This window comes from Alteromonas sp. KUL49 (assembly GCF_006538345.1).
Classification (GTDB): domain Bacteria; phylum Pseudomonadota; class Gammaproteobacteria; order Enterobacterales; family Alteromonadaceae; genus Alteromonas.
Genome location: NZ_BJKL01000003.1, coordinates 57672 through 115342 on the forward strand (window position 1 = coordinate 57672; position 57671 = coordinate 115342).

Consider the following 57671-nt stretch of genomic DNA (forward strand, 5'->3'; position numbering starts at 1 on the left):
ACTAGCGGGACGATTACGCTCAACCAAATAATGTCTGACCCAGATTGGCTTGGTCGTGCCCCCAGTGGAATGGGCTGGTCGGTTGATGGACGTGCTTTGGTGTATGACAGAAAGCGCGAGGGCAGTGTAGTCCGAGATAGTTATGCCGCTTTGCTGAGCGCACCAAGTCAATCATCCATTATCCCGCTTAGTGATATACATGAGTATCGCTTTGATGAGAGAGTTGTTCGCGATGATGGTGTTATTGCCTACAGCTTTGAGGACAGTATTTACATCCGCTTTGTGAATGGTGACACGGTCTTGTTAAATAAAGGCGGTCAAACGCTAAACACACTCACATTTATGACCGACGGACGTCTGATGGCGTATGCCAGCGATCACGTGGTTGCTATTGATTTAGCTTCAGGTCAGCGTGAAGAAATACTCAGATGGGCTTTTGCAGACAGGCCCCAAGCGGTAAAACCGCCTAAAGATCTTATTGCTGAAGAGCAAATTTCTTTGATTGAATACATTCAAACACAGCGGAATAATCGCCTTGCCAGGGCAGAAGCAGAATCACAACTTGCTATACAAAACGATAGTGTTGCTAGAGATACGTTTTATTTCGATAAAGGGCATCGAATAGCAGGTATGAGGGTTTCTCCTGCAGGAAACTTCGCAGTTGTTGCAACGACTAAGAGTGTCCCAAGTCGAGATGACAGCGATATAATGCCTCATTACGTTCAGGAAGATGGGCGAATCGCAAGTAAAAAAGTACGTCGCAGAGTTGCTGACGCTGAACCTGTGAATCATGACCTTTGGCTACTTAATCTCTCAAATGGGTATAAGCAGCCGTTGAGTTTTGTTTCCCTTCCGGGTTACAACGATGACGTGCTTGCCGACGTTAAGAGAGAAAATGCCCTTGCCAGAGGGGAAGAATATCAGGATAACCGTTTGCCACGGGATATCACGCTTTTGTCGAGCTGGTATTGGACCGAGCCGTCAATCAGATGGCATAGATCCGGTGAACATGTGGCAGTGATGCTTGAAGCGTGGGACAACAAGGACCGCTGGCTCGCGACCGTAGACCTTGATACGGCAAAGTTAAATACGCAGCACCGATTACATGACGACGCTTGGGTAAATTATCGTTTTAATGCGTTTGGCTGGCTGAGTGAAAGCCCAACCTTGTACTACCAGTCCGAACATACTGGCTATGCACATTTGTACGTTCAAGTCCCCGGTGAAACACCTAAAGCGCTGACTTATGGTGAGTACATTGTTGACTCCCCTGTGGTGACAACCGACGACCAATTTATTTACTACACAGCAAACCAAAAACACCCCGGAATTTACGAAGTATACCGCGTTAATGTGGAGTCCGGAGAGATACAAGCGGTAACAGACCTCAATGGAAAGACAGAGTTTTCGCTTAGTCCTGACAACGAAACTTTGCTGTTGTCACATAGTAAAGTGACCCAACCACCAGAGCTGTTTGTGTTAGATGCTGATGGCAATGGTGACGCAATGAGAATTACTCATACGGTGAGTGAGCAGTTTTTGTCATTGCCTTGGGCTGCACCTCAAGTCATAGAAATTCCATCATCACATACTGACAAACCGATATATGCCAGAGTTTATTTACCCGAAGGATACGACCAAGGCGCTTCAAAACGAGCCGTAGTATTTAACCATGGTGCCGGGTACTTACAAAATGCGCATATGGGCTGGTCTGGCTACTTCCGAGAATTCATGTTCCACAGCATGCTCGTACAGCAGGGGTACGTAGTGTTGGATATGGATTACAGAGCATCAGCGGGATACGGTAGAGATTGGCGTACTGCTATTTATCGGCAAATGGGAACGCCAGAAATACAAGATTTACGAGACGGCGTAAACTGGCTAGTGGAAAACGTTAACGTAGACCGAGATCGTATCGGTACATACGGTGGATCGTATGGTGGTTTCCTGACCTTTATGTCGATGTTTAACGCACCTGACTTGTTCGCCGCCGGTGCTGCGTTGCGCCCTGTTACTGACTGGGCACACTACAACACACCTTATACGTCCAACATTCTCAATACACCAAGCGTTGACCCGATTGCTTATCGCAAAAGCTCACCTATTTATTTCGCAGAAGGTCTTGAGAAGCCATTATTGATTAACGCACCAATGGTTGATGACAACGTATTCTTTGTTGATACCGTTAGACTGGTGCAGCGATTGATAGAGCTTGAAAAAGAAGATTTCGAAACCGCTATTTATCCAGTAGAGCCTCACGGATTTGTGCAGCCGAGTTCGTGGTTAGACGAATATCGACGCATCTACAAGCTGTTTGAAGAGAATTTGTAAGCTATAAAACTGGGACCGCTGGACTTTTTAATGCCACCTGAGGCAAGGATGCCTACGCCGAGCCCCATGGAGGGTGGTGTGGTGGTATAAAAAGTTCCCCCCTTGTGCCTAACAGCATTTATCTGCGTTATTTGGGGGTTTTTTTAACTTCTTTGGAACGAGAAAAGACATACATAAGTTCGAAAATAATGAATCCAGCGAACGCACCGTAAAGATGGGCATCTACCGCTACTGAGGCGTCTATTAGCATCGCCACGCTGTGACTACTACCGAACCATTGCTCGTGGAAAAGCTTAATACCCACACCGAAGAGAAGTAACCAGCCAGATTTTACTTGGTTGTAAATATCCATCATAGCACCCCATACAAATAGCCCGTGTAGTGCACCAGAGAGTCCGGCATATAAAATCATATCTGGCGAGTATAAATACAAGCCTGCACTCGTACCGAGAGCGCACCAAATGAATACTTTTAAGAACCTTCCAATACGATAGTGCTCACCATGAAGCGCCCACAACAATATTAGACCTGCAACGTTGAGTAGAACGTGGAAACCATTGGTATGTACAATGTTTCCTGTGAGTACTCGCCATGTTTCTAGCCCTTGTATTGCAAATCGATCGTAGCTCAGCCATTCACCCGACAGAGGCTCCATTAAATAAGCGACAACTGACAGCGCAATGAGTATTAATGGACCGCCGCTGTGTTTAAGCGCGTAAGGAAGAGTCATTATCATGTCGTATTTTATTGATTTTTAAAGCTGCTGGGCATAATACCTAAAACACGGCGCGGTGCGAAGAATTCCTGTGAATTTGCGTTATTAGGGCTTGTTACTACAAACGGCACGCGGTACATTTTAATCTTGCCTCAAATACCCTTTATTCAACTCAGGATGAATATTCGTTTTCACCAATTGTATTCGTAATAGGAAGTGGAATTTTGAAAACTCGATGGCATCTCGCCAAATCAATCATTTATGTCGCTTTATCTAGTATCTTTTTCGCAAGCAGCAGCGTTGCTCAATCCCAACCTAGAGAAGCGGGTGAACCCGAGGCAGCAACGGGATATGTTGAAAAGCAAGCCTTTGTCGCTAATGACTATATGGTCGTTGCAGCAAACCCATATGCGTCATGGGCGGGTAAAAATATTTTACAGCAAGGGGGCAGCGCTATCGATGCTGCGGTTGCCGTTCAGTCTATGCTCAGCTTGGTTGAGCCACAGTCCTCTGGTATCGGTGGCGGCGCGTTCATTTTGTATTGGGATAATGAAAACAAAGTTCTGCACACGTTTGACGGTCGTGAAACCGCTCCGAAAGCCGTTAATTCTCATTGGTTTATGAAAGGCAATACGCCAATGAAATGGATTGATGCTGTCGTTGGCGGAAAGTCCGTTGGTGTGCCCGGAGCAATGCGCGCGTTAGAGATGGCACACCAAGAATTTGGTGTTTTGCCGTGGAATAAACTATTTGATGATACCATTACCACCGCGACAGAGGGGTTTAAAGTCTCTCCTCGCTTGGCGCGTCTCGTAGCACTTGATTATCACCCAGGACTCCGTGAATTCCCCAGTAGTGCGACCTATTTCTTCCCTGCAGGTATACCTTTACAGGAGGGGAGCATTAGAAAGAACCGCCATTTAGCGAAAACCCTTCAGGGTATCGCAGAAAATGGTGTGGATTACCTTCATACCGGTGAGCTAGCGGAAAAAATTGTGAAGGCAGTGAACTCTGCTTCTATTAATCCAGGTAGCATCACACTGGAAGACTTGGCATCTTACACTCCGGTGAAACGCGACCCTGTTTGCGGTTTGTATCGCGATTATCAAATCTGCGGTATGGCACCACCAAGCTCTGGCGGTGTTAACGTATTCCAACTACTTAAAATGTTGGAAGGTTTCGAATTAAATGAATTTTCGCCGAGTTCTGTAGAATTTGCCAACTTGTACACTCAAGCGAGCGCAAATGCTTATGCCGACAGAGAAAAGTATATCGCGGACTCTGATTTTACTAATCTCCCATATGCGGCATTAATTAACGATGCATATTTGTCGAGACGCGCAGAGGAAATTTCAGCTGACAAGCCATGGCGTCGTGCACGAGCTGGCTCTCCATATGACACGGCTATGCTTACCGCTGGCGTTAATATGGAGCAACCCAACACGTCGCATATCTCCATTGTTGATAGTAAAGGCAATGCGATTTCCATGACCACCAGTATCGAATTTATGTTCGGCTCGGGATTAATGGTAGGGGGCTTTTTGCTCAATAATCAGCTAACGGATTTCTCGTTTAATCCTGTGCAAAGTCGTTTTCCTGTGGCAAACCGTGTAGAGCCCGGTAAGCGCCCCCGAAGCGCCATGAGTCCAACCATGGTATTCGATGAAAATAACGAGCTTTCTGTGGTAGTTGGTTCGCCCGGTGGTAGCCGTATTGTAAGTTATGTAGCGCAAACCTTGATTGGCGTGTTAGACATGGGGTTAGACATTCAACAGGCCATCAACTTACCTAAGATCACCAACCGCAACGATTACACTGCGCTCGAGGCAGGTACACCTATAGCCGAGTTGGAAGCGCCATTACAAGCGTTAGGGCACAACGTTAGGGTTGTAGACCTGAATAGCGGATTACATGGTATCCAAGTGCAAGACGGTAAACTGATTGGTGGCGCTGACCCTAGACGAGAGGGTATTGCGGTAGGCCGCTAGAGTTATCATGTTTGTCACCACAGTTTAAGAATGAAATGGATTTTTAAACTGTGGTGAATTGGCGCAAGTGAGGCTCTCTTACATAAACCTATCAGGGTACACCCGCGCTACTTTCCAGTCGCCCTTTTCTTTGACTAAATCAAGACTGCGGATATCTTCAATTTTATCATCGTGTAGCATACCACTGAGAAAAACGGTGATGGTTGCCTGTTCCGCAAATTCACTGCGACCCACGCGATTAGCACTTTGAGGCTTGATAATAACAGTATCATAGCGAAGATTGAGAAGGTGACGTTGTACGTTGCGATTAGTGTGATAGCTTCTTATCACACGAGATAAGCTCTCGGTACTCAACTCTGCGGCGATATTGATATCATCCCCTTCGTAGATGTTGGTCAAAAACGCAACAGCTGTGTATTCAGGCGTACCTTCATTAAGCATACCATAACGCCCTAAACCCTGTTTATCTTCTTTAAAACAACCAGTTAGCGTGAGCGTAAACACTAATAGTGCGATTGTGAATACACGAGAAATCATAAAAATACATAGTTAAGTTAATCTTTATATAAGACTACCGTATTTTTATACTTTTGGTTACTGTGTATTAGTACACATATGCAGAATTTTGATGAGAGATTAAGAGTGAAAAATAGTCGGTAAACAGCACTCACTGTTCACCGACACGTGGCACGTTGCTATTTTGCCGTTTCTGCACCTGATTCAACAGAAGCCGCTTGTTTCATTGTAATTAGATACAAAACAAAGAAGCAGACTATGAGCACTAGTGGGAACAAAGCGATATTGGCTAGAGCTGATTGACCGGCAGCGAGTTCCGCAGCATCACCAGACAAACCAGAGGACAAGGCCGACTCGCGTCCTTTATCAATCCAGCTTCCAATAACCGGGCTCCACCAACCAACTCCCAGCATGCCGAATCCGCCAATAATAGACATACCCAGTGCTCCTGTTTTCGCCTGATACTCGCCAATGTATCCAATCATCGTTGGCCAGAAATACATAACACCAATAGCAAAAAGTATTGCTGAAACGTAAACCATGCTGCCTGTGGCCGTACTCATCAAGTAAAGTGCAATCGCTGAAACAATTGCGGAAGCGAGTAACACTCCCACAGGATTGAGTGCATGTACTACCGGACCTGCAAAGTATCTACCCACTGCCATAAGGCCAGTGATCATTGCTAAAATAAGCATGGGATCTGCTCCGGCGTTACCCAGAATACGATCAACCCAACCAGACGTACCTAGCTCTGTGGTTGCAGTTAGGGTCATGCAGAACAGCATAAAAATATAGATAGGGTTGAGCAGTGCTTTAAAATTCACTGACGTAGATGTTTCTGTATTCTGTGTTTCTGGGAAGGTTTTACCGAAAATCATATAACCGTAGATTGCGGTTGGGATCAACATAGCGGCAATTTGCATTTGCCAACTCATGTTCATGTCGGTCATAAATTTTGATAGCAGTGCGCCAATCACAATACCGCCTGGGAACCACACGTGAAATTTGTTAAGCATGGTGGTTTTGTTTTTGTGGTATATGTCGGCGATCAATGGATTACATGCCGCCTCTACACTACCGTTGGCAAACCCCACCAAAAAACTCGAAACCAACAGAGTGATGTAACCATCAGCGGTAATGGTAAGAATAAGCCCTAAAAAGTGTCCAATGAATGCGATATAAAGCATTTTTTTGGCACCTAATAGATTATAAAGAAAACCACCAAATATGGTTGCTACAGGAAAGCCAAAAAGCGCGAGAGCATTTACCCAACCCAGTTGGGTGTCAGTCAACTCAAACTCCGCACTGAGTTGGGACAAAATACCAGCTCTTATGGCAAAGGTCATGGCGGTTACAATAAGCGCTATACATGAAGCGCTGAATAACCGAGATGCTGTAATTGTTGATGTAGTCATAGTTTTTACTCTTGTTATTCTAATCCCAAAACTCGTTTGTTGAAGTCTTCGTCAGCACCCGTGCCAGCGAAATCATCAAAGGCTCGCTCTGTCACATTAATAATGTGCTTTGCAATAAACGGCGCCCCTTCGGTTGCTCCTGACACAGGATGTTTGATGCAGCATTCCCATTCCAGCACAGCCCAGCCGTCGAAGTCGTACTTTGCCATACGTGTAAATATTCCATTGAAGTCTACTTGACCATCACCCAGTGATCGGAATCGCCCTGGACGATCGATCCAGTTTTGATAACCGCCATAAACCCCTGAACGTCCATTAGGAATAAACTCAGCATCCTTAACATGAAACGCTTTAATACGGTCGTGATAAATATCAATGAATGAGAGGTAGTCGAGCTGTTGCAGCACAAAGTGACTTGGGTCGTATAGAATGTTTGCACGCGGGTGGTTGTTCACTGCTTGTAGGAATCGTTCAAACGTGATGCCGTCGTGAAGGTCTTCGCCAGGATGTAACTCATAACAAACATCACAGTCAGCGTCATCAAAGGCATCAAGAATCGGAAGCCAGCGCTTTGCTAGTTCAACAAACCCTTGTTCGACAAGGCCTGCAGGACGTTGTGGCCACGGGTATACAGTGTGCCATAGTAGCGCTCCCGAAAAGGTCGCGTGTGACTTAAGTCCTAAGTTTTTACTTGCTTTCGCAGCGAGGAACATCTGCTCTGTCGCCCATTCAGTTCGCGCTTTAGTGTCATCTTTGAATTGGTCGGGAGCAAATGCATCAAATAGAGTATCGTAAGCTGGGTGAGATGCTACCAACTGGCCCTGAAGGTGAGTTGATAGTTCGGTGATCTCTAGGCCATGCTCGGCAACGATTGCTTGTATTTCTTTGCAATACTCTACGTCATTTGCTGCTTTTTCCAGGTCAAATAAACGGTCATCCCACGAGGGAATTTGTACACCCTTGTAGCCCAAGCTCGCAACCCATTCACAAATCGACGGCAAGGTGTTAAAAGGTGCTTCGTCAGAAGCAAATTGAGCGAGAAATATTGCAGGGCCTTTTAATGTTTTCATTCTGTATTCCTAACTTAGTTTTGTTGTACAACTAATCGTTTAGCAGGGGAGTGATGTCGTACCATTTTGTATCTTGATTAGAGCTATTTACGAAAGACTCGACTAACGCCATACCGCGAACGCCTTCATAAATATCAGGGAAGTCATAGTCTTTACCTTTGTGGTAGGTGCCACCCTCGTAGTCGCGAATAGCGCTTATGAAGTTCATATAGATGTTGGCAAACGCTTCTAGGTAACCTTCTGGATGTCCCATAGGTGTGCGTGTATTTGCTGAAGTGCGTTCACTATGTGCGCCTCCGGTCCGTAAAACACGAGTAGAGCTATCGAGGTATTTCACGGTAAGCGTATTTGGCTCTTGTTGATGCCATTCAAGGCCGCCCTTTTCTCCGTATACTCTGATGGTGAGGTTGTTCTCTTCACCGGCTGCAATTTGACTGGCTTGAAGTGTTCCTTTTATTCCATCTTGCATCTTTAGCAACACAATGCCGTCGTCGTCTAATCGTCTACCTTCAACGAAGGTGGTTAGCTCAGCGCAAACATGGGTGATTTCTTTGCTCGTGATATACTCAACGAGGTTTGCAGCATGGCTTCCAATGTCACCCATACAGCCGGAAATACCTGAACGACTGGGATCGGTGCGCCAATCTGCCTGTTTATTGTCGCTACTTTGTGCCTCAGATAACCAGCCTTGAATATATTCAACAATTACCTTTCTAACGGTGCCAATCTCGCCATTTGATACCAGTGTTTGCGCTTCCTTTACCATAGGGTAGCCGGTGTAAGTGTGCGTAAGGCCATAAAGTAACCCTGTACTTTCTACGATCGTTTTGAGTTGTTTTACTTCATCAAGATTTAGTGTCGCAGGTTTATCTGACAGAACATGAAAACCATTTTCGAGCGCGGCTTTGGCAGCCGGGAAATGCATATGATTTGGGGTAACGATAGCGACGAATTGCATACGTTGATCTTCGGGCAATAGTGCTTCTTGCTCGAACATAGTTTGAAAATCACGATAGCATCGGTTTTCGTCCAGCATTAACTGCTTACCCGATGCAATAGATTTTTCTGCGGTACTCGAAAATGCACCGCAGACTAGCTCGATTTCATTGTCTAATTGTGCGGCTATCCGGTGTACTGCACCAATAAATGCTCCTTGTCCGCCACCAATCATGCCCATGCGAATCTTCTTCACTCTCTACTCCATAATCAAAACAAGATTTTGTTCTTACTATAGAGTTTTCTGTGATTTTTCAGTATAAGTTAATCAGTTGTAAATATAACAAATTCGGCGTGATAGGTTGAAACAAACTCATGAATGCACTTCTTCTTTTGAAATCGATGAGGTATTCAATTTTATATTGTAAGTCTCCGCTTATTACTATAAAACCTTAGTTTGTAAGAACTGGTACGACGTTTTTGCGTAACAAGTCTTTGATAGTAGTAGGCCCTCAATAAATAAAAGACATTGAGCTTGGCAATTTAGATGAGATTATGAATTTTACAAAAAATATACAAACGGTCAGTGATCTGGGGGCAACGCAACTCGTCACCATGTTTGACCTGCTTCCTGGCATACTGTTCTGGATAAAGGACAATCAACACAGGTTTGTTCACGTTAACCAAGCGTTTGTGGAACACTCCATCTTTAGCGATCGCAAAGAAATCATAAGTAAGACAGACTATGATTTATTCCCAGTACATCTGGCGAAGCAGTTCCACAAAGACGATGAAAAGATTCTTTCAGGTGAGGAAATCACTGAGCGCTTAGAAATAAACATGGCAAGTGGCGGTGATAGTGCGTGGTACACCACAACGAAACGACCGATATATAACAACGAAGGTAACATCGTTGGGTCGTATGGAATTACCCATCACCTTGATAAGCAAGCACTGGTTTTGGCAAGTGTAGAAGCGCTAAAAGTGCCTGTGGATTATGTGCGAGAGAATTTTGCTGATAACCTCACTATCGAATCCCTGGCAGAAGCGAGCTTTTTATCGGTAAGTGCGTTGGAACGCCGCTTCAAAAAATACCTCAAGAAAACACCTAAACAATTCATCAACGAAGTACGTCTTGAACATGCCCAACGACTGTTAGTTGAAACCAATAAACCCATATCCCAAGTGGGTGATGAATGCGGGTTTCCAAATCCGAGTTACTTTACCCAGCAATTTCGCGCTTTTTTTGAAGAGCTACCTTCTGAATTTAGGAAAAACTATAGGGGCAAATAGCGTTTACTTGCTCGGCTACTTATTCAGTCATACTATAAACTTATAAAAGTAGTGTTTAGTGTGAATGAAAGGACTCATTTTTGTCTGTATTCAATAAGTTTTACAAGGCTTCTTTCGCATCACTTTGCTGTGCCGCGTGCTTTGTGGTTGGCTTTATCATGATCTTTTGGATTCAGCCAGGAATTAATCTAAATCCCCATCAACGACTAGCGTTTATTTTGTCCCACGGACGATTTTTTCAGCTTTGGTATTTCATCATTTTTATCGTTTTTGCGAGTTGTTTGATGATGCTTTGTAGAGCAATTAACCATTGGCTAAGTGAACGGATTACGTTTTCAACACAATTGGTCGCTGTATTCGGGTTTATTTGGTCTGCCTATTGTTTTTCTATTGGGTTGATTGCACTTTTCACCATTGAATATCTACTCCTGTTGCCTGCGGAGCAACAAACAGAGGTGTGGTTTGTTATTTTTGCCATTCAAATGGGTTTGGGTGATGGTATTGAGTGGGTGGGGGGAATATGGTTGACAGTGTTGAGCTGGGTGATGATACAAAGGAAGGTATCACCAAAAGCTTTACACATTTTTGGGCTACTGGTAGGAATAACTGGGTGCTTAACGTTACACCCGTCATTGCAAGATGCTGGTGCGATCTTTGGACTCAGTCAGATTGTTTGGTTTGTGTGGATGGGATTCACATTAAGAGCTAAGAGTAAGCTTGGGAGTTATTAATACCTGATAGGTACTGTTTTTAAGGTTTACCTCCATTTGCCACCCCATAACTTCTGTTATTCTCCTAACAAGATATTGGCCATGACCTAACCCTTGATAATTAGCATCGGCTTTTTTACTCGGTATCGGGTTTTCAAACACAATTTCACTGCCTTGCTGATATATTCTCATACCGCTATCGCCACCGTGATAGTAGCCGTTGTTAATGAGGTTTTGGCAAAGTAGCCCAATTAGGTGCGGGTTTCCTGAGACGTTAGTTTTATTGTTAAGCTCTACATCAACCTCAAACAAAATGTCGGGGTTTGAATGGATTAGTGCAAGAACAGTTCGTTCCACTATTGGTTTGATATCGTTGATAGAAAAAACGAGGTTTTCTTTTCTCGCTATTGCGAGGAGTACTTCAACCGTATTTTGTAATGTGTCAGTACTTTGATTTAAGAGCTGTTTGTCAGCATTAGATATTTCGTTTGTACTATTTAAGGACAAAGTGTTGCGAATGAGCGCAATAGGCGTGCGCAATTCGTGACTTACATCGCTGGCAAAGTCATGCTCTCGTTTCCATGCTTTTTGTAGCTCTCCGTAAGTTCGTTCAAAAGCAAGGGCTAACAGTCCAATTTCATCGCTTCTTGAGTTTATAGGGCTTGAAAACCTTGAACCTGGTCTTTGTTGTCCTACAGACTGGGTAAGTTGACGTAACGGTGCAGACAAACGGGACGCCAAAAACCATGTGCTTAACACGGCAAGCACAAAAGCGCCTATGGTGATAGCTCCTAAAAATACGCCGAACACCTCGGAATAAGTGGCAAGCGGCAGCAGATTTTTAGCATTAATGACAAACCATTCATACCCTTCGCCTGAATCTATTTTCGTTGCGTAACCTTGTACTTTCTGGGTGTTAAATCGAAACAGTGTTTGATCGTGACGGGTTGGTGTAAGCAAACTTTGCTGTTCAAGGTATTCCGCGCTAATGAAGCCACGATTCACCCGAGACAAATGGTTAATATTGTCGAATACGTTTATGTTTTCCCCATCAGCAGAGAGCTCAAGTTCTTGCTGGACTACATAAGATGCCACTATATCTTCAGTTACTTCGACAAACAAAAAAGTCAGTCTTGCATAAAACAGGCTAATCACAAAAACCAATGCACCAAAGCCACAAAACAGCTGCCATCGAATCCCATAAAACAGTGGTTTATTCATCATCCAAGCCTTGTAGTTGATAACCAAGGTTACTAATCGTTTTCAGAATCGGTTTGTTAGACTGTTGTTCAATGGCCTTGCGTAAGCTATACATATGCGATTTGAGCGCATTGCTTTCAGGTGGTTCATCCCCCCATACATGTTGAATCAAGTCTGTTCTTGCCACGGGGTATGGGTAGGCGTCTATTAGTGCTTTTAGAATTTTAAAACCCACTTTTGTGACTTTTATAGGTTTATTGTTCCACTTTACTAAGAACGCGCGGGAGTCAATGCTCATTCGCCCTTTTTGTATTAGCGTGTCGCTATGAAGAGAGGGGCGACGCGCCAACGCTTTGCATCGCATGGCGAGTTCTCTCAAATCACAAGGTTTCGTAAGGTAGTCGTCTGTGCCTTGGGCAAAGCCTTTTGCTTTATCTTCAAACCCGTCGCGAGCGGTTAGCATTAATATGGGGGTAATACGTGTTTGATGTTTTTTAATATGTTCACATACGGCTAATCCATCGCAATCGGGAAGATTTAGGTCGAGTATGACCACATCAAACTGTTGAGATGTGGCTAGGCGCATACCCTGTTGTCCTCGGTCTGCGAAGTCTACTAGCCAACCCAGTCCTTCAAGAAATCGAGTAATTTGACCTGCAAGGGCAAGGTTATCTTCTATAAGCAAAATGGATAATTTATCTTGTTGCACAAGCTTAATTCCTTTTGATGAAAAGTCCTTTCACCGTACCTTGTTCAAGGTGAAATTAAGGTGATAAATAATTCCTAGATTTCTTTCACCCTGATTTCACTGTGCTCTTTTTAGCATGCTCCTCGTAAATTGGCTTGTTGCTCATCACGACAATGATGCATTTGAGATTCGACAAGCTATTCACGTTAACTAAGTGCGACATGATGAGGAATACTATGAAAAACCGTTTTATTAATCAATTTGCTGTAACTTTGCTTACAGCAGCTGTGCTCGTTGGATGTGGTTCAAATAACAAAGAGCGAACAGCAAACACACCTGCGCCAGATCCAATTTCAGAAGACTATCAAGGCGTGTGGGTAGCCCCTGGATACGGCCTCAGCGTTAACATTGGCACTGACAGCGCTAAAATATATCAGTACACAACTGACTACTGCTTTTTGACGTTAGATGAATCAGAACTCGACACCACAAACGTTGAACGACTACTAAGAAAAACTGACAATGTTGATGAGTTAGAATGGTATTCTGGTGTTGGCACAGCAACGTTTGGTCCTCCTGGATATTTCTTTGAGCGAGCTAGTTCACTACCTGATTCGTGTCAGACAGACCTCATTGATCTAAATGATGTTTCTTCAACCGATTATGATGCAACGGATTTATTTGCAATGTATTCGCAAATTTTCGAAGAGTATTATGTAGATTTTGAGCGTAATAATGTGAATTGGGCTGATACCATCCAATCAGCTGGCGGTGAACTAACCTCGTCGTCAAGCAACGAGCAATTATTTGCTGCGATGGCAAATACACTGGCACCTATGGCTGATAGCCACAATTACATCACTACGCCTGAAGGTCTTAGCCACAAGGTATTTACCAAACCAACGTTGATAGAGAATTTGATAGAGGAATACGCGACCTTAAACGGTTTAGCCTATCCAATTGATCCACAGATACTCACGCAGCAATTGGTTGACAGTATCAACGGCTATATTGTCGATAGTTTGGAGTATCAGTGGGATATTGTGACAGGATACGCCGCAAGCCCTGATGATATTCGGTATGCTGCTGACGGTCGAATCCGATGGTTTAAGAATGAGGGCTTAGGGTATTTATATGTTAGTAGTATGTTGGGCTATTCAGAGGTAACAGACGACGAATTAGCGATTACCACAGATACTCTACAAAAAGTAAACGTTATTTTAGATAACGCGTTAAATGATTTAAGTGATGTTGAGGGGCTCATTGTAGACGTACGAACCAATGATGGCGGTTATGATTTTGTCAGTATGGCAATAGCAAGTCGCTTTGCACAAGGCGAGTATCACGCGTTTAGTAAGCAAGCCCGTGATGGAAATGGAAGAACGCCGTTAAAAGATGTTTATATTCAGCCTAGTACACGAGCAACCTATCATGGCTCAATTGTATTGCTCACAAGTTCAAATACCGTGTCAGCAGCAGAAACATTTACGCTGAGTATGGCTCAACTCCCGAATGTGCAGTTGGTAGGTGAAGCTACTCACGGAGCGCTATCTAATGTGTTGGAATGGAATCTACCCAATGGTTTCGAGATTGGTATGTCGAATGAATACTACCTAAGTGCAAATGGTGACTGGTTTGAAGGTGAAGGTATTCCTGTAGACGTTGCAGTGCCTTTCTTTACGCAGGAACAAAGAGAGCAACAAGTAGATTTGGGTATCGAAACAGCCGTTCATCTGTTACTCCAGTAAAGGTTACTCGTCGAAAAGCGCCTATATTTAAGGCGCTTTTTTATGTACTTCGATATCACAAGTGCACAGCTGATAATCAACCATGTTCAAGCTTTTTTTAAAACATTGCCTGTTGTATTACCCATAATTACTTGGTTAAATGTTAACAATTAATCAAGTGGTGTGGGTGATAATGCTAAAACATGTAATAAAGTTGTTGAGTTACTTTGCTCTTGTATTCGTTGTGAATTCGCTAGCGTTTGCAGGGCAAGCGTCGTTACAAAGAGAGCATGACTTTAATTTTGACTGGAAGTTTACACTGGTTGAAACCACCGAAATACCTGACTCGGTCCCACTGAATGACGCTGTTTGGCGTGATATACGACTACCGCATGACTGGAGTGTAGAGGCGTCTTTCTCCGAAGAATGGGAGGGTGCGACTGGATACCTTCCAGGCGGTGTTGGTATTTATCAGAAGCACTTCGACACTCCGATAGATCCTGCAGAACAAAACGCCTATGTACTGTTCGATGGGGTTTACAACAACGCGACTTTTTGGGTGAACGGTGTAAAACTCGGTGAAAATCCCTACGGATATTCACCCGTCTATTTCGACCTCACAGACAAATTACATACCGACGGTACACAGAATGTGCTGACAGTGCATGTCGACCACAGTAGATACGCTGACAGTCGTTGGTATACAGGAAGTGGTATCTATCGCAACGTTAAACTCATCACTACAGATAAGTTACATATCCCAATTTGGGGTACTTTTGTAACCACACCCGAAGTTAATGACAACAGAGCCATGGTTAACCTCGACGTGAACGTAGTCAATAATCACTCCTCTCCAGAGGGATTTACACTTACCACGCAATTAATTAATCCTGCAGGCCTAACTGTCGCCGAAGCATCAAAGAACGTTACTCTTGAATCTGATACGGATGTCACTGTTACCCAACGACTCGCGGTAGACGACCCGAAACTTTGGGACACTGAGAACCCTCATATATACCTTGCTAGAACAATCATCAAGAGCGGTGAGAGGATTGTTGATAGCTACGTTACACCGTTTGGTATTCGCACTTTGGAGTTCGATGCCAAAAAAGGCTTTTTCCTTAATGGTAAACCTACATTGGTCAAAGGAGTGTCGCTACATCACGACGGTGGTTTGGTCGGGGCGGCCGTTCCAAAAGAAGTGTGGCGTAGACGGTTGCAGTCACTCAAAGATGCAGGGTTAAACGCAGTGCGTACGGCACATAATCCCTTTGCCAGTGACTTTTTAGATTTGTGTGACGAAATGGGAATTTTGGTACAGAACGAGTTCTTTGATGAGTTTGATTATTACAAAGACAAACGTTTAAACATGCATGAACGTCATGACGATTATATCACTCGAGGTTACGTTGACCATTTTCAGCAATGGGCTAAAAGTGATTTAACTCGCACAATGCTTAGAGATAGAAATCATCCAAGTGTATTTCAATGGAGTATCGGTAACGAGATCGAATGGACCTATGTTCATTACCGTTATATCACAGGTTTTTGGAACGACCTTGAAGACCCAACGAACATGGATATGAGCTTTTGGGGAGCCCCCCCTAAGTATTCACCAGAGGAGTTACTTGCCCGTTATGAGGATTCACAGAAAGGCGAATATGTTCTGTCAGAAACAGCGAGAAAACTGAGTGAATGGGTAAGGGCATTAGATACCACTCGACCAGTTACCGCTAACTTTATCATTCCTCAGGTGAGCCATGTGAGTGGCTATGCAGACGCGGTAGACATCGTTGGTTACAGTTACAGAAATAGTGTGCTGCCATGGGGGCAAAAACACTTTCCTGAGGTACCAATCACCATAAATGAGAACCCTGGAACGTGGGATGATTGGAAGCAAGTGTTGCAGTCACCCGGCGTTTTCAGTCAATTTATGTGGACGGGAATTGGTTACATGGGGGAACGTCATGAAAAGTGGCCACATAAAAGCGGGTGGGGCGATATGCTCGACTTGGCTGGGTTTAAACGACAAGGGTGGAATTACTTCAAAAGCGTATGGGTCAACGAACCACATTTATCTATAGGTACACTGCCTTTGTCATCTTCCGGGTTTAAACGAGATGAATTGTCTGGCTTGGCTATTGCCGAAGATGCCTCAAGCTATCGTTGGCGCGACACTAATATGCATTGGAACTACGATGAAAATGAGTGGGTAGTGGTAGAAGTAACGTCTAACCACCACATGGTGGAGTTATTATTGAACGGTGAGTCTCTCGGTTATCGCAGTATGTCTGAGGCCCCTGACAGAATTTTACGGTGGGTAGTGCCTTTTGCGCCCGGTAAGCTGGAAGCAAAAGCTGGTTTTAACGGGCAAGAAACAAACGCTATTTTGACATCAGCTAACCAACCCTCATTTCTACATGTACATGTAGATAAACCACAACTTATTGCCGATGGCTATGATATTGCTCACCTTGTTGTTCAACTAGTTGATGACAATGGAATAGCAGTACAGACAGAAGAAACAGAAGTTTCAGTAAGTTTCAATGGCCCAGCCAGACTACTGGGTGTTGATAACGGTGCGCCGGACAATATTCAGGATTTTCAATCTAATAAAATTGTTACCTCAAAAGGAAGAGCCTTGATAGTGCTTCAATCAATGAGGGATAGAGGTGTTATTGAAGTTGAGGTGTCGGCCGGCCAATATGGTAAACAAACCTTGGTTATTCAAAGTCACTGAAGTTCATATGGAAAGCTATAACAAGACTTAATGAAGTGTGGTTTCCGGTAACAAGTTTATGGTTATCGGAAACCAAAAATAGTTTACTCAGCAAGATATGAACAACAGTAATCCACTACAGTGACGGCTTTCACTTGGAAGCTTGCATTAGCGGGGACGTAAAAAGACTCACCGGCGGAAATACTCTGCCATTCAGTCTCACCCGGCAATAATATGTCCAATTGGCCGTCAGTGATTTCCATCAACTCTTTTTCGCTGGTACCAAACTCATACTCACCCGGCATCATAATACCTAAGGTTTTCTTTGTTTCATCAGCAAACACCACAGTCCGGCTTGTCACTTTGCCATCAAAGTATTGGTTGGCTTTTAGTGTCACAGATACATTATCAAACGTCGACATAAGTTTTCCTTTGTTCAATTTTTTTAGTGAAGTCGCATTGCTGTATAGTAATAAAGATCCGCTTAGGAATGATGGCTAACTTAGGAATAGGTTAGTCAGAATAGTGCTAGCTTATTCAATTTAGCGCAGGGCATTCAGAAGCAACTCCCAGCATTGTTTGTACAGTTGGTCTGACCCATGAGATAAATTCACAAGTATGTAGTATTGTTTATCTTAGGTTTCATACTTGATACAAAGTCAACTACTTAAGGCCTATGCAACGTCTCAGATTGTTATTGTTCTTCCTAAGTTTGCTATCCCTCAAAAGCATTGCTAGCGAGCTACCGGATAAACTCGTGTTTGCGGCGCTGCCTCAGTATTTGGAACGACATCATGCAGGCCAGTTTGAAGACAATATAGTGATGCAATTAGGCGAGAAACTTGGTGTGGAGGTAGAGCTCTATTCATGCCCTTGGGTGCGTTGTCTCAAGCTTATAGAAACGGGACAAGCCGATATTATAGATGACTTGTTCATCACAAAAGAGCGAGCGACCTATATAAACTATCTGCGCCCAGCGTTTGATAAACAAACCACCGGATTTCGCTATTATTCCATTCACGAAAACATCACGACATTTGCTGACCTAAATGGAAAAACAGTAGGCTACTTGCGCGGGCATGTACACTACGACAAGTTTGAAGCTGCTGATAATTTTACGAAAGTTTCTCTACTTGTTGTGGAGGACTTAGTCAACATGATGCTAGCTGAGAGAATAGATGTGTTTATTGCTCCCCCTTCGTTTGACCTGAGTAGCTTTACCCATGTAGATACTCAACAACGCATAAAGCAGCAACCCTACGAAGTTGCCATTGATATGCCCTTATTCCTGGGTGTTTCTAGGAAGAGTGATTGGACTGCATATTCGTCTGAATTAGAGAAAGCAATGTTAGAAATTCTCTCCGCTCAACAATAGCGCTGTGTTAAACGATTGGTAAACGAACGGAGAGGAGTAGGATTATGTGCGTTAAAATGCCATTTTTAAACCAAGTTGGGTCATCGATGAAGTACCTATATCGAGGGCAGAACTGCGGTACGACAGTGACAGAACAACTGAACTAAATAACGCGTACTCTGCACTAATTTTATACGCTACGTCCGTCCCACTAAACGTCTGCCTTACTTCGTCACCAGGATTAAGAAAGGTTCCTTCTTTGCTGTCTAAATCCCAGTTACTTAAACCCATCATAGGCACAACTCTAAATTTTTCACTCACAGGAAAGCTATATCCAACGAGCAACTGGTATTCGGTGGTTTCATAAAAATCAAAAGATTCAAAAAACGCATTGTTAGATGCAAAGGAGCCGCTGACCTCAACAATTGCATTGTTTTCCCAGCGATAACCCAAAGAATAGGTGAATCCCAGTCCGTCATCGTCATAATCTTCTACCAGAAGATTTGTGTCTTCGTCGAAGTCAACGCTACTTGCACCCAATTCAACGCCAAAAAGAATACTGGATTCATTAGCTAAAATATTCGAGCTAAATGCCATGCAGCTGATTACAGCTAGATATCGTGCTTTCATTGGTGAAATACCTCAGTATGTATTTGAAGATTTAAAAATGTTGGTTTTGAAATTGATTGAATGAGATGATATTTCTGTCCTCAGCGACTAACAATGGACATAAGTGGACGTTTTTGGTTGAGGATGTAGTGTTTTGAACAGTAAAGTAATGATGGTTTCATGAGTGGCAATAAAACAGAAATTTTGAATCGTGAGCGGCTCATTGAAGTGATTAACCAAAGTGCTGCGAAGCATGCGTGGCTTGCGCGCGAAATTAATGTGAGTGAGAAAACACTGAGCCGTTGGTTAAGTGGTGAGGTTGAGCGCATACGCACCAGTAACCTGACAAAATTGAGTCATGCACTTTGTTGTGATGTCGATGAACTCATCGCCATCTCTGTTGAAGAGTCCTATTCAAATGACAAAAACCGAGACGTACTAGTCAACGAACTCTATAACGATAGTTTACTGTACGAATTGTTGATGGAAGGAAAAACTAAGCTTGCCATCTCCTTAATTAAATCTACCTTTCATGCCCGACTACCGAGTGCAATTGTGGCGAGCTTTTACGTTAAGCTGGGTTATGCCTGTGTAATACAGAGTAAATTACGCTCAGCAAAACAGTACTTTACCAAGGCATTAGCTAGGGCTGAAAAATCGAACAGTGATGAACTTCGCTTTTCTGCGTATCTTGCATTTGCAGTAAATAGTTTGATGGAAAGTCGGTACAAAGAGTGTCTCAGTTATTTACAGCTGTGTGATGAACTATCGGCCCATGCTGCTAGCGAAGAGGCGCACTTTCATAGTACTTATGCGTTGTATTATTTGCATACCGGTCAGCCTTCAAATGCTCTCGCACACGCCGAATTGTGTGAGTTGGCATGCGAGCCAACCAATCCCTCTGTTGAAAAGAAATTATTTCTTTGTACCGCACTACAAATAAAGACCGCGGTCTATTTGTTGGATAATCGAATTGATGATGCATTTGCTGTGTGTAAGGCCTCTTTGTCACTAGCGAATGTCTCAGGTTATAGCCGCTGTATATCTCTGTCGGAGGGGTATCTATCGGTAATTTATGCGTGTAAAGGCGATGCTGAGAACGCGACTGCTCACAGTGCGTTTAGCCTTGAGCAAGTGAAGTCGAATGATATCGCCCATCCAACGTTAGTTTGCCTCTCGATAGCTGTGAGCCGTTTGCTGAACAACACTGAGACCTTAGCCACACAAATGAATATGTTAAAGGCACATACGCCCGAGCATTCTGCCTCCCGCGCGTTCGCATCCTATCAAGCTTTCTTGTCTTGTTATCAAAATCAACAATTTGAGCAGGCAAATGCCTATCGCGCAGAGAGTCAATCCCTGGCGAAGGAACTTGCAATGGAGCATTGGTTGTCTCTACTTGAGCCTCGACTCTGACATTGTCAATTTTCGGAGAATTAATACTAATCTGCGCCGATTTACTTGTGCAGTGTTTTTAGGCCACAGTGGTAAGTTAGTCCGAAAATTTGGCGGTACGCTATTTTCAGCGCGACCGTTTAACATATAGGACATCATGTGAATCGACGATACTTACTTTTCCTTCTGACCGTCGTAGCTTTTTCTCGACACGTTTACAGCGTAACCGTTGATGGTGAAGTTCCCAGTAAACGCCCCAACATCATTTTGTTTGTCACTGACGACCAAGGTTGGGGAGACGTAAGCTTTAATGGAAATGAAGTACTTCACACCCCAAACATTGATGCTATTGCCGAAAGAGGTGTCAGTTTGGAACGGTTTTACGTAAACCCTGTATGTTCCTCGACACGTGCGGCCTTACTTACTGGAAGATACGCACTTCGAACTGGAGTTTTTAGTGTGACTCGTGGTGGAGAACGAATGCGAGAATCCGAGGTTACGTTGGCAGAAATGCTGGGGGCAGAGGGCTATCGAACCGGGCTATTCGGTAAATGGCACAATGGTGCAACATATCCCCATGATCCCAATGGTCAGGGATTCGACTATTACGAGGGTATCGTAGAAGGGCATCAAACTTTGTATTTCGATCCAGTATTGAGCGTAAATGGCACCCCAGTTCAACGACACGGCTATATTGCAGATTTAACTTCTGATGCTGCAATAAATTTCATTGAGTCAGAATCAGATGCCCCCTTTTTTGCTTTTGTTCCATTTAATACCCCTCATGGCCCATTTGAAGTACCAGACCAATATTTTGATAGGTTTAAAGCCTCCGGTTTGAACGACTTAGATGCCGCAATTTACGGAATGATGGCAAACATTGACGATAATGTGGGCAGAATTCTTAGCGCCGTTAATGAGCAGGGTAAGAGCAACAATACTATTGTTCTATTTATGTCTGATAACGGACCTGCATTTCCTAGCAACAACAGACGTTATAACGGCGGATTGAAAGGGGCAAAAGGCAAGGTTGACGAAGGAGGTGTGCGTTCACCGCTATTTGTACACTGGCCTAACCATATTGAGGGTGGTCGAGTACTCACATCTGTCTCACAACATATTGATATTGTGCCCACATTGATGAGTTTGATTAACAGTGAGGTCCTTTTCGAAAACCCTATTGATGGAGAAGATTTGTCGCCACTTCTGTTGGGGGTAACTACTGATGATGAGTGGCCAGATCGCTATTTATTTCTCAATCATTTTCATAATATGAAGCGGGGTATTGATGGGGCAATTCGTCCATACCCCGGTGCCGTTCGAAGTCAACAATGGTTGGCCACCTTTCAGCACGATCAGCAGTGGTACTTGTATGATTTAGAAAATGATATGCAGCAACAAAACAACATAGCTAAAGCTCACCCAGAAGTCTTAGATGTACTTCAAAGCGCTTACTTTGAATTCTTTAATGACATTACAAAAATACCCGTTGAGTTGCTACCTATTCAAATAGGTCACCAGCAAGCATCAACGGTGACCTTTGCCGCACATGAGGCTCTCATTGAAGGTGAAGGGATAGACTATGCCTACGAGTGGGGCTGGGCACATGATTGGATCAACCTAAACTCAACTATGAGCAAGGCAACTATGACATGGCCAGTTAAGAGTGTTGTGAATGACTGTTTTGAGGTTGATGTACTTTTTAGTAATGAGAATGACAAAGCGGAACTAAATATTGATTTTGAATTTTTGAATATATCAAAGGGGCTTGTTCTGCGCCTCGACAGTTTTGTTCCCGAGATCAACGAGGGTCAACGTCGTTTCTATACAGACGAAACACCAGAGAGTACCTGGGCTAGTCAAACAGTGGGACGGTTTTTTGTCCGTGAAGGGCAAGGCGAATTAGCAGTCACGATTAATAATTTAAAAACTGATGGTAATGGTATCGCTATTAAGGGCATTGTGATCAAAAGAGCAGATACTCAATGTGAAGGCTAATGGTATCCGTGGTATGTTGTTTTATTTACGCAGTACTTATAGAAAGGAACCAAGGTGTCAGAAATTACTCTATCGGACGACATTAAAAGCACATTAGTCAACAAATTGCAGGACTATTTTACTGAAGAACTTGACCAAGAGTTAGGTCAGTTTGATGGAGAGTTTTTGCTCGATTTTATTGCCAAAAATATGGGAGCGTACTTCTATAATCAAGGGCTCTACGACGCCAGAGCTGTATTTGAATCTCGTATTGCCGCTATCGATGAGGATATCTATGGCATCGAAAAGCCGGTGGTATAGTGATGATAACGTACCTTATTCGCAGTGTTTTTGTGATTTGTGGAGTTGTAGCGACCAGTAATTGTTTTGCCTCAACAGCTTTAACTTCAACGGTAAACGAGTATTTTGAGGTTTACCAACAGCGAAAGGATTTTAATAGCTTTATGGCATTTTATTCTGAAAATGCCGTGCTAAAAGACGTTGTTTATGAACTGGAAGTCGCTGGAAAAGGAAATATTGCCGAGTTCTTCGATTGGTCTAGAGGCAGTTTTTCTGCAGCGGGCGACGGGCCAATTCTTTCGGTAAACTCACACTTTATTGATGGAAATTCTGTAGTTACAAGAGGCGTCTTTCATCGGTTCTCTTTCAATGGAAAGGAGATGGGGCCGTGGGATTTCATCATCTTACAAAGGTTTGATCAGCATGGTCTGATTGAGTATCAAGAAGACTGGATAAACTATTCACCAAAGCAAATTCAGGTAGGTGAATAATTAAAAAAGGCCAGTGATATCACTGGCCTTTGGTATTGATTCAAATCGCTGCAAGTGACTTTACTGAACTTCTTCCTGATCTGAGAACTCACCAGCGAAAAGCGGACTACTCAAGTAACGTTCTGTACCACTGGCAAGTAGCACTACCACCATTTTGCTTTGTTCTCTGGGCGCTCGGCAAAGCGTTTCGCTGCAACCACTGCTGCACCTGAAGAAATACCTGCCAAGATACCTTCTTCTTTCATTAGACGGTGTGTCATTTCCATACTTTCATCGTTGGTTACTTGCTCAACTTCGTCAACGATGTCTAAGTCTAGGTTCCCCGGAATAAAGCCTGCACCGATACCTTGGATCTTATGCGGCCCTGGTGTTAGCTCTTCGCCGGCTTTCGCTTGAGTAATAACTGGCGAGTCTGTTGGCTCTACCGCTACTGAGGTAATGGCTTTACCTTGTTCGTTTTTCAGGTAACGGCTCACACCAGTGATAGTACCACCTGTACCTACGCCTGCGACGAAAGCGTCCACTTTACCATCAGTGTCTGCCCAAATTTCAGGACCTGTCGTTTTTTCATGAATCGCTGGGTTAGCTGGGTTGTCAAACTGCTGAAGAAGTACGTACTTTTCAGGATCAGAAGCTACGATTTCTTGAGCCGCAGCGACCGCACCTTTCATACCTTTTGGTGCTTCGGTAAGCACAAGGTTTGCACCTAATGCTTTAAGTAGCTTACGACGCTCTAAGCTCATGCTACTAGGCATAGTTAGAGTAAGTTTGTATCCGCGAGACGCTGCAACAAATGCCAACGCAATACCTGTGTTACCGCTGGTAGGCTCTACAAGTTCTTTACCTTCGGTAAGCACACCGCGCTGCTCAGCATCCCAAATCATGTTTGCACCAATACGGCACTTAACACTGAAACTAGGGTTGCGCGCTTCAATTTTCGCGTAAACGTTACCTGAAGTAACGCGGTTTAGTTTGACCAGCGGCGTGCGGCCGATAGAAAGAGAATTGTCGTCATATACTTGCATTTTATTGTCCTTACTTTGGATAACACTCATTAGAGCGACCTTGGTATCCCCATTAATAGTTAATAATTCATAGCCTGAATTAGGGGTTTTATTGTTACCCCTATATCATTGGCGTCAATCCAAAAAATGCAAAGTGCTTTTTCGCTATATGTTATTGTAATTTCTAATGACGAAGGGCACACAAAGAGGTAGAAGAGCATGGCTTTTAACGGAACGTCGAACTATATAGCAACAAAAGACCTTCAATTGGCGGTAAATGCAGCGATAACCCTAGAACGTCCATTACTCATTAAGGGCGAGCCGGGTACCGGAAAAACCATGCTGGCCGAGGAGTTAGCTGAGAGTTTGGGTACCGAGCTAATTCAATGGCATGTCAAATCGACGACCAAAGCACAACAAGGGCTTTATGAATATGATGCAGTGTCTCGCCTCAGGGATTCCCAGTTAGGTGATGACAAGGTTCATGACATTTCAAATTATATTGTTAAAGGAAAGTTGTGGCAGGCGTTTGAATCAGATAAGCGTCCAGTGCTGTTAATCGACGAAATCGACAAAGCGGATATTGAGTTTCCCAACGACTTATTGCTTGAACTCGATAAGATGGAATTCTTTGTATACGAAACACAAGAGCGCGTTGTAGCGAAACAAAGACCCATTGTGATCATCACATCAAACAATGAAAAAGAATTGCCAGATGCTTTTTTACGCCGTTGTTTTTTCCACTACATCCAATTCCCGACACCAGAAGAAATGACATCTATCGTGAATGTGCATTTCCCCACGTTGAAAAAAGACCTACTCGAGCAAGCGATGAGTGCGTTTTTTAATGTACGTGATGTACCAGGCATCAAGAAAAAGCCTTCAACGTCTGAACTTATCGACTGGCTTAAATTATTGGTGGCAGAGGATATTCCACCTGAAGCATTGCATGAAAAAGATGGCAAAAATGCCATACCACCACTGTATGGTGCTTTACTTAAAAATGAGCAAGATATTCACTTATTTGAAAAGCTACTCTTTATGGCGCGCCGTTAATGCTTATTGAATTCTTTTTTACACTGAGAAAGTACAAGGTTAAATCGAGCCTAAGAGAGCTACTCGATTTACTCAAAGCAATGGAACAACATGTGGTTTATGCCGACACTGAGGCATTCTATTTGCTGGCTCGTACTGTGTTGGTAAAAGATGAAACTCAGTTTGACAAGTTTGATCGGGCTTTTGCTGAGTACTTTAAAGGGGTTGAATCAATTGACCTGTTTGGCAAGGAAATACCCGAAGAGTGGCTTCGCAAGCAAATCGAGAAAATGCTCAGCGACGAGGAGCGCGAAGCGTTGCGTAGGGAAGGGGGCTTGGAAGAGCTAATGGAAACTCTGCGTAAACGGCTGGAAGAGCAGCAAAAACGTCATCAGGGCGGAAACAAGTGGATAGGTACTGGTGGTACATCACCCTATGGCGCTTACGGCGATAACCCCGAGGGTGTGCGTATCGGTCAAAAAGGCAACCGTCGCTTCTCGGCGGCTAAAGTGTGGGACAAGCGCGAGTTTAAAAACCTGTCGTCCGACGTTGAACTCGGCACCCGTAATATCAAAGTGGCTCTGCGCAAGCTCAGAAAATTCGCCCGCACCGGTGCTAGTGAAGAACTCGATGTAGCAACCACTATTGGCGAAACTGCCCGCAAAGGTGGTTTACTCGATATTCACATGGCCCCTGAGCGACACAACGCAGTTAAAGTACTCATGTTTTTCGACGTGGGTGGTTCTATGGATCCACATATCCGCGTGGTCGAAGAGTTGTTCTCAGCGGTTCAAACTGAGTTTAAGTATTTAGAATATTTCTACTTTCATAACTGTGTATATGAAGAGGTGTGGAAAGATAATGCGCGCAGAAACGCGGAGACCATACCCATTTGGGACATTATTCACCGATACGGCAGTGACTATAAAGTGATATTCGTTGGCGATGCCACCATGGGACCTTACGAGATCACATATCCCGGAGGAAGCGTTGAGCATTGGAATGAAGAACCAGGCAGTGCTTGGATGCTGCGTTTGTTGGATCATTTTGATAACGCGGTTTGGTTAAACCCTCAGCCCGAGCAATATTGGCCTTACTATGGCTCTATTTCGATTATTAAAGAGCTGATGAAAGACAAAATGTATGGCCTCACACTAGAAGGATTAACTGACGCTATAAAAGCCCTTGTCAAACGTCGCTAACCGTTTAACTATAAAGGTTATTGAATAGGAATCTGCCTCATTGGCAAGCGACGGAGAAGTGTGTGAAAACCAGACGGGTTTTAGTTAATCTAGCAACGCTAGCACTGTTGTGCAGTCAACTAACTGCCTGCACATCGTTGATTGTTAAAGACATCACTTCAGCCTCTAATCATCGAGTGAATACACTCGTCATGCACTTTACCTTTGAGAACTATGCTCGCTCAATGGAGCTATTACGAGATAGCGGCAATGTTAGCAGTCATTACCTTGTTCCCGCACTGTCTGATAACACCTATGACAAACGGAGAGTAGTGATCACTCAGTTGGTTGAAGAAACTGACCGCGCGTGGCACGCCGGTCAAAGTTATTGGCAAGGTCGTACTCACTTAAATGACACCTCAATCGGTATCGAAATCGTCAATCAACCTCAATGTGAACTACCGGCATTGAATGAAACCCAATCTCAAGGGGAGTATGGCCCAGACCGCCAGTGTACCTTTCCGACTTTTGAAGACGCGCAAATCGATGCGCTGATAACACTGAGCAAAGGTATATTGGCTCGCAACCCCGATATTACACCTACCAAAGTCGTCGGACACTCAGATATCGCCCCTCAGCGAAAGAGCGATCCCGGTCCATCGTTTCCTTGGTTTGTGTTGTACCAAAATGGCATTGGCGCGTGGTATGACCAAGATACTCAATCACGCTATTTGGCGCGTCTTGAAAAACAGTGGTTACCTATTTCTTTACTTCAAGAAGCATTAAACGCCTATGGGTATGAATCTAATGATTCAGGAGAATTAGACCAACACACGCAAAATGTAGTGTACGCTTTTCAAACTCACTTCCTGCCTGAACGTGCAACTGGAACCCCAGACTTAATGACTTTTAGTGTGCTGTTTGCCCTGCTTGAAAAGTATCATCGAGAAGCCTGTGAAGCACTAATAGTAAAATACGGGTTGGAATGAATGGTGTGTTGTTACAAATGATAAGACTGAGTGTGTAGCTCGTTTATTGTGTTGACGAACTACACACAGTGAACATTACATATGTTGTTTTACAAAAGCGTCAATGGCTTGTAGCGTTTGCATTCTGTTTTGATAGTTGCGCAAGTAATGATCGCCCTCGTCGAGTAGAATGTATTCTACGCTCTTGTCCGCATCTTCAAGTGCGTCAAACATTTCTTCTGATTGATCATAGGGCACCACTAAATCATGCTCACCGTGAATCAGGAGGACTGGCGCTGTAATTTTGTCTATGTGATTTATAGGGGAAATCTGCTCAAGATGATCTTCAGCAAATTGACCTTTCGAGATATTCTTTTCCCAATAGCTGACGACCCAATGGTTTGAACCGTGGTCTCTTCTCTCTTGTTTGAGCATTGCTTCAACGTCTGAAACGCCTGCAATCGAAACCACACATTTGTAAAGCTCTGGGGTGAAAGCGGCACCCGCGAGAGCTGCATAGCCACCGTAACTCGCTCCCACAATACACACGTTGGCACTGTCAATTATGCCTTGTTCTGCGTAGTAAGCGAGGGTGTCAGTCAGGTCATCCTGCATTTTTAATCCCCACTGACCATCGCCGAGTTGTGAGTGGTATTCACCAAAGCCTGAAGAGCCGCGGAACTGAGGCTGAATAACTGCATAACCACGGTTGGCGAAATACTGAGCAATCCAGTCAAACGATAAGGTGTCGTGAGATTCTGGCCCACCATGAGGTAACATAATTGCTGGAAGGTTCTTCGCTTCTGTGGCCACTGGTGTGGTGAGTAGCGTAGGAATAATGTGACCATCACGTACTTCAATGGCGTCAATAGTGATAGGGCTAACTTGGTCAGGTGTTATATTCTTGCGTCTGGACGCGATAAACTGAAAGCTTCCTTGGCTAAATTTGTAGTAATCACCCGGCGTGGATGCTCCCTCCAAGCGAAAGATGATTGATGACCAATCCGGTGTATGACTGGTGATGTAAAACGCATTATCGGGCATTGCATTTCCGATGGCTTCTAGGCGTCGTGTGAGTTTATCGTCGAAGAACTCATAGGTGGGTTTAAAACCTGAATACACCACGCCGTAAACTACTCGGTTAACGTCGGTAATCAATCGCGCAATGTCAGCGGACTCCTTAATGAAAATAGGCTCAGAAATAGTTCCATCTACCAGCGACATAGTATTGTAGCCCCAGCGGTTTAGTTTACGGTCAAAACTACTGATAACTAGGCTTTCACCATCTGGCGTAATACCGCTTATGGACTTAGTTCGAATTTCTGCGATTTCTTCGTATATTGTTACCCAATTATCGTCTTGATAGGCTTGAACGAGGTGTTTATTGGTTCTATTGTTGTAGCGTTCTCGCGCTAACACAGTACCATCAGGACGGACAAAATAATCAATCGTATCTTCTGGGCCTTTTTTCAGAATACGCGGGCGCAAGCGTTTACCAAGTTTAACACGTACCAACGAATATTCAGTGGCATCGGTCCACACAGGCATGTAAGCGAATTGTTTGTCTTCACTAATCGCCAACACTCTACCCAAGGCAGCTTGGCCAGCGTAAATGTTATCGCCTGACAACATCTGACTGATCTTCTGAGTTTCTATGTTGTAATGAAAGGCCGCTGATATATCGTGTCTGCCACGAAATCCACGTATTCTGCGAGTTTCCTCCGCAACAAATACCAGTTGGTCATCACTGATAAAATAGGCGAAGGAGGGCTTTACCGTTGATACATCAATAGCATTAACCATTTTGTTTTCGTGTAGGTCAAAAACAACAAAGTAGTCTTTATCTGCAGATGTAGTTCTGTAGGCGATGCGGTTACCACTCGGAGAAATTTCCACCATGCTTGTGGTAGGTATAGCACCAAAATATTCTAGAGGTAGGGGTTGAGGTGCAGCGTTAACTGAAATGTGTAAGCAGGCTAGCAATACACATAAAAAGAGGTTTTTTCTTAACATCCAATCTGTCATCTTGTTTCTAATTATGTGAAATAAGGCTAACATTTTTAGTACTTTAGCACCACATGCTAATATCAATGTTTTCAATGACTATTTTCGAATAGTGGTAAAAACGAGAGTTCTCACAGTTGAATTATTCATTAGCGATACTCATGCTTGCTGGAGGCCAAAGTAGGCGCTTTGGTAACAACAAACTTATCTCTAAGCCCAGTATTAACAGCGAGCCTATGGTGATTACTGCTATCAAAAAAACGAGAAAAGTGTCCAATAATCACTTTTTTTTAGGTAACCGGAAAGTGGCACAGTGAAATCTTACAGGCGCTCAACACGTACGATTTGCAAAACATTAATTATTTGTATAACTCTCAATGGGAGAGTGGCTTATCGACCAGCATCAGAACGGGCGTCGCTCATTTATTGAATAGCTGCCCTGATATTACCCATATGATGATCACATTAGCCGACTTACCTTGTGTTGATGAGGACTCGCTGGGTCGTTTAGTTGAACATTCAAAGTTAAACAAAGACGCAATCGTTTGCAGCGAGTTTACTAACCAAAGAGGCGTACCCGCCATATTTCCAGTTCACTACGCAAATGCACTGTGTAATCTAACCGGAGATAAAGGGGCAAAATCCATTATTGCGTCAGAGTCAGCGCAAAAAGATCGAGTGATAGGTGTTGAACACATCGAAGCGGGTATCGACATAGATAGGCCTGATGATTGGGAACGGTATCGTGCCCATTCGTCCACATAACAATGACTAGGTTGTTGCTTTACTTCTCATATAGCTCGGGCGCTGAATGTAATGCAGACGAGCACCGAGTAAAACAGCCGCCGATGACAAACCTACAATAAACCCTATCCAAAAGCCGCTGGCAGCCATGGGTTCTGCAGTGATCCAATTGGTTCTGCCGAGTATGAGGCCGGTGGGCAATCCAATTAGCCAGTAAGATACAAACGTGATAATGAACATTGCGGTCGTGTCTTTGTAGCCACGCAGCGCATTCGCCGATATCACTTGAACGGCGTCAGACAGTTGAAAGAGTGCCGCAAAAATCAGGAGAGAGTTTGCCAGGTTATACACATCCACATCATTGGTGTACAAACCAACAATGAAAGACTTGGCGAGTAGTGTAAATGCAGCAGTGCAGGCGGCTGTCATGAATCCCACGGCAATAGCACATTGGGTAGCGACTTTAGCTTGACGCCGTTTACCCTGCCCAATGCGATAACCAATTCGAATAGACGCAGCCATACCTACGCTCATAGGTATCATAAACATCAGCGCAGAGAAGTTGAGTGCAACTTGGTGTGCTGCAACTGTCGTTGGGCCAAACGGTGCCAGCATAAGGGCAACCACTGCAAACAGAGTCACTTCAAAGAGCAAGGTCATGGCAATGGGTAAACCTAGCTTAAATGTGTTCCCAATAGTGGCCAACGATGGCTTATTGAGCTGACTAAATAAGCCATAGGATGACAGTGCTGGGCTGTACTTAACATAAATGAATGTGGCGAACAGCATGGTGTATATAACAATAGCCGTTGCTACACCACAACCAGCTCCACCCATGGTTGGAATAGGGCCTGCACCATAGATAAACAAGTAGTTTCCGACAATGTTTGCCATAAGCCCGATTACCGTTATTATCATCGTGGGCTTAGTTTTCCCCAAACCCTCACAATAGTTACGGAGCCATTGATACAGTGCAAACGCAGGCATAGCAATAAGCACGTAATTAACGTATTCAACTGCAATGGTGTATAACTCAGGCGCCATTGGAAATAGCGAGACAATACTGCCTGTTACAAACATCAACATAGCTACTATTAAGCCTACACTTATTACCAAGTACCCAGCTTGCTGGCTGGCGTTGGCGACATCACTGCTTTTATTCTGGCCGTGAAGCCTCGAAATAATGGGTGGTAGGGCTAATGCTATACCTTGAATAAAACACATTAACGGCACAGTAATACTGAAACCGAGCGCTACTGCTGCCATGTCTACCGCACTGTATCGACCGGCCATAATGGTGTCGCTGACACCCATCAACATTTGTGTGATTTGGGCAATCAGTAGCGGCCAAGCGAGTTTGACAATATGTTTTACTTCAAGTTGATAACGCTGTTTGTTCACTTATGTTCCAATGTTTTGCTAATTACAGGGTGAGGTTAAAAGGAATTACAGGCACCTGCTCACCTTGACTAATTGACGCTACAGACTCGTGTAACACCATAAAGCTATTTGATTGTGTAATGGATGTCATAACGCCAGAACTTTGATTTTTATGCGGTGTAACGAGCAATTCACCCGTATCGCTCCGTGAAATAATCGCTCTTTGAAAGTCTCTTCTGCCTGGGCGTCGTTTCACATCTTTCGTTAGGGTAGCATTTACCGTTAGCGGTCCTGTGTGCTTAGTTTCTCCCTGTTTTTTACGAATCACTGGCAGCACCAGCAATTGGGCAGTAACAAAAGAGGATACAGGGTTGCCTGGTAATCCACAGAATACGGTGTTTCCTATCTTTCCTAGCGCAAAGGGTTTACCTGGCTTAATAGCGATTTTCCAGAAGTCGATTTGACCGAGATTGTCTAAGATATCCTTCACAAAATCGGCTTCTCCCACAGAAACACCGCCGCTGCTTATCATTATATCGACTTCTTGCTGCGCTCGAGAAAACAAATCCGCGAGTGCTTGCTTGTTGTCTTTAACAATACCAAAGTCAACGACTTCAACGCCCAGCTTGGTAATCAGTGAAGCAACGCCAATGCGATTTGACTCATATATCTGACTTGCCAATTTTTGTTCGCCCGCTGCAGCGAGTTCATCTCCAGTAGCGACAATGCCGACTTTAACCTTTCTAAAAACTTGAACTTCACACAAGCCTTGTGACGACAACAGCATTAAATGCTCGGGCTGTAACCGTGTGTTTGCTGGCACGAGTACTTGCCCTACAGCGATGTCGTTTTCCTTTGCGCGAATGTTCGACCCTGCTTTGGGCGACGACAGAAAGGTGACTTGGTCATCACCTCCGTCAGTGTTCTCAATCATCTCAACCGTGTCTGCACCTTGTGGAACAGGCGCACCAGTCATTATTTTAAAGGCATAGCCGGGCTTGAGTGCTTCGTCTGCACTCATACCTGCCGTTAGCGTACCCTGTATAGGGAGCGTTTTGGTTGTATTGAGATCATCAGCGTTAAATGCGTATCCGTCCATAGCAGAATTGTCCCACGGCGGAACTGGAATGGTTGCGACAACATCAGACGAAGTAATACGACCGAGCGCTTCAAAAATCGAGACGGTTTTTGTTGTGTTAACTGCGCTGGTGGCATTAAGTGCTTGTTGTAACGCTTCTTCTAAGGCAAGCCATGGAGAGGGCATAGAAAATACTCCGTGTTAAGGATGCGAGATTATCACTTAAAACTGGCGATAAACCAATGTGTAAGGATGACAACTTGGAATTAATAACAAAAGAGGCCAAATGAATGGCCTCTTTGAATTTTTGATGTGTCGTTCCGCTTTGGATGTAGCTGGCTATTCAAAGTCCTGGTTACTTATCCAAACTACTTGATAAGGCTTGAGTTTTATAAAGTGAGTATCATGAGCGATTTGGTCTCGGGTAATAAGATCGATCCAATCATCGGTACCTATCAAGTTAATATCAGACAGTAATACAGATTGCTCTTTGTCGGAGATATTGCTGATGCAAAAAATACTTTGCTTACGGTCTAAGCTCTGACGCCAATAACCAAACACTTGACCACCTAGCTGTAAGGTGAATTGTGTTGCATTAGGGTGGAATGCAGGCTGTGCTTTGCGAATACGTATTAGCTGAGACATTCGAGTAAGCACTTTATGGTGCTGAGAGAACGGAGAATCTAATAAAGACTCTAATTCAGTCATGTTCCATCGACGGCGGTTAATCGAGCGATTTTGGCCTGTATTTTCTACTTTCTCATAGTCATTTGAAGTACCCAGTAGACTATGAATATATAATCCAGGGATTCCCTCTAAACCTAACATAATTGCGTGAGCACAAATGAAGCGGTCAATCTGCCACTTATCGGGTCCTTTTGTTGTTCCTTGAAGGGCATCAAACAGCGTTACGTTGATTTCGTAAGGCTTCTGCTGACCATTGTCAGTCGCGCGCCAAGATACTTTACCGCCGAAGCTCTGCATGGTACTGACTAGCGTTGATATTTCGTCATCGCTCAATAAACCTTCCGCTGGTCGAAGCCCGATACCGTCATGAGACGCAATAAAGTTGAAGTAAGCCGTACCATTTTGTGCTGGAGGCATACTCATCATCCAGCTCTTCAAATACTTACAATCACCCGTCACTAAGGTGTTTACCAAAAGTGGTGGTAATGAAAAGTTATAGATTGCGTGGGCTTCGTTAGCATTACCAAAGTACGTCAGGTTTTCTCTGTTAGGTATATTGGTTTCGGTAATGATGATGATTGAAGGGTCAAGATGTTCAATCAGGGTGCGCAGCAATCGAATAACTTCATGCGTTTGATCCAGATTGATGCAGTTGGTACCTACAATCTTCCAGAGAAACGCAACGGCATCCAATCTAAATAGTTTGGCACCTTTTTCGATGTATAAGCGAATGATATCCACAAAGGTCAGTAGTACTTTGGGGTTTCTAAAGTCAAAATCTACTTGGTCATGACTAAAGGTACACCAGACGTGTTTGGTTCCATCGGCGGTCTCTGTTTCTCTTAACAATGGCGACGTTCGAGGTCGAGTTACCATGGAAAGATCGTCATCGGGATCGCCGGTAAAGAAGAAATCTGAACCAGTGCCTTCGCCTTTAATAAAGTTATCAAACCACACACTTCTGGCGGAACAATGGTTTATGACCAAATCAGCCATTAAGCCATAGTCTTTTGATATGGCCTCGATATCGTCCCAGTTTCCCAGAGATTCATTTACGCTCGAATAATCAATGACTGAGAACCCATCATCGGAGCTGTAAGGAAAAAACGGCAGTATGTGCACATTGTTAACCGTGTTCTTACAGTATGTGTGTAAGAACCGGTTTAATGTGGTGAGTGGACGTTCGTTGTCATCAATTACACTGTCACCATAGGTTATCATTATGATGTCGTCCTCATCCCAGTAGTTGCAATGGGGGCGAGGGGAGGTAATTGGACTATCTTCGTTTAAACCTATTGTTTTTATTAAGTCGGTCGCCAAAGACTCATAGCTTTGCTCCAATGGAACATCGGCATAGATGAACTTTAGATGGTGACATACTTTGTCATGCAGGATCTGCCACGTCATTTTATTGCTCCATAAACTCCGCTGTATCTGCCTCCACAGCTTCTAGAAGTCTTTCAAGAATGTCAGGGATAGCGCTAGTCACACGGTTCCAACTAGGAATAAATGGTGTTTCCATCGGGTTTTCTAAGAAGTGCGTACCGGCTTTCATGATGTTACTCGCAAACATTTCCACGGCTTTTTCTTCATCGTGTATGTCAAGCGTCAGACCGTTCATAACAGCGTCGTTGTGGTAGGTCTCAATGAAATCCAGTGCAATTCTAAAATAAGTCGCTTTGATCGAGCGGAACATCTCGTTACTGAACGTATAGCCCTGCGTAGCAAGTTTTCTGAAAACGGCTTTGGTGATGTCTATAGACATTTTCGACAAACCACCTTGGTCATTGTTCAATGACAAATCTTGGTGTTTATGGTCGTAAATGTCACAGATATCAGCTTGGCATAAACGGTTGTGACTGTAGTTGCGGTGCATTTCAGAAAGCACACCAATTTCGAGACCCCAGTCACTTGGAATACGAATATCGTTAAGTACATCACGGCGGAAGGAGAATTCACCGGCCAATGGATAACGGAAGCTGTCCATAAACTCGAGATATTCGTTGTCACCCATAATGCGCTTTAACGCTCTCAGCAGCGGTGTAACGAGTAAGCGAGATACGCGGCCATTGATTTTTCCATCAGCAACACGAGCATAGTAGCCCTTACAGAACTCATAGTTGAACGTGGGGTTGGCTACCGGATAGATAAGTTTTGCCAGAAGATCTCTGGTGTAGGTAACGATATCGCAATCATGCAGGGCTACTGACTCTGCGCGATTTGACGCAAGTACAAAACCCATGCAGTACCAAACATTACGGCCTTTACCTAACTCTTTGGGAGCAAGTCCTTTGGCTTGTAGTTCTTCATCAAGCGCCTTTAATCGAGGGCCGTCATTCCACAATACGCGGTGATGCTGTGGGAGCTTTTTAAAGAACTTAAGCGCGTGTTTGTATTGCTCTAAGTTTGCACGGTCTAAACCAATAACAATTTCTGACAAATAGGGAACGTCGGTCAATTCGTTCACTATGTGTGGAAGTGCGTCGCCTTCAAGTTCAGAAAATAGTGAAGGTAAAATTAACGCCATTGGGCGTTTTTGAGAAAAGCGAAGCAATTCAGCTTCAAGTTCTTCAGTGGGTCGACGAGACAGGTTGTGTAAGGTTGTTACCACACCGTTTTGATAAAAGTCTGCCATGTGTCCTCCTGAGTTATAGGGAAAGCAGTTTAGTTAGCATTTCGTTCCAGCCCTCTGGGCCGTGTAGGGTGCTGGTATGAACCTCTTCTTTTTGAATATCTGGTGGAGGGTTTACCGGTGATAATATTCGTACCGCAGTGTCTGCGGCTTCAAGCATAGCAATGTCGTTCTTACCATCACCTAGGGCGATGGAATGAACTTTTGAAACGTGTTGTCTTTGATATTCAGCGACTAGCCAAGATAACGCCTGTCCCTTATCGCTGTTACCAGAGATATGGACAAAACGACCGCCCTCTAGCGGTGTAGCGCCCCGTGCAGCAATTGCCTTAATGAAGGCTTGTTTGCGTTCTTCTGTACCCTTCCATAGTACTGGCTCACCAAACTGACGTTGACTCGCAAGTTTAGCTGAATCTGTATCGAGGCCTGTTGCCGCTTGAATATCGTCAATATCCATGGCGGAGAAGTGGGTAAATTCGTCTCTAAATTCTTTACTGACCTTTTCTAACAGCTTAAGCCAATAGTTTTTCGATGAAATAAATGCTTTACACCAGTAACCATCAACCCAAACCGTACCCGCGGGTTTTTGTTTAAAAAAGCCGTGAGGAATGTACACCGCTGCACCATTTTCAATGATGAACGGACCGTTCAAACCAATTTGCTCGCGAAGCACCTTCATTTCAGCAAAGGTTTTACTGGTGGTGGGGACAACTGGAATGTGTTTCTTTTCTAAAGCGTCTAGCGCAGGTTTAGCAGCGTCAAAAGAGTACGTATGATGATCTAACAGCGTGCCATCCATATCGGTAAAAACTAACGTACTCGTCATTCCCTTACTTCCTCCGATGAGATTATTCTTTGGTGATCTAATTTAAATACCGTATTGCATTGGTTCGGTAGAGTTGAGAGCGCATGCTCGGTCAGTCGCTGGTAATGTTGAATAAAACGCAGAATGGCCTCGTCAGACATTATATGTGCGCCTTCAACACCAGACTCTGCGAGTTTGTGCTCTTGTTCACAACGCCAGCGATAAACGCAATCAAAAGACGGTGCTTTTAACATTACTTTGTAGTCTAGTTGACTGAACAAGGTTTGGTAGTTGTCAGATAGCGCGCTATTGGCATAGTTGCGCCAAGTGCCTTCTGGATCCTCATCGGCCTCTAGCGTATTGACTGGTTTTTCGAGGAGTTCAGTGGATTGCGCACTAATACCCACACACCAACCCTCTAATATTATTACGTCGGGCGCTTCAGTAATCACTGGCCATTCTTCTGCTGGAAAAGGGTCATCAGTGGCTTTGTTGAACCGAGGGATAGCAACAGAGTCGCCAGACTTTAAATTTGCAATCACTGATAATGCCAGTGCGGTATCGTGTGTGCCGGGAACGCCGCGAGTCACAAACAATGGATGCACAGTTTTACTGAGTATTTGTCGTTGTGCGCGACTCAAATAAAAATCGTCTATAGAAAGACTAACGACGGTTTTTGAGAAAGTTTCTTCAAGGTAGGTTTGGATGTAGTCAGAAAGGGTGGATTTTCCGGAACCTTGTGAGCCGTTGATTCCAACAACGATGGTTTTATTTGCACTCAACTGGTGCGTGTTTATTCTTTCACAAAGTGGGTTGAACCATTTTTGTGCAGTTGAGGCGTAGGACTGAGGTAAACGATGAGTAGCTAGAAACCGCTCTATGTCCATAATACTTCCTCTTTAGTGCATAACCTTAAAACATCTTAGGGATAACGGTTACAACTATTGTGCCAAGACGAATGCCTCAGCACATTTTAGAGAAAGTAGCCTTAGGCTATGACTGCAATTACTTCTTGGTTGCGATTAAAACGGCTCGTTGTGGTGCAGGGTAACCTTCAATGGTGCGTGTTTTATCATTGGGATCAAGAAAGTCCTTAAGAGACTGAGATTCCATCCACGAGGTTGTGCGTTGCTCTTCAGTGGTTGTGTGATTGCAGTCAACAACTCGGATATTTTCGAAACCCAAGCGTGATAACCACACGGTTAACGCTGCGGTACTTGGCAAAAACCAAACGTTACCCATTTGCGCGTAACGTTCGCCGGCCATAAGTACGGTTTGCTCATCCCCATCTACCACAAGGGTTTCTAATACTAATTCACCGCCTTTGCGCAGTTGTTGCTTTAACTGATTGAGAAACAGCATTGGGTCTTTTCTATGGTAAAGAACACCCATAGAGAAAACCGTATCGAACGCTTGTAAAGGTTGCATTTCTTCAATACCAAGAGGTAAGAAATGAATGTTTTCGTTCCGGTAAAAATGTTTGATCGCTTGAAACTGTATTAGGAAAAGCTGCGTTGGGTCTATTCCAAATACAGTGCGAGCTCCTGCACCTAGCATGCGCCACATGTGGTAACCACTTCCACAACCAACATCGAGCACATTGCGATTAGTGAGGGGAGATATATGGGGTACTACCCGATCCCATTTCCAATCTGAGCGCCATTCCGTATCAATATGAATGCCATGGATATGAAAGGGACCTTTCCTCCAGGGCATAAATTGGCGAAGAAGGCCGTTAATTTGTTTACCTGTGTACTCATCAATATCGTCAACAGAACCAAATTCAACGCGATCCAACAAATTTACTGACGAGGGCGTGGTATTCGGAAGTTTGTTGAGTAACCGACACCATTTATCAAACTCGCCGTGTTTACCGGATTTTTGCCATTCGGTGAGTTGCGCGGGTAACGTTTCTAACCAGTGGGCGAGTGGGCTATCTAAAAGCGTTTGATAGCATTGTTTAAACCATAAAGATTCAGGGCGCATGGGTGGTCTCTTATTCTTACTTAGGAGCTTTAACGGCGAGCATCGAGGTGAAATTGTAGCATTTAAACCACATGACCACGTCGCTAAATCCTGCGGTTTTAAGGCGCTCTTCGTGAGTAGCGAAGGTATCAGTAAGCATAACCTTTTCTAATGAGGCACGCTTTTGAGCAACTTCAAGCTCGCTGTAACCATTATCTCGCTTGAACTGGTGATGAAGGTCAATAAGCCATTCATTCCCCGTCGTGCTTGGATGCTTAATCTTCTCTGAAAGCACTAACACGCCGCCTGGGTTTAATCCGTCATATATGCGTGAGAGTAGTGCAAGTCTGTCTTCTGGTGGAATAAACTGGAGCGTAAAGTTCATGATGACCAAAGAGGCGTTTTCGAAGGTCGTGTCCTGCGCATTCTGGCAAAGGATCTCAACAGGATTTGGCAGCGTAAAACCTTGCACCATACGCTGACATCGCTCCACCATGGCTTGAGAACTGTCTATTCCAATAATTTCACACGGAATGTTTTTTGTCGCTCTGGCGGCAGAGAGTGTAGCTGCGCCCAACGAACAACCAATGTCATAGATACGTGACTGTGGAGTAACAACTTTTCCAGCCACTTCACCAATGGTATGTACAATAGAGGTGTAGCCTGGAACTGAGCGTTGAATCATATCAGGAAACACATCTACCACCGATTCATCGAACGAGAAATCTTCGACTTTACCCATTGGGGTGGCGTAGAGGTTATCTGATTTTTGCACAATAATTACTCACATAGCTTTTGATGGCGGGCAATTTTACCCTTCCTAGCTAAAATGCCAATGAAAATCCGCACAAAATCACTGGAATGTTGTTATTTTTAAACAATAAAGCTTTAGTTAATTAGCCGAAAGTATTACTCTATTACTGACATATTAAATGGAAGCTGTATCCCGAATGACGAGAATATTGGTAGCTGACGATCACCCTCTGTTCCGAGAGGCGCTAAGTGGTGCATTGGCATCGCATTTAGACAATGCGGAAATACTAGAAGCCGGAAGTTTGGATTCGGCGGTGGTCAAGTTAAATGAGAATGAAGGGATACAACTTATCCTTTTAGATCTAAACATGCCTGGCGGTGAGTATTTCAACGGCCTTATTACTTTGGTTGAGGATTATCCCAACATACCAATCGCAGTTATTTCCGGTACAGAAAGCGTTGAAGTTGTTGCTCAGGTGATGAGTTTAGGAGCAAATGGGTTTATTCCAAAGACTTCTGCAACTAGAGATGTCGCGAGCGCCATTGTTGAAATTATTCAGGGTAATAAGTGGCTTCCTGAGGGAATGGAAGAGGAACTTGAAAAGGTCGATGACGAGCTCAAGGTTCTACTACAACGCTTCAGAGAGCTAACACCAAAGCAAATTCAAGTGCTTTCTTATTTACGTTCTGGGCTAATGAACAAGCAGATTGCCCACGAAATGAATGTAACAGAGGCAACTATCAAGGCACACATCAGTGCAATTTTAAGAAAGCTTGAAATCAACACACGTACCCAAGCTGTGTTACTGATGGACAAACTGCAACTCAGTTAAGCCATTTTCATCAAATTATCGATTCTTAAAGCCGGTTTATACCGGCTTTTTTGTGCCCGCCGTATTTGACGACTCAAAAATATCACTATTTATTATTAACTTAAAATAAATTAAAGTTAACAATAAGTTTAATTGTTAACAGTTTGCATTGGTGGTTATAGTTTAGTTAATGAAATTGTTCATTTACGACAAGGACCACTACATTGAAAATTAATAGACTCAATACCGTTGCCGCTGCCATTGTGATGGCATTGTCCTCGCCAGCCGTTATGGCTAACACAGTGATTAAACAGACCACCTCTGGTATGTGCCTTAATACCGCTGATGGCAGCAGCACGCCATCAAATGGCACACAAGTCGTACTCGATAGTAACTGTAGTGGCGGTGCCGCGAGTTTTAGCTGGACGCCAGGAGGTAGCATTCAACATATTCCCAGTGGTCGTTGTGTGCACCCAGGTGGCAGTGCAACGCCACCTAATGGACAAGCACTCGTTTTATGGGATGGCTGTGACTTTGCTGACAGAGTAAGGTTTTCAGATACATGGAATAACAGTATTCAGCATGTGTCTGGCAGTAAATGTGTTCATCCCAATGGAGGATCAGCGAATCCTGCCAATGGAACCAACCTTGTACTGTGGGATGGATGTAATGAAAACCGACTAAGTTTTGTTACTGAACCACAAGGCACTTCATCACAACCCTCTGGAAATGTGTCGGTAAACGTAAATCTAAACATGAAGCACGCGGTTGATCTTGAAGACAGCTTTGATCGTCGTAAATTCATCACACTGCACGCGACTCATACTGAAAATGATTGGTTTGGAGGCAACGTTCAGAGCAGGTATGCCAATAACGCAGATCCAAATTTAATGACAAACTTCCTAGAAACATACGATGTGTACTTTGGTAGAGACACGGGTGCCATGGCGTATCAACTGCGTCAATTAGGCGAAGACTCAAATAAGCCTGGATACGCTAGCAGTAGCGAGATGACAACGAACGGCGGCAATACTAAATGGTCGTATAGTCAAACTAACTCTGCTAATGCACAGGTGATGCGAAGTCACGCCCATAGAGATTCAGACCTCATTGTTGGCGCACAACAACACCCATATTACCCTGATGGCACGGTGATTTCGGGACAAAATTGGGCGTTCTCCCAAACCGACACAGTCTCTGAGCCTTTAGGTACTGCCACTGGGGATTTTATGGCCCTTTACGTTGATAAATACTTTGCTCAAAACGCGAGCGACCCTTATGGTCAAAAACAACCGACCTATGTTGAAGTAATGAATGAGCCATTATTTGAGCTACATGACTATCCTCACGCTGGCTACTCTTCGGAATCCATTCATGACATTTTCCGAATGCACAATAGCGTTGCCGCACAGATTAAAAATCTTAACCCTGATGTTCAGGTAGGTGGTTTTACTGTGGCATTCCCTGATTACGAGAAGGGAAGCTACATTATGGAAAACTGGGAAACTCGAGATAAGTACTTCCTTGATTTGGCTGGGAACAATATGGATTTCATATCAATTCACTTATATGATTTTCCTAACTTCCCGCATAGTGATGGCACCATTCACGAGCAATATCGCAAAGGGTCAAACATGGAAGCCACTCTCGATTTACTCGAGCAGTACATGGCATATAAGTGGGGCAGTATTAAACCGATTTTAGTATCAGAATACGGTTCTCAACTACAAGGTTCATTCGGCACTCCATGGAGTCCGGAGCGAGATTGGTTGTGTTTGAAAGCAATGAATTCCATGATCATGAGTTTTCTCGAGCGTCCTAATCGTATAGAGAAGGCCATTCCGTTTATTCCAGTTAAAGCCGAGTGGGGCAGAATAAGCGAGTCAATTCCTTATTATTGGCGTTTGATGAGACAAGCGAATGAGGGCGCAGGTGAATCTGGCACTGATTGGGTGTATACCGAGCAAGTGAGGTTCTATCAATTGTGGTCTGATGTTAAGGGCCTTAGGGTCGATACATGGGCAAGTGATCAAGATATTCAAGTTGATGCTTATGTGGATGGCAACGACGCCTATCTCATTCTTAACAGCCTAGAATTTGGTGTTACCGACATCGATTTGTCTATGTTGGGTAACGCATCCAACACGGTTAACAGTGTAAATATAAAACACCTTTACCCCGACGGAAGCGGTAAGCCAGTACTTGACGATTACAACGTGGGTTCTGTACCCAATTCCGTTACTTTAGGTGCAGAGTCTACGATGATCATCAAAGTGTCTTATGCGAGTAACGTTGTTATCGACCAAATAAATCAAGAAACTAAGCATTACTCGAATAAACAAGTACAAGCCATTAATGCCAATGTAACTAACTACTTTAATATCAATGGTGTGAGTAAAAACGCCAACGGTGAAGCCGTTTTGCGCGTAGGCCTTGGGCGTGAACACGGCGCTTCGCTAACACCAACGATAACGGTCAATGGCATTCAAGTGAACGTACCGACTGACTTTAGGGGTTATGATCAACAACACAGCGGCAAAGGGCGCGATCGCTTCTTCGGCGTGATTGAAATTCCTGTGCCTTATAGCGTTATTCAAACAAACAATGTGGTAGGGGTGACCTTTGGAGACACTGGAGGAAGTGTGAGTAGTGTGACATTGCAAAACTTTGCGATGAGCACGGCAGTAACCCGCCAATAATTACCTTAAACAAGCAAACAATGTCGTTGTTTTACATTGAAAACACCCTTCTCAAAGAGAGGGGTGTTTTTTAAAGAGGGAGACTATTACACCCGACCGCAACAAATGTGCCTTCAAATTGACCTGCATTATTGCCTTCATAGTCTAGGTGTGAAGCAACATTAATTCGAGATTTGCCCTTGCGTTTTAGCATTGCGACAAATTTGTTCCAATCACTTCCATCAATGAGTCTTGCGGTAGCTGAGAACCGGCCTGTAATGGGCGCATCGTAAGTCATTGTATTCTTTTGAATGACGAGCGTGGTCGATATTCCTTCCGAAGCTAACTTTTGATGTAGAAACGCCCACGCAGACAATATTGACACTGAAGAGGCACTCCCACCGAAAACTGAATCCCGGTGGTTAATGTTGGGCTCAAGTGGCGCGGAAACGGTTAAGCTGTCAGGAGAAATACTGATGACTTCAACTTCCATAGACTTGACCTGGGGTATTTTTTGGCAAAGGTAATCTTGTAGTTCTTTTAAATCCATAAAGTTTCCATTAAGTCCTATGTATTACTCACTTCTTAGTTGTGAAAGTGCAGTTCGAGAATAGCTGGGGCTCTTTTTATGAGCTGAACAGTGCTGCGGGCTACAACTCAAGCATCTCCTACACATACATTGCTACAAAGAAAATAGCGAATGGAGTTGCAATAAACAAAACGAACCGAAGAAATTTCTGTGGTTTGTCACTAGAAACAACTACAGTGTTATAAAGTATTGTTTTTATTGCAAAAAATTGTTAAAGCGAGAAAGTGGCCAATTAATCCAAGCTGGGTTAGAAACATCATTGAAACAAAAACCGTTGGTGTAGTAGCTAACCCAGTTAATAATTTGTTTGAGTAGTCCATCATGAGTTTCTGCCTACCGGTACGTTTTACGTCATTATAAGTGGCGCAAAGCACTTAACTATACTAAAAACGACCAAGTGCAATCCACCTGTATCCGATTCTTAACTATCGATTTGGCTAACCAAATTTTCTAAAGCATTTTCAACAGCCAATTGAGTGAGTGACTTTCCATTTTCAGTAGAGCCAGATGTCTGGTACACGGACATACTGTGAAACCCAACAGACTCATAAACCCTATCGAATACGCGAATCTTTATTGCAGCCACAACAAAATCGCTCTGAGATTCATGGTAGTTAACGCCAGCCTCCATTAGAAGCGCCAACGGGTAGGATACTGCTGCAACTGCAGCACCAGAGCTCGCTTTTTGCCGATTTGGAAAATAATCAATCACTTCAAATTTTAACAATGAGACTTGAGTCTCATCTGGCCACCCAGTAATTTCAGCTAGCTTGTATGAGAGATAGTCAATTACTGCAGGTCTGAAGCCTGAGTCTCTATGTTTGAAGATTGGCGGACAATTCACGGGGCAAGGTTTAAACTCCTTGTCCTCAACAGAGCGGCTGTCTACCAAATGAATTCTCGGCGCATTTAATGGAGGCGTCGGACCAAGCGTATAGGTTTCAATATAAGCGCATGAGGTGCATGTTAACAGTAAAGCAAGTATTAAATTTTTCATTTAGGCCTTCCGAGCGTATTGTTCGATTTTTCCTTTTGAGGAATAGTACCAAGTTAAGCGACAACAGCGAGTTCCAATAATAGCGAAGCCGTATTGTTTTTGACTCAGCAGCTAGAGTAGGGGTTGTGACTTAAACGCTTTGCTATATGTCACAGGCCAACACTCTGTTTTATTCGCCACGGCTCGAGTTAGTTTGATTTGGAGATAATTTCCATGAGAAAGGCTCCAGCATCTCAGTCACTTACTGATTATCTTCGTTGAAATACCAGAATAATCTTTTTAAATCTTGTTCTGGAATATAATTTGGGTTTTCGCTAAGCCGCTTGATACTGGTAGTGTTGGCGTCTCTATTTTCTATATATAGAGGAAAATAAAAAGAGCAAAAATTTAATTGTGTGTTTCTCATAAACGTAAACAAGTAACTTTGACCGATTTCAAAGTTCCCTAAAAATTCACTGTCTTCAAACGTTATAGTCTGTTCGCCAGTAATGTCCCCTTTAAATGAATGGAAAATTTTTACGGTATAATTGTATGTTCTACGTCTTTCTGCGGTTTGAGTAAAATGACCACTCATGATCATTCCAAACACTACGTCAGAAGCTGCCGAATAATGGTCTTCAGGTTTTATATCCTCGTTTATCTTACCATTGATTTCGCATTCCCATGCGAAAGCATTAAATGGCAGTGTTAATAAAAACAAAACTTTAATCAATTTCATTGCAGGTACCAAACATTAAGTTAGCGGCAAAAGTACAATGCGAAAATTGAGAAGCCGTGTCATATCTCAAATATTTTGTTAAGGCTTCAAATCTTGAGACCGCTTTTTTCATTTAAACACGCCACTAATAAATGAAATCCTTTGAGTTGCTCAGTGACTGATAGAAATATTTTACCGTCATCACCATACAAATGAAGAACTTGTGTACTTACGACATGTTGAACTTTTTTAACTGAAGCCCAATCAACACTAAAAGTTTTAACACCTCTTTTAATAGTAATATTATCTTCTGACAGTGTAATGGTGGCATTCATATAAGGAAGAGTTCTTAGACCGTGAACAGTCATATAGAGATTTCCTCCACCTAACAGTGCTGCCGCTAGAAACATCGAAAACTCATACCTTTCATACCATATTGGTATGAATAAGCACCAAAGAGCTATACAAAACATGATCGGCAAAAACACCCACCCAATGATCCTAATCCAATAAAGGGTGAGATAGTTGAACATCATCCATGAACTTGCTCCTAAATTCCCGCATGAGCGGTTAACAACAGTTGGTCAACACTGTGCAGTGAAGTAGCAAGTAGCCAATTACTATACGTCCGTTTCTCTGTACGTTTGTTATGTGTGGTCTTAATTGTATGTATCCAGCAATTCATAAGCTATTTTTTGATGTTCGGGACTCAAAATAGTTGTTTCAGATAAAGACTGAATCACACGAAGTTCTTTTTCCTTACGTATTTTGCCTCTACCTACTATTTTCAGGAATTCTTTGAAGCCCCTATTTTGGTATGCTTCTAATGGAGGTAGACCGAGTTCTTGAAGTTCAGAGCTTAGTTTGTCTTGCTGCATCTTTTTCAACCCTGAGCAAGCTTCTAAAGCGTCGCTGGCCACCATACGGATTGAGGTAAGTGAAAGTTTGGCTAGTGCCGAATGGGAGAAAGTATCATTCTCGGTATCTGAGGATTTAAATACGTGAGATACAAATCCAATTAAGAGTTCTTTTTCTGATTTCACTGAGGTACCTAACTAAACTAAGGAACTTTAATACAACACGAAAATAGCGAAATCGCTGCGCGTTTGCTTTACAGTGATTGCCTTTAACAATTTCGATTCAAGCACTTGTTATGCGCCATTTCCAAATAAGACCTCTGATTGTGGCAGCTTTTTCATTTTTCTTGATTCTGAGATCGAATTACGGACAAATAAAACCTGCTCTTCTGGCGTTAGAGTAATCATATTGTTTACAAAAGTTTTGACGGATAGTGCCCAGTCTCTATTGTCTGAGCATTCTATGACATCTGTGAAATATTTAGCAGCCTGACGATATTCAAGAGCATGCAAGCATGCCATACCTTTGTTTAGGCTCGTCCATATGTTTTGCCTATCACCAACAGTGTTTTCTAGGATAAAGTTTTTGGCGTCTAGTGGAACAGAAAGTGCCTCTCTGAAAGCGACAACTTTCATTTTTGCTTTTTCAGCTAACTCTAGAGCCTGTTGAAAAAATGATTCTTCACACTCAAATTCTACAAAATCACTTTCTCGGTAACATAAATCGAAGGCAAAATCGCTTTTAGGATACCATTGCCAGTTAATTCCAGTATTGAGATAAGTGTCTTTAGACCAACTAGACGGCTGAAATTCAACGATAGAAATCCACCACCCATTGTCATCAAACCAGATTCTAGATTGCCCTTTTCTCGTCAAACCGTTCGGTTTTAAAATTTCTCTGGCAGCTTTGTTGATTAACTTACTATGTATTGGTGTTGCCATTTATCCCTCTTGGCGCATAGCGGTAAGTAGTATTGTATTTTTGCCTTAGCGACTCAAGCAATTGGATACGAATCGAGCGTTTTGTTAGGTTGTCTTCTCTCTTACGACTACCGTTTGTATGTCTTTAAATGACGTTAAGTTCCCAACTAATATGACCTCATTTTTATAGTAAAACTCGCAATTGGGCAATTCTGGTGTCTGATGGTCCCAAGTTTCGTTACCGTTTTTCCTTGTATGAGCCGTGTGTCTGATAGCCTCCATGTGAAATTTGAAGGTTACCAAATTCGTCTGAAATGCTAGCAGAGCTGTTTAGATCTAAAGACACATACATGGCAATGGAATTGACTTCCCCGAAGCATTGAAAAGTGACTCCTTTTATTGGCGAGTTTGATGAATCGACAAAGATAAAAGTGTAGGTTCTGCTGGGAGATGCACCGTGCCAAAATACCTCGTGTTCACTATCGGATGGAAAAGATGTACAGCCATTTAATAAGAATATTAATAAGAGTGAAAAGGTAACGTTGTATACAGACAATTGCGATTTAAGCACCTTTAAAAGCTCAATCATCTTCGGGCAACCTCAAAAGCGTTAGAAATGCTTTTAATAGTCCCCATCCGACGCAAAGAACACCGCTCAACAGCAAAAAACTCAGCCATAAATATTGGTTGTCATGAAGTTGACCTGCTTGATCCATAAAAGGTGCTGCCGCAATTACCATAATTAAACCCATTGCAAAGAAGCCCGCAGCCTCTAAGTAGGGTTTTTGCCCGTTGTTGAGATTAAGCACAACTGACAGTTTAGAATGAAAAATGCTGGACGGGTTTATCATCCTTCTTGCCAGTTGTAGGAGCAGTGAGCGAGCAGACAGGAAAATAGTGACTAGAGCAATACCAAACACATAGGTTGGGGAATCAAATCCAGTAAAATATTTTTCATTGTTTCCAATTGACACGAGACACCAGTAGGCAAGCACTATTGATAAAAGTAGGGAACATAACTGGGTTAATACTTTTCTCATCTATTACTACTTAATTCATCCTTGATTGAACATTACACACAGCTGAGTAGTGAAAGTGCGAACCAAAAATAGTTGAGCCCCACTGAGTTTGTGTTCCAACGAACCGCGTCGCGACTTTGAAGCTTTATTGGTTGTCAAAAAGCTGCTTTACTTTTTGGCTTTTAAAAAGATATGCAACTATTAGACATGGGGCAAGTAATGCGAATGGTAAATAGACCAAGTCCTCCTTGGCAATGTATGGTAAGGCGAAAATGCTTAACAGTGCGACGGAATAAAATTCCCTAGAATATTTCCAACAGCGAATCAATAACAAACCTGCTATTGGAAGAGTGCTTCCAATGAATATTAGCCAGATGCCCAAATCATTTTCCCAAATTTCTTCAAAGCCCATAACTTGTCCCTGATAAGAAAAATTTCCCATAAACCCAGGAACTGTAGCTTTGAAGAGAAATAAAATACAAAACACTGCGTGTCCAACTATGAATTTCATTAGCAAAGGCATTTTCTTATATGTTTCAATCATGTTCCGATATCTAACTTCTAATTAAGAGGCACAGGTGCCTGAGTTACGGAAAGTGAAGTGCGTGTCTCTGCTTTTTGGTTTGGTAACCATACTTTTATCTGGCATTTAGCCGATTGAATTCCAAATGAAAAACTTCCGACTTTTGGAGGAAAAGGTAATTCAACTTTATATTGATTATTTAACGCTACTTTCAAAGTGGCGTCTTTCCAATCAAATTGAACAGAAAGGTCTGATAGCTGAGAAAACTCCTCTATCGCTGAACTTTCATGTACAACTTTCTTATCATTTACCCACATCTCCATTCCCATAACAATATTTTGCTGAAATTCGAGTGTTCCATAAAACCAAAAAGAATTTTAAATTTTTGAGCTTTGTCTGAAAAAACAAAATTAACACCTGGAGGGAATGTGTCACTGTTCCGAACTTTTTCTAGCTGAAAGCTGAATGTAGCCTCACTGTATAGATTAGTGTCAATGGTTATTACACTCGTTTCACCAGCATCTACATCCACGTACACAACAAGCTCTTCTGAAAATAGATTAAATGAGGTAAGCAAAAGAAACACCGCAATCGCTTTCAAAATTAACACTGGATTATTCATAGTTGTGATCTTGCCGTTTGCTACGTGCCATTACGCCAAGTAATCTCTGCATTTGGAAAGTTGATAGTTAACTGATTAGTGACTTCTAGAGAAACCTGGTATTCAATATCTGGTTTAGCATAAACAAGTATATCCTTTACTGGGCATTGGTCGTTGGCAAGTATTGTAATGAGTTTATCCAGTGTTACTGTTTTACCTTTTCGCCGAATCAAGCTATCGTCGATTATATATATTGATTCTTCAATACAGATATCATCTCTATGACAGTAAGCGGGGCAGTCTGTCTTTTCTCCATCTGAGACGACTAACGCCTTTTCAGGACTGTCATCCATGCTGAGCGCGAAAAACAGAATCAAGATTAACAAGATACTCAATAAACCCATTTGTGCTTGATTGTTCATCGTATTCTCCGTGTTTCATTCGTATTTACACCTAACTTTTAAATAAGGGGCGATAACGCGTAGGGCATAATAGCAAAGCGGCCCCAGGTGTTAGCGTCCCAGCGAACGTAGTGTGTGGCCTGATCTTCTTGTTAGGTGCCATCAATTCAATCCAAAAGCTAATTCGAATAGGTTGAGAACACTTGGTATATCCCAAGCCCATTTACCTTGTGAAAAGAAATAGCGTGTTGCTACCATATAAAGCAGACCAAAGAGAACCCATACTGCTATTTTGAATGCCATGAGCTTCTCATCAGATACAAAGCGCCTTTCTGCCCTTTTTGTGAGTTCTGCGTTTACAGCGATTGCATTCAGACTTGTTATTAAAATAATGAAGCCTGTGTATTTGGACACTACTTCTGGAGTTTTGTAGTCGATTATCGCTAACCAGCAAACTAAAAAAAACCATCCCGAATGGGCCAACTATTTCATAATTAGTCTCTTTTTTATCGTCGCCAAAAGACCAGTATTGCATGTATAGTTGGTTAGTTTGAAAGTAGTATATGGCTCCAATAAATCCCGCAATAAGTAATGATTGGGCCCTTTGAGCGTCACTGGAAAAATCGAAAGTGAATAGCATCAACACAAATGCGATGAGCAAGAATGCAAGATGGAAAAATTCTTTTATGTTAAACAGTGACTCAGACTTCATTGGCATCTAATACTAAGCTAAGGGGCAAAAGCAGAATGCGAGAATAGCGGAGCTGCATTGTGTATTTGTCCTAGCAGCCCGCGCAGCGGGTAGCGACGTAAGCGTTTTGGCAGAAATCATTGCCCACCACAGCGAGCAGAGTCTATTTTCATATTAGTGTGATAGCCTTCTTGCCTGTCAGGTGCAGCCATATCAAAATTGATTGTTTTTCCTGCGTTTAATTGACCCCTTAGCGTGGGAGTTGAACAAACAAACGCTAGTATGACTGGTTTGTAGTAAGATGCTTTTTCTGGCAGTCCAATAGCATCAATTTTAATCACGATGCTTTGCTGTTGTATCGAATGATACTTCAGTTCTGTTTCTACGCCCTCAATGCCAAATACTGTATTTTGAATTAAATATGATAGCACTTCTTCGTTTTTAGTATCTCTGTAGTGATAGTAGATAAGTGAGGTAATGAATGTCAGAGCGTATATGCCAAACTTTAAGAGCTTTCTATCCTTGCGCACTAATTTTTACTCCTGAATTCTAACACCAAGCTAAGGGGCAAATGTACAATGCGAAAATCGAGAAGCCGCATTGTGTATTTGTCCCATCAGCCCGCGTAGCGGGCTGTGACTTAAGTGTTTTGTTATTTTTCATTCCGAACTCCACACAACCTCTGTTTCAATATCATGTTCTCCATACTGCATCGTTATTGTTTTTACTCCATTCTCTGATGTGTGAAATCTAAGGTATAAATAGTGGTCAAAACAACCTTCTACCATTATGTTTTTGCTTCTTGGTCGGACTCTACCAATTTCTAAATCTTGGAACTCTGGCGGTAACCCATTTTCATGATGAACGTAATATCCAGCATAAGGAAGATCTTCACGGGCAGAATATTTATCCATATCCTCAAATAGTTTTTTTAGTCTATCTTGGCTTAGTGATCTCACATAGTTTGCTGCTTCGGAATCCTTCATACAACCTCTGGAATCAGAGCTTAAAACAAAGCCGATAATGACAAAAATAGAAACAGCTATAGTTATAAAAATAGCTAGAACTGCAAAAACATTGATTAATAGATTTTTTAAAAATTTTAGCATGGCTGATTAGGACATAATTTTTAAATAAGGGGGGCAGGCGCGAGGGCTAAAATGCGAGTCAGCCCACGTGTATGTGTCACAGCGAACACATTGAGTGTCTTAATTTTTTTCAATGTTTCAATCCTTTGCGCCTTTTTCAATACGATCAGCTTGGATAACTATTGGTTCTGCATTCGATACTTTTTCTAATACGAGGAAAGGACCGCCAGAATACTTACCGTTACTTAAAGTAAAAAAGCTTCGCTGTTTACGGTTTTCATGACCTTTTAAATATAAATCAAAAAATATACGAGTAGAGTCACTACAAACCTGCTCTGTGACAATAATACTACTAGTAGCTTTCATTATTGCCTCTTCAATTTGCTGAGAAGTGGTACTACTGTTTATTTGCTCCAAACCAAGGTAGGTAGCTACATTGTCGTTTTTCCCTGAAGCCATGATGACTCTTTCATTTTCAGAGTAATAACTAATACATTTGTTGTCTGCACAAGAACTAGTTAAGACTGAAGAAATTACTAGTAAAAATATTCTCATGGCTCACCAAAAAAATAGTACTAAGCTTAGGAGCAAACGCACAATGTGACAATCGCGAAGCCGAATTGTGTTTTACCCTAGTTGCCCGTGCAGCGGGTTCCTTTGAAACTCTCTATAAGTTCATAAGTTGCGAAAATGACCTCTGTATCATTACCATTATGGGTTTCGACACCCAATTTAGTGCCAATTATCTTGGCGTGAAAAACAGCAATCGATTTCATAAATTCCCTAGCGCACAACGCCTTAAAAAGTTGGCGGCTTGTTTGGTACAAAAAAGGTAACAGCTTCGCCAAGTCCGCGTGCTTTGACTTGTTAAGCATTTTGCTCGGCACCTTTATAAATTTGAAAACCAATACTGGTAATGCCTACAAGCTGTAAAGCCAATATTACGCACTCTGCTAACATGAGTACTAGGGCTGCAATATCACCAAACTGATAAATGATATAACCCATGATGCCCAAATGAAGCACAATGCTAATACTCCACATTATTGCCTTGGAACGCAATGACTTACCTTTGCTCACATGAATCAGCACGAGTGAGATTGCGTATACGATCAAAAGAATTAGTGACTTTACAAAAAGAGAGTCTTCAAAAGGATTGTCTTTAAAGGCCAATAGAATGCCCAAAAACAGACATCCCGTTAATAGATATGAAGCTCCCGCTACGTTTATAATGTATTTCGCTAATCGATCTTCCATACGTGTATGCTTAACATTTAGCCACATAATATATTTGTCCCAGCAGCTCGCGCAGCGGTTTGCGACCTGAGAGTTTTATTAGAACTACCCATCCTCTTCATTCAAGATAGCCTTTAGAGCTGGACGCATAACAGTCAATATGAGGACAATTACTGTGAGAGCGCCCATAAGAAGCTTTAGGAGTGGAAGAAACTCAGGGCGCTCCCAGAGCTCACCATAGACCTCTTTTTGTCTTTCCAGCTTTATAAACTCTTCATATGCTTTATTTAAATCTTGATGTTTTGTAATTTCTGGGTAGTCGATTACGAATCCATGTTTTGCCAGTGAGATTCTGGCTAACTCAGTCTTTGCTATGTCTACATACAACATGTGATTTTTTACATCAGAGTAATATCGAATTTCCTCTTGATCCAAAACGTCAGCAATTTTGACCGAATCCACGAGGCGCATATCTTGTATGAGAGGTCTAAAAATTGGACTGTCTTCTTGTGCCCATTGCAATACAAAGATTGCTATTGCCATAGAAAAGACTAGAAAAATTGCCAGCTTAATCCCTTTTTTGTTTAACAGCATAAGTTTTCTCTTCCTTGTTTAGAAACATCCACTTTATTAAAAACGTAGTTCTAACGCACGATACGAGGCAATTACTTAAAGGCGAAAATCGCGGAGCCGCATACGAGAAATGGTACCAGCGACCGAAACGAGTGAGCTTGATCGGCTAGTTAGGTTTCATCTTTTTCAACGAGAGGCACCAAAATACAGGTACCAATAAACGTGCAGATAAGCCAAAAAATGATGAAAATTACAGGCCAGCCTGAAATATCCTCATTTAGTTTATAAACGTACATGATTGGAGCAACAGAAAAAACAAACCATATAAATGAAACAGCATCATCAGTTCTCAACAGTACTTTACAATTATGACAACGATTCTGCCTAATCCGATTCATAAACAGAAGCATGAGAGGCTTTTGTGGTGTTTTACACTTAGGACATTTCGACCAAATCTTCATTAATCAACTGAAACCTAATACTAAGCAAAAGGGGCAAAAGCATAATGCTAAAATGTCGAAGCCGCATTGTGTATTTGTCCCAGCAGCCCGTGCAGCGGGTTGCGACTTGAGCGTTTTGTTAGCTTCCAATTTTGCACTGCGCTATCGTTGATAGGGATTTTTGCCATGCTGAATCTGAGTCAAAGCCATTGACTATGCCTCCATTGGAACTTTGGCCCATGAATGCTCCCATACCGTGTTGAATCATATATGTTGGCTGGTAAGAAGGAGGCCCTATTTTTTGCAAACTTGTACAGATTTCTTCTGTTTTAATGCTATTCAGTGCAGCTTGAAATGCTTCCACTTGTTTTGGGGCCAGCGCACCAAAAGTATTCATTCTTAAAACGCTTATAGCTTGATGCGCGGTATTATCTGAAACCCTTTCTGTATCGAAATAACCATAGGACATACCAACAAAATAAAGCTCCGCTGCAGTGGAATAATTACCAGCTTCAATACATTGATACAAGCCGCTAAAAATATCTACGGGATTATTCTTGCTCGATATTTTAGTCAGTGTTTCACAACCAATACTTTTGGAATGAGAGAGATTTCCTTCGGATTCGTGATTGGTATTTTTTGGTTCCGTGGAGCTGCACGCTGCCAAAAGTGAAACAAATGTCCAGATGTAGATAGTCTTTTTCATGTTTCCTTTCCTGAGATGTTTCCTGATTGGGAGCTAACGCCCGCATTTGCGGCTGGTTTGGAGCGCAGCGGAAAACCAGTCCGACAACATGAGCTTGTTAGGTATTTTCTTCATTTGGAACATGAGCCTTCCACTGCTCTTTTACATAATCATAGAATCCATCCAGTCCCGGTGCTTGAACAACCTGCGCCAGCTCTTGCCCTGCCTGGGAAAGTAATACTGTGCCTATGGATAATCTGTTGTTGTGGTCATTTTTAATTTCCAATGGTAAAGGTTGGCCACAATAAGCTACAGCGAAATTCTTTGGCAATCCTTTTCGGCTAAATCCTGACAATGAATTAAATTGAATGAGTCCAAGGCTATCTAAATGAGACAGGCTGTTAAAGTTGATCCCTAGGTCATTATAAATGGCGGCTTGGCTATCAAAGATTAAAGGAGTGAAGCTCCCAACAGCCCACCCAAACCTACATAAAGTTTGGAACAGTTCTGCATCTCGTTTGTCGAGATCACCAAGTAGATTTACTGTGCGTCTAGAAAATGAGCCTGGTGTATTTGCCTCTCCAGCAAGAACATTAGCCCATATAGTCTGCATTTCGTCATCTGAAACAATCCTTGATTTATCGAAGAAATTTGTGACCCAATCATCTTCCATATTCGATGGGTCGGATTGCTCGTCAAGATGAGGGATGGATTTCTTAGTTATTTCCTCCATATTCTCTTGCCGATTTGCTTCCTCTTCAACAAAACGGTGCATTGCTCTACGATGTAAATCAGTAATTTCTATTTCTGATTCTGCTTTAATCAAGTTGGCCTCAGCTTCTGCCTTTGCAACACGTTTTATCTGCCATGGCTCAAATACTCCGCCAAGTGCAGAAGAAACCTTTTCAATTAACGTGTTTGCAGGCTTAGAAAGCTCGCCAAGGTTTACTAGTGATGTGGAATTATGATCTGACATTATTTACACCTAACGCCTTGCTAAGAGGCGCAAAATGCTTGGCTAAAATTAGCGACGAAGGAGCGCAATCCAAGCTTTTTGCGTCCTACTTGAGCAATTTGTTAGAGCTACTCGTAACCAGTCGTATGTCTCTGTTTTATATCTTGAACACTTTCACCATATAAAACTTGTACGCTTGAAAAATCGACTTCAACTTCGGGTTTTATTAGTTCTAGTAAAATCTTATTTTCATTGTTCGAATAACTAATAAGCTTTCCAAAGTTTTTTAGCCTTTTTAAATCTATCTTTGTTTTGGCATACGTTGGAAAATTTTCCAAAAAATCATTGAGTTCAATGATTATATGGTCAGTTAATTTAATACACCTTTCAGTAACATCGATTAAAGTTACTAACCCCGCTCTTCCAAAAGCTTTTTCAGCGTCTTGCATAGTGATATTGGCAAAAGCTTTGTTGCCGTATGCACTTAATATCGCTTGTTTAAATGCTTCGTTAATTTCATTTCTCTTTTCCCACATATGCAAAAGTGCATTGTAGTTTCCAATCATGGCATTAATTCTAGGAATCTGTGCCCATTTGTGTGCTTGTTTTTTATGTTTTTCTTCGGAAGGGACGATAAAAGCGAGATCTTGATAATTCTCTACTACAGGTTCAGATTTCATTACAATACTAGGAATTGATGCCAACCTCTGAATAGGGTTAGCTTGCAATTGTTTGTGATAATTACCTTTAATCGCAACGAGTGATGACCTTGCTCTTTCAACGTCTAAAGTCCATTTATTAGCTGCTATTAGTTTGTCTTTTTCTAGTTTTAGGCTTTCTTGTCTACCAAGTGCAATGTGGGCAATAAAAGCACCCAAGAGTGCAGTGAAAAATGCGCTCGCGATTGGAAAAATATAGTCTTTAAAATAATTAGGCTCCTGTTTCAGGCTTTCGATAGCTGAAACTATCATTTCCGTTTCTTGATGCACGATAATCCCTTGTAGCTCTAACGCCTTGCTAAGAGGCGCGAAAAGCTTGGCTATAATTAGCGACGAAGGAGCACAAGCCAAGCTTTTTGCGTCCTTTTGAGCAACTTGTTAAGTAGCAGACTTCACGTACTTTTTTCTTCTTTCTTCATCCATATTCAATAGCTGTTTTCCCTTTTCTATCTGTTCAGGGGTTGGCTCTGGTAACTCTCGGAACCATTTCTCCCAGCGCTCCATTAATGCTTGAAGAGACACCTCGTTAAACATGCCATTTTCTTGGCCGTGAATCAAAGGATATAACTTTGAAGCAAGTGGCTTTTCTTCCATATGACGTTTAAACAACCAAATATATATATCGACTATTTCCAAACCTGAGCTATCAGTGCCGGGAGTACATTCAATAGGTACTGATGGCATATGTCTTAAATCCATCATTGGCATCCCTGGTCCAAATCCCATAGGCTCTTCTAAGTTCTTTGTATTTCGATATAAATCTGAAATCCACTCTTGAGCTTTGTTAAATTCTGATTGTCTATCAACAACCACTTTTTTAGCTTCTGATTTTGAATTTTCTAGACGAGTGGCAATCCCATGCATTACCGATTGGAATCCAATAAGGTTTGGAGATATCTGAAGTTTGCTTTCTTTTGTGGTGGCGTGATAATGAATTTCACTTGGATTTATAATTGCCCAATTTAAAGCATCAGTAATAATTTCTATGGAACGCTCGTCAGGTAACCAATGAACCCGCTTAAGCAGTTCTTGGCAAACTTCAATAAGCTCCTTTTCTGCAAATGCCTTTTTAATTGCAATCCGTGCTTTCCATGCTTTTTTTAATAAATCCTCATCAAACAGATAACTTACTTTTGAAACTAAAACGTACCTTAACGGGGTCCAGTAAGCATTCCATGGTACTGCTGGATTATTGCCTTGATCAAAAACTTGATCAAAGAAGCATAAAGCTGCGTGGTCTTTTTTAGTTAATCGATAAAAATCAAATGATAAATTATATGTATCTTTAAGCTCAACTAAGTCATCTACTATTGTTACAAGCCTACCATTACCTAGTTCTGCAGCATGCAACCTTTCAACCCCTAAGTTTTCTCTGAGTTTTTTGACATGAGAGAGTAGCAGTTCATCTAAGTCATATTCAGAGCTTAAGACACCGTAGTAAAGAAAAGGCTGGTTATCATCAAACAATTCCATCCCTGTCTGACCGCTTTCATCTATATAAAAATACACCTAACCTCTC

General features: G+C 42.7%; 55 protein-coding genes and 1 pseudogene (1 of these 56 only partly in view). 17 read left to right on the forward strand and 39 right to left on the reverse strand.

Going from position 1 to position 57671, the window contains the following annotated elements; all coding sequences use genetic code 11:
• Positions 1 to 2331: the 3' portion of a prolyl oligopeptidase family serine peptidase gene (locus EYS00_RS05930; RefSeq protein ID WP_130635649.1), read on the forward strand. 156 nt of this gene lie to the left of the window's left edge; the window shows 2331 of its 2487 coding nt (coding positions 157–2487); its start codon lies off the left edge, out of view; its stop codon occupies positions 2329 to 2331.
• Between the two features lie 127 nt (positions 2332 to 2458).
• On the opposite strand, the gene rrtA is transcribed toward EYS00_RS05930, so the two are convergent.
• Complete coding sequence (gene rrtA, locus EYS00_RS05935; RefSeq protein ID WP_130636014.1) at positions 2459 to 3064, reverse strand: rhombosortase; 606 nt, start codon at positions 3062 to 3064, stop codon at positions 2459 to 2461.
• A 206-nt stretch (positions 3065 to 3270) separates the two neighbouring features.
• Here rrtA and ggt point away from each other — a divergent pair, with 206 nt between their 5' ends.
• Positions 3271 to 5034, forward strand: coding sequence for a gamma-glutamyltransferase (gene ggt / locus EYS00_RS05940; protein ID WP_130635650.1), 1764 nt, complete (start codon positions 3271 to 3273; stop codon positions 5032 to 5034).
• A 78-nt stretch (positions 5035 to 5112) separates the two neighbouring features.
• On the opposite strand, the gene EYS00_RS05945 is transcribed toward ggt, so the two are convergent.
• From EYS00_RS05945 to EYS00_RS05960, 4 genes are all read right to left on the reverse strand, one after another.
• A complete protein-coding gene (locus EYS00_RS05945) occupies positions 5113 to 5571 on the reverse strand; it encodes a hypothetical protein (RefSeq protein WP_130635651.1) in 459 nt (152 codons plus the stop codon).
• 158 nt (positions 5572 to 5729) lie between these two features.
• A complete protein-coding gene (locus tag EYS00_RS05950) occupies positions 5730 to 6965 on the reverse strand; it encodes a sugar MFS transporter (protein ID WP_130635652.1) in 1236 nt (411 codons plus the stop codon).
• Positions 6966 to 6979: 14 nt separating this feature from the next.
• Positions 6980 to 8035, reverse strand: a complete 1056-nt coding sequence (locus tag EYS00_RS05955) for a sugar phosphate isomerase/epimerase (protein WP_130635653.1) — start codon at positions 8033 to 8035, stop codon at positions 6980 to 6982.
• Between the two features lie 31 nt (positions 8036 to 8066).
• On the reverse strand, positions 8067 to 9227 hold the full coding sequence (locus tag EYS00_RS05960; RefSeq protein ID WP_242618671.1) for a Gfo/Idh/MocA family protein: 1161 nt from the start codon (positions 9225 to 9227) through the stop codon (positions 8067 to 8069).
• Positions 9228 to 9526: 299 nt separating this feature from the next.
• On the opposite strand from EYS00_RS05960, the gene EYS00_RS05965 reads away from it, so the two are divergent.
• Positions 9527 to 10264: an AraC family transcriptional regulator gene (locus EYS00_RS05965; RefSeq protein ID WP_130635654.1), complete on the forward strand. Its 738-nt coding sequence runs from the start codon at positions 9527 to 9529 to the stop codon at positions 10262 to 10264.
• 158 nt (positions 10265 to 10422) lie between these two features.
• A complete protein-coding gene (locus EYS00_RS05970) occupies positions 10423 to 10995 on the forward strand; it encodes a hypothetical protein (protein WP_130635655.1) in 573 nt (190 codons plus the stop codon).
• On the opposite strand, the gene EYS00_RS05975 is transcribed toward EYS00_RS05970, so the two are convergent.
• Both EYS00_RS05975 and EYS00_RS05980 read right to left on the reverse strand, forming a co-directional pair.
• Positions 10963 to 12198, reverse strand: a complete 1236-nt coding sequence (locus EYS00_RS05975; protein WP_130635656.1) for a HAMP domain-containing sensor histidine kinase — start codon at positions 12196 to 12198, stop codon at positions 10963 to 10965. The genes EYS00_RS05970 and EYS00_RS05975 overlap by 33 nt on opposite strands.
• On the reverse strand, positions 12188 to 12883 hold the full coding sequence (locus EYS00_RS05980) for a response regulator transcription factor (protein ID WP_130635657.1): 696 nt from the start codon (positions 12881 to 12883) through the stop codon (positions 12188 to 12190). The genes EYS00_RS05975 and EYS00_RS05980 overlap by 11 nt, the downstream gene beginning before the upstream one ends.
• A gap of 215 nt (positions 12884 to 13098) precedes the next feature.
• On the opposite strand from EYS00_RS05980, the gene EYS00_RS05985 reads away from it, so the two are divergent.
• Complete coding sequence (locus EYS00_RS05985) at positions 13099 to 14610, forward strand: S41 family peptidase (RefSeq protein WP_165399324.1); 1512 nt, start codon at positions 13099 to 13101, stop codon at positions 14608 to 14610.
• A gap of 172 nt (positions 14611 to 14782) precedes the next feature.
• Positions 14783 to 17329 carry a glycoside hydrolase family 2 TIM barrel-domain containing protein gene (locus tag EYS00_RS05990; protein ID WP_130635659.1) on the forward strand — a complete coding sequence of 849 codons (2547 nt, stop codon included), beginning with the start codon at positions 14783 to 14785 and terminating at the stop codon, positions 17327 to 17329.
• A gap of 83 nt (positions 17330 to 17412) precedes the next feature.
• Here the strand turns inward: EYS00_RS05990 and EYS00_RS05995 are convergent, their stop codons facing one another.
• Positions 17413 to 17730, reverse strand: a complete 318-nt coding sequence (locus tag EYS00_RS05995) for a pyrimidine/purine nucleoside phosphorylase (RefSeq protein WP_130635660.1) — start codon at positions 17728 to 17730, stop codon at positions 17413 to 17415.
• A gap of 254 nt (positions 17731 to 17984) precedes the next feature.
• On the opposite strand from EYS00_RS05995, the gene EYS00_RS06000 reads away from it, so the two are divergent.
• A complete protein-coding gene (locus tag EYS00_RS06000; protein ID WP_130635661.1) occupies positions 17985 to 18683 on the forward strand; it encodes an ABC transporter substrate-binding protein in 699 nt (232 codons plus the stop codon).
• 51 nt (positions 18684 to 18734) lie between these two features.
• Here EYS00_RS06000 and EYS00_RS06005 read toward each other — a convergent pair whose 3' ends face one another.
• Positions 18735 to 19292: an outer membrane beta-barrel protein gene (locus EYS00_RS06005; protein ID WP_130635662.1), complete on the reverse strand. Its 558-nt coding sequence runs from the start codon at positions 19290 to 19292 to the stop codon at positions 18735 to 18737.
• Positions 19293 to 19451: 159 nt separating this feature from the next.
• Between EYS00_RS06005 and EYS00_RS06010 the strand changes: the two genes are divergently transcribed.
• The 4 genes from EYS00_RS06010 (at position 19452) to EYS00_RS06025 (ending at position 23434) form a co-directional block, all read left to right on the forward strand.
• The gene (locus EYS00_RS06010; protein WP_130635663.1) at positions 19452 to 20687 is read left to right on the forward strand and encodes a helix-turn-helix transcriptional regulator; all 1236 of its coding nucleotides are present in this window, start codon (positions 19452 to 19454) and stop codon (positions 20685 to 20687) included.
• Positions 20688 to 20825: 138 nt separating this feature from the next.
• Complete coding sequence (locus EYS00_RS06015) at positions 20826 to 22664, forward strand: arylsulfatase (protein WP_165399325.1); 1839 nt, start codon at positions 20826 to 20828, stop codon at positions 22662 to 22664.
• Between the two features lie 54 nt (positions 22665 to 22718).
• Positions 22719 to 22964, forward strand: coding sequence for a DUF2164 domain-containing protein (locus tag EYS00_RS06020; protein ID WP_130635665.1), 246 nt, complete (start codon positions 22719 to 22721; stop codon positions 22962 to 22964).
• A 2-nt stretch (positions 22965 to 22966) separates the two neighbouring features.
• Complete coding sequence (locus tag EYS00_RS06025) at positions 22967 to 23434, forward strand: nuclear transport factor 2 family protein (RefSeq protein WP_130635666.1); 468 nt, start codon at positions 22967 to 22969, stop codon at positions 23432 to 23434.
• 60 nt (positions 23435 to 23494) lie between these two features.
• Here the strand turns inward: EYS00_RS06025 and cysK are convergent.
• Positions 23495 to 24459: pseudogene (cysK, locus tag EYS00_RS06030) on the reverse strand (cysteine synthase A).
• A gap of 198 nt (positions 24460 to 24657) precedes the next feature.
• Here cysK and EYS00_RS06035 point away from each other — a divergent pair.
• From EYS00_RS06035 to EYS00_RS06045, 3 genes are all read left to right on the forward strand, one after another.
• On the forward strand, positions 24658 to 25494 hold the full coding sequence (locus EYS00_RS06035; RefSeq protein ID WP_130635667.1) for a MoxR family ATPase: 837 nt from the start codon (positions 24658 to 24660) through the stop codon (positions 25492 to 25494).
• On the forward strand, positions 25494 to 26675 hold the full coding sequence (locus tag EYS00_RS06040; RefSeq protein ID WP_130635668.1) for a VWA domain-containing protein: 1182 nt from the start codon (positions 25494 to 25496) through the stop codon (positions 26673 to 26675). Before EYS00_RS06035 ends, EYS00_RS06040 begins: the two co-directional genes overlap by 1 nt.
• A gap of 62 nt (positions 26676 to 26737) precedes the next feature.
• Positions 26738 to 27643 carry an N-acetylmuramoyl-L-alanine amidase gene (locus EYS00_RS06045; protein ID WP_130635669.1) on the forward strand — a complete coding sequence of 302 codons (906 nt, stop codon included), beginning with the start codon at positions 26738 to 26740 and terminating at the stop codon, positions 27641 to 27643.
• A 75-nt stretch (positions 27644 to 27718) separates the two neighbouring features.
• Here EYS00_RS06045 and EYS00_RS06050 read toward each other — a convergent pair whose 3' ends face one another.
• Positions 27719 to 29647 carry a S9 family peptidase gene (locus EYS00_RS06050; RefSeq protein WP_165399326.1) on the reverse strand — a complete coding sequence of 643 codons (1929 nt, stop codon included), beginning with the start codon at positions 29645 to 29647 and terminating at the stop codon, positions 27719 to 27721.
• Between the two features lie 324 nt (positions 29648 to 29971).
• Here EYS00_RS06050 and EYS00_RS06055 point away from each other — a divergent pair, with 324 nt between their 5' ends.
• Positions 29972 to 30391, forward strand: coding sequence for an NTP transferase domain-containing protein (locus tag EYS00_RS06055; protein WP_165399327.1), 420 nt, complete (start codon positions 29972 to 29974; stop codon positions 30389 to 30391).
• 6 nt (positions 30392 to 30397) lie between these two features.
• On the opposite strand, the gene EYS00_RS06060 is transcribed toward EYS00_RS06055, so the two are convergent.
• From EYS00_RS06060 to cmoA, 8 genes are all read right to left on the reverse strand, one after another.
• On the reverse strand, positions 30398 to 31771 hold the full coding sequence (locus tag EYS00_RS06060; protein WP_130635672.1) for an MATE family efflux transporter: 1374 nt from the start codon (positions 31769 to 31771) through the stop codon (positions 30398 to 30400).
• A 22-nt stretch (positions 31772 to 31793) separates the two neighbouring features.
• Positions 31794 to 33014, reverse strand: coding sequence for a gephyrin-like molybdotransferase Glp (gene glp / locus EYS00_RS06065; RefSeq protein WP_130635673.1), 1221 nt, complete (start codon positions 33012 to 33014; stop codon positions 31794 to 31796).
• A 153-nt stretch (positions 33015 to 33167) separates the two neighbouring features.
• The gene (locus EYS00_RS06070; RefSeq protein WP_130635674.1) at positions 33168 to 34922 is read right to left on the reverse strand and encodes a sugar phosphorylase; all 1755 of its coding nucleotides are present in this window, start codon (positions 34920 to 34922) and stop codon (positions 33168 to 33170) included.
• Position 34923: 1 nt separating this feature from the next.
• Entirely contained in the window at positions 34924 to 36150 is a 1227-nt protein-coding gene (locus EYS00_RS06075) for a glycosyl transferase (protein ID WP_130635675.1), read from the reverse strand.
• Between the two features lie 13 nt (positions 36151 to 36163).
• Complete coding sequence (locus EYS00_RS06080; protein ID WP_130635676.1) at positions 36164 to 36973, reverse strand: mannosyl-3-phosphoglycerate phosphatase; 810 nt, start codon at positions 36971 to 36973, stop codon at positions 36164 to 36166.
• Positions 36970 to 37839, reverse strand: a complete 870-nt coding sequence (locus tag EYS00_RS06085) for a kinase (RefSeq protein WP_130635677.1) — start codon at positions 37837 to 37839, stop codon at positions 36970 to 36972. The genes EYS00_RS06080 and EYS00_RS06085 overlap by 4 nt, the downstream gene beginning before the upstream one ends.
• 118 nt (positions 37840 to 37957) lie before the next feature.
• The gene (gene cmoB, locus EYS00_RS06090; RefSeq protein ID WP_130635678.1) at positions 37958 to 38938 is read right to left on the reverse strand and encodes a tRNA 5-methoxyuridine(34)/uridine 5-oxyacetic acid(34) synthase CmoB; all 981 of its coding nucleotides are present in this window, start codon (positions 38936 to 38938) and stop codon (positions 37958 to 37960) included.
• Positions 38939 to 38954: 16 nt separating this feature from the next.
• Positions 38955 to 39692 (reverse strand): carboxy-S-adenosyl-L-methionine synthase CmoA, encoded by a 738-nt coding sequence (gene cmoA, locus EYS00_RS06095; protein ID WP_130635679.1) that lies wholly within the window; start codon positions 39690 to 39692, stop codon positions 38955 to 38957.
• A gap of 175 nt (positions 39693 to 39867) precedes the next feature.
• On the opposite strand from cmoA, the gene EYS00_RS06100 reads away from it, so the two are divergent.
• Together EYS00_RS06100 and EYS00_RS06105 are read left to right on the forward strand one after the other, a co-directional pair.
• On the forward strand, positions 39868 to 40503 hold the full coding sequence (locus EYS00_RS06100; RefSeq protein ID WP_130635680.1) for a response regulator transcription factor: 636 nt from the start codon (positions 39868 to 39870) through the stop codon (positions 40501 to 40503).
• 203 nt (positions 40504 to 40706) lie between these two features.
• Positions 40707 to 43181, forward strand: coding sequence for an agarase (locus tag EYS00_RS06105; RefSeq protein WP_130635681.1), 2475 nt, complete (start codon positions 40707 to 40709; stop codon positions 43179 to 43181).
• A 70-nt stretch (positions 43182 to 43251) separates the two neighbouring features.
• Here EYS00_RS06105 and EYS00_RS06110 read toward each other — a convergent pair whose 3' ends face one another.
• From EYS00_RS06110 to EYS00_RS06210, 20 genes are all read right to left on the reverse strand, one after another.
• The gene (locus EYS00_RS06110) at positions 43252 to 43710 is read right to left on the reverse strand and encodes a YiiD C-terminal domain-containing protein (RefSeq protein WP_130635682.1); all 459 of its coding nucleotides are present in this window, start codon (positions 43708 to 43710) and stop codon (positions 43252 to 43254) included.
• A 460-nt stretch (positions 43711 to 44170) separates the two neighbouring features.
• Positions 44171 to 44746, reverse strand: a complete 576-nt coding sequence (locus tag EYS00_RS06115; RefSeq protein WP_130635683.1) for a hypothetical protein — start codon at positions 44744 to 44746, stop codon at positions 44171 to 44173.
• A 241-nt stretch (positions 44747 to 44987) separates the two neighbouring features.
• The gene (locus tag EYS00_RS06120) at positions 44988 to 45464 is read right to left on the reverse strand and encodes a hypothetical protein (RefSeq protein ID WP_130635684.1); all 477 of its coding nucleotides are present in this window, start codon (positions 45462 to 45464) and stop codon (positions 44988 to 44990) included.
• Positions 45465 to 45550: 86 nt separating this feature from the next.
• Positions 45551 to 45853, reverse strand: a complete 303-nt coding sequence (locus EYS00_RS06125; RefSeq protein ID WP_130635685.1) for a hypothetical protein — start codon at positions 45851 to 45853, stop codon at positions 45551 to 45553.
• A 249-nt stretch (positions 45854 to 46102) separates the two neighbouring features.
• Positions 46103 to 46486, reverse strand: coding sequence for a hypothetical protein (locus tag EYS00_RS06130; protein ID WP_130635686.1), 384 nt, complete (start codon positions 46484 to 46486; stop codon positions 46103 to 46105).
• A gap of 108 nt (positions 46487 to 46594) precedes the next feature.
• The gene (locus EYS00_RS06135) at positions 46595 to 47242 is read right to left on the reverse strand and encodes a hypothetical protein (RefSeq protein ID WP_130635687.1); all 648 of its coding nucleotides are present in this window, start codon (positions 47240 to 47242) and stop codon (positions 46595 to 46597) included.
• A gap of 560 nt (positions 47243 to 47802) precedes the next feature.
• Complete coding sequence (locus EYS00_RS06140; RefSeq protein WP_130635688.1) at positions 47803 to 48261, reverse strand: hypothetical protein; 459 nt, start codon at positions 48259 to 48261, stop codon at positions 47803 to 47805.
• A gap of 124 nt (positions 48262 to 48385) precedes the next feature.
• A complete protein-coding gene (locus EYS00_RS06145) occupies positions 48386 to 48784 on the reverse strand; it encodes a hypothetical protein (protein WP_130635689.1) in 399 nt (132 codons plus the stop codon).
• Between the two features lie 17 nt (positions 48785 to 48801).
• Entirely contained in the window at positions 48802 to 49080 is a 279-nt protein-coding gene (locus tag EYS00_RS06150) for a hypothetical protein (RefSeq protein ID WP_130635690.1), read from the reverse strand.
• A complete protein-coding gene (locus EYS00_RS06155) occupies positions 49071 to 49385 on the reverse strand; it encodes a hypothetical protein (RefSeq protein ID WP_130635691.1) in 315 nt (104 codons plus the stop codon). Before EYS00_RS06155 ends, EYS00_RS06150 begins: the two co-directional genes overlap by 10 nt.
• A gap of 20 nt (positions 49386 to 49405) precedes the next feature.
• The gene (locus tag EYS00_RS06160; RefSeq protein WP_130635692.1) at positions 49406 to 49786 is read right to left on the reverse strand and encodes a hypothetical protein; all 381 of its coding nucleotides are present in this window, start codon (positions 49784 to 49786) and stop codon (positions 49406 to 49408) included.
• 807 nt (positions 49787 to 50593) lie between these two features.
• On the reverse strand, positions 50594 to 50986 hold the full coding sequence (locus EYS00_RS06170; RefSeq protein WP_130635693.1) for a hypothetical protein: 393 nt from the start codon (positions 50984 to 50986) through the stop codon (positions 50594 to 50596).
• 129 nt (positions 50987 to 51115) lie between these two features.
• Positions 51116 to 51565, reverse strand: a complete 450-nt coding sequence (locus tag EYS00_RS06175; RefSeq protein ID WP_130635694.1) for a hypothetical protein — start codon at positions 51563 to 51565, stop codon at positions 51116 to 51118.
• Between the two features lie 117 nt (positions 51566 to 51682).
• A complete protein-coding gene (locus EYS00_RS06180; RefSeq protein ID WP_130635695.1) occupies positions 51683 to 52003 on the reverse strand; it encodes a hypothetical protein in 321 nt (106 codons plus the stop codon).
• Positions 52004 to 52411: 408 nt separating this feature from the next.
• A complete protein-coding gene (locus EYS00_RS06185; RefSeq protein ID WP_130635696.1) occupies positions 52412 to 52801 on the reverse strand; it encodes a hypothetical protein in 390 nt (129 codons plus the stop codon).
• A gap of 84 nt (positions 52802 to 52885) precedes the next feature.
• Positions 52886 to 53374 carry a hypothetical protein gene (locus EYS00_RS06190; protein ID WP_130635697.1) on the reverse strand — a complete coding sequence of 163 codons (489 nt, stop codon included), beginning with the start codon at positions 53372 to 53374 and terminating at the stop codon, positions 52886 to 52888.
• Between the two features lie 558 nt (positions 53375 to 53932).
• A complete protein-coding gene (locus EYS00_RS06195; RefSeq protein ID WP_130635698.1) occupies positions 53933 to 54499 on the reverse strand; it encodes a hypothetical protein in 567 nt (188 codons plus the stop codon).
• Positions 54500 to 54596: 97 nt separating this feature from the next.
• Positions 54597 to 55454: a DUF2806 domain-containing protein gene (locus tag EYS00_RS06200; protein ID WP_130635699.1), complete on the reverse strand. Its 858-nt coding sequence runs from the start codon at positions 55452 to 55454 to the stop codon at positions 54597 to 54599.
• Positions 55455 to 55561: 107 nt separating this feature from the next.
• Complete coding sequence (locus tag EYS00_RS06205; RefSeq protein WP_130635700.1) at positions 55562 to 56422, reverse strand: hypothetical protein; 861 nt, start codon at positions 56420 to 56422, stop codon at positions 55562 to 55564.
• A 108-nt stretch (positions 56423 to 56530) separates the two neighbouring features.
• Entirely contained in the window at positions 56531 to 57661 is a 1131-nt protein-coding gene (locus tag EYS00_RS06210) for a DUF3800 domain-containing protein (protein WP_130635701.1), read from the reverse strand.
• Between the last annotated feature and the right edge of the window lie 10 nt (positions 57662 to 57671).

What these genes read in the sequence shown, in the direction of transcription:
- EYS00_RS06125 (WP_130635685.1), bottom strand. Translation starts at nt 45,853, where the DNA reads ATGTTTCTAGCGGCAGCACTGTTAGGTGGAGGAAATCTCTATATGACT.
- EYS00_RS06140 (WP_130635688.1), bottom strand. Translation starts at nt 48,261, where the DNA reads ATGAGAAAAGTATTAACCCAGTTATGTTCCCTACTTTTATCAATAGTG.
- EYS00_RS06100 (WP_130635680.1), top strand. Translation starts at nt 39,868, where the DNA reads ATGACGAGAATATTGGTAGCTGACGATCACCCTCTGTTCCGAGAGGCG.
- EYS00_RS06075 (WP_130635675.1), bottom strand. Translation starts at nt 36,150, where the DNA reads ATGGCAGACTTTTATCAAAACGGTGTGGTAACAACCTTACACAACCTG.
- EYS00_RS05990 (WP_130635659.1), top strand. Translation starts at nt 14,783, where the DNA reads ATGCTAAAACATGTAATAAAGTTGTTGAGTTACTTTGCTCTTGTATTC.
- cmoB (WP_130635678.1), bottom strand. Translation starts at nt 38,938, where the DNA reads ATGCGCCCTGAATCTTTATGGTTTAAACAATGCTATCAAACGCTTTTA.
- EYS00_RS06010 (WP_130635663.1), top strand. Translation starts at nt 19,452, where the DNA reads ATGAGTGGCAATAAAACAGAAATTTTGAATCGTGAGCGGCTCATTGAA.
- EYS00_RS06000 (WP_130635661.1), top strand. Translation starts at nt 17,985, where the DNA reads ATGCAACGTCTCAGATTGTTATTGTTCTTCCTAAGTTTGCTATCCCTC.
- EYS00_RS06120 (WP_130635684.1), bottom strand. Translation starts at nt 45,464, where the DNA reads ATGAAATTGATTAAAGTTTTGTTTTTATTAACACTGCCATTTAATGCT.
- EYS00_RS06145 (WP_130635689.1), bottom strand. Translation starts at nt 48,784, where the DNA reads ATGATTGAAACATATAAGAAAATGCCTTTGCTAATGAAATTCATAGTT.
- EYS00_RS06085 (WP_130635677.1), bottom strand. Translation starts at nt 37,839, where the DNA reads ATGGACATAGAGCGGTTTCTAGCTACTCATCGTTTACCTCAGTCCTAC.
- EYS00_RS05950 (WP_130635652.1), bottom strand. Translation starts at nt 6,965, where the DNA reads ATGACTACATCAACAATTACAGCATCTCGGTTATTCAGCGCTTCATGT.
- EYS00_RS06040 (WP_130635668.1), top strand. Translation starts at nt 25,494, where the DNA reads ATGCTTATTGAATTCTTTTTTACACTGAGAAAGTACAAGGTTAAATCG.
- EYS00_RS05965 (WP_130635654.1), top strand. Translation starts at nt 9,527, where the DNA reads ATGAATTTTACAAAAAATATACAAACGGTCAGTGATCTGGGGGCAACG.
- EYS00_RS06155 (WP_130635691.1), bottom strand. Translation starts at nt 49,385, where the DNA reads ATGAATAATCCAGTGTTAATTTTGAAAGCGATTGCGGTGTTTCTTTTG.
- EYS00_RS05975 (WP_130635656.1), bottom strand. Translation starts at nt 12,198, where the DNA reads ATGATGAATAAACCACTGTTTTATGGGATTCGATGGCAGCTGTTTTGT.
- EYS00_RS06200 (WP_130635699.1), bottom strand. Translation starts at nt 55,454, where the DNA reads ATGTCAGATCATAATTCCACATCACTAGTAAACCTTGGCGAGCTTTCT.
- EYS00_RS06035 (WP_130635667.1), top strand. Translation starts at nt 24,658, where the DNA reads ATGGCTTTTAACGGAACGTCGAACTATATAGCAACAAAAGACCTTCAA.
- EYS00_RS06160 (WP_130635692.1), bottom strand. Translation starts at nt 49,786, where the DNA reads ATGAACAATCAAGCACAAATGGGTTTATTGAGTATCTTGTTAATCTTG.
- EYS00_RS06025 (WP_130635666.1), top strand. Translation starts at nt 22,967, where the DNA reads ATGATAACGTACCTTATTCGCAGTGTTTTTGTGATTTGTGGAGTTGTA.
- EYS00_RS05985 (WP_165399324.1), top strand. Translation starts at nt 13,099, where the DNA reads ATGAAAAACCGTTTTATTAATCAATTTGCTGTAACTTTGCTTACAGCA.
- glp (WP_130635673.1), bottom strand. Translation starts at nt 33,014, where the DNA reads ATGCCCTCTCCATGGCTTGCCTTAGAAGAAGCGTTACAACAAGCACTT.
- EYS00_RS06195 (WP_130635698.1), bottom strand. Translation starts at nt 54,499, where the DNA reads ATGAAAAAGACTATCTACATCTGGACATTTGTTTCACTTTTGGCAGCG.
- EYS00_RS05995 (WP_130635660.1), bottom strand. Translation starts at nt 17,730, where the DNA reads ATGTCGACGTTTGATAATGTATCTGTGACACTAAAAGCCAACCAATAC.
- EYS00_RS06175 (WP_130635694.1), bottom strand. Translation starts at nt 51,565, where the DNA reads ATGCTAAAATTTTTAAAAAATCTATTAATCAATGTTTTTGCAGTTCTA.
- EYS00_RS05955 (WP_130635653.1), bottom strand. Translation starts at nt 8,035, where the DNA reads ATGAAAACATTAAAAGGCCCTGCAATATTTCTCGCTCAATTTGCTTCT.
- EYS00_RS06185 (WP_130635696.1), bottom strand. Translation starts at nt 52,801, where the DNA reads ATGGAAGATCGATTAGCGAAATACATTATAAACGTAGCGGGAGCTTCA.
- EYS00_RS06150 (WP_130635690.1), bottom strand. Translation starts at nt 49,080, where the DNA reads ATGTGGGTAAATGATAAGAAAGTTGTACATGAAAGTTCAGCGATAGAG.
- EYS00_RS05945 (WP_130635651.1), bottom strand. Translation starts at nt 5,571, where the DNA reads ATGATTTCTCGTGTATTCACAATCGCACTATTAGTGTTTACGCTCACG.
- EYS00_RS06180 (WP_130635695.1), bottom strand. Translation starts at nt 52,003, where the DNA reads ATGGCTTCAGGGAAAAACGACAATGTAGCTACCTACCTTGGTTTGGAG.
- EYS00_RS06135 (WP_130635687.1), bottom strand. Translation starts at nt 47,242, where the DNA reads ATGGCAACACCAATACATAGTAAGTTAATCAACAAAGCTGCCAGAGAA.
- EYS00_RS05970 (WP_130635655.1), top strand. Translation starts at nt 10,423, where the DNA reads ATGATCTTTTGGATTCAGCCAGGAATTAATCTAAATCCCCATCAACGA.
- EYS00_RS06110 (WP_130635682.1), bottom strand. Translation starts at nt 43,710, where the DNA reads ATGGATTTAAAAGAACTACAAGATTACCTTTGCCAAAAAATACCCCAG.
- EYS00_RS06080 (WP_130635676.1), bottom strand. Translation starts at nt 36,973, where the DNA reads ATGACGAGTACGTTAGTTTTTACCGATATGGATGGCACGCTGTTAGAT.
- EYS00_RS06070 (WP_130635674.1), bottom strand. Translation starts at nt 34,922, where the DNA reads ATGACGTGGCAGATCCTGCATGACAAAGTATGTCACCATCTAAAGTTC.
- EYS00_RS06115 (WP_130635683.1), bottom strand. Translation starts at nt 44,746, where the DNA reads ATGAAAAATTTAATACTTGCTTTACTGTTAACATGCACCTCATGCGCT.
- EYS00_RS06005 (WP_130635662.1), bottom strand. Translation starts at nt 19,292, where the DNA reads ATGAAAGCACGATATCTAGCTGTAATCAGCTGCATGGCATTTAGCTCG.
- EYS00_RS06190 (WP_130635697.1), bottom strand. Translation starts at nt 53,374, where the DNA reads ATGCTGTTAAACAAAAAAGGGATTAAGCTGGCAATTTTTCTAGTCTTT.
- EYS00_RS06050 (WP_165399326.1), bottom strand. Translation starts at nt 29,647, where the DNA reads ATGACAGATTGGATGTTAAGAAAAAACCTCTTTTTATGTGTATTGCTA.